Source organism: Micromonospora sp. NBC_01405, from assembly GCF_045040155.1.
In the GTDB taxonomy this organism is placed as follows: domain Bacteria; phylum Actinomycetota; class Actinomycetes; order Mycobacteriales; family Micromonosporaceae; genus Micromonospora.
This window is the reverse complement of record NZ_CP109532.1, coordinates 2,752,552-2,810,222: the sequence shown is the minus strand read 5'-3', so window position 1 is coordinate 2,810,222 and position 57,671 is coordinate 2,752,552. Positions and strand designations below refer to the sequence as shown.

At 72.5% G+C, this 57,671-nt stretch carries 41 protein-coding genes (2 of these 41 only partly in view); 27 read left to right on the top strand and 14 right to left on the bottom strand.

Features of this window, described 5'->3' with window-relative positions; genetic code table 11:
- Positions 1–1,375: the 5' portion of an HAD-IC family P-type ATPase gene (locus OG559_RS11700; RefSeq protein WP_405115087.1), read on the bottom strand. The gene continues 3,167 nt to the left of window position 1, outside the view; the window shows 1,375 of its 4,542 coding nt (coding positions 1–1,375); it begins with the start codon at positions 1,373–1,375; its stop codon lies off the left edge, out of view.
- 364 nt (positions 1,376–1,739) lie between these two features.
- Between OG559_RS11700 and OG559_RS11695 the strand changes: the two genes are divergently transcribed.
- The 3 genes from OG559_RS11695 (at position 1,740) to OG559_RS11685 (ending at position 4,119) form a co-directional block, all read left to right on the top strand.
- Positions 1,740–3,164: an MFS transporter gene (locus tag OG559_RS11695; RefSeq protein ID WP_405115085.1), complete on the top strand. Its 1,425-nt coding sequence runs from the start codon at positions 1,740–1,742 to the stop codon at positions 3,162–3,164.
- Between the two features lie 112 nt (positions 3,165–3,276).
- Positions 3,277–3,471 carry a hypothetical protein gene (locus tag OG559_RS11690; RefSeq protein ID WP_405115083.1) on the top strand — a complete coding sequence of 65 codons (195 nt, stop codon included), beginning with the start codon at positions 3,277–3,279 and terminating at the stop codon, positions 3,469–3,471.
- Positions 3,472–3,570: 99 nt separating this feature from the next.
- Positions 3,571–4,119, top strand: coding sequence for a YbaK/EbsC family protein (locus tag OG559_RS11685; RefSeq protein WP_405116588.1), 549 nt, complete (start codon positions 3,571–3,573; stop codon positions 4,117–4,119).
- 50 nt (positions 4,120–4,169) lie between these two features.
- Here OG559_RS11685 and OG559_RS11680 read toward each other — a convergent pair whose 3' ends face one another.
- From OG559_RS11680 to OG559_RS11665, 4 genes are all read right to left on the bottom strand, one after another.
- Entirely contained in the window at positions 4,170–4,805 is a 636-nt protein-coding gene (locus tag OG559_RS11680; RefSeq protein WP_405115081.1) for a DsbA family protein, read from the bottom strand.
- A gap of 143 nt (positions 4,806–4,948) precedes the next feature.
- Positions 4,949–5,380, bottom strand: coding sequence for a SufE family protein (locus tag OG559_RS11675; protein ID WP_396671821.1), 432 nt, complete (start codon positions 5,378–5,380; stop codon positions 4,949–4,951).
- A 71-nt stretch (positions 5,381–5,451) separates the two neighbouring features.
- Entirely contained in the window at positions 5,452–5,877 is a 426-nt protein-coding gene (locus OG559_RS11670; protein WP_405115079.1) for a CBS domain-containing protein, read from the bottom strand.
- Positions 5,878–6,003: 126 nt separating this feature from the next.
- Entirely contained in the window at positions 6,004–6,831 is an 828-nt protein-coding gene (locus OG559_RS11665; RefSeq protein WP_405115077.1) for a hypothetical protein, read from the bottom strand.
- A 699-nt stretch (positions 6,832–7,530) separates the two neighbouring features.
- Between OG559_RS11665 and OG559_RS11660 the strand changes: the two genes are divergently transcribed.
- The 9 genes from OG559_RS11660 to alaS all read left to right on the top strand — a co-directional run bounded on the left by OG559_RS11660 (position 7,531) and on the right by alaS (position 27,160).
- Positions 7,531–8,562, top strand: a complete 1,032-nt coding sequence (locus OG559_RS11660) for a hypothetical protein (RefSeq protein ID WP_405115075.1) — start codon at positions 7,531–7,533, stop codon at positions 8,560–8,562.
- A gap of 9 nt (positions 8,563–8,571) precedes the next feature.
- Positions 8,572–8,829: an acyl carrier protein gene (locus OG559_RS11655; protein WP_396671818.1), complete on the top strand. Its 258-nt coding sequence runs from the start codon at positions 8,572–8,574 to the stop codon at positions 8,827–8,829.
- 1,428 nt (positions 8,830–10,257) lie between these two features.
- Positions 10,258–10,983: a hypothetical protein gene (locus tag OG559_RS11650; RefSeq protein ID WP_405115073.1), complete on the top strand. Its 726-nt coding sequence runs from the start codon at positions 10,258–10,260 to the stop codon at positions 10,981–10,983.
- Positions 10,980–12,263 (top strand): M20 family metallopeptidase, encoded by a 1,284-nt coding sequence (locus OG559_RS11645; protein ID WP_405115071.1) that lies wholly within the window; start codon positions 10,980–10,982, stop codon positions 12,261–12,263. Before OG559_RS11650 ends, OG559_RS11645 begins: the two co-directional genes overlap by 4 nt.
- Positions 12,260–12,976, top strand: a complete 717-nt coding sequence (locus OG559_RS11640; RefSeq protein WP_405115069.1) for an SDR family oxidoreductase — start codon at positions 12,260–12,262, stop codon at positions 12,974–12,976. The genes OG559_RS11645 and OG559_RS11640 overlap by 4 nt, the downstream gene beginning before the upstream one ends.
- A 6-nt stretch (positions 12,977–12,982) precedes the next feature.
- A complete protein-coding gene (locus OG559_RS11635) occupies positions 12,983–14,020 on the top strand; it encodes a Gfo/Idh/MocA family oxidoreductase (RefSeq protein ID WP_405115066.1) in 1,038 nt (345 codons plus the stop codon).
- Positions 14,021–14,027: 7 nt separating this feature from the next.
- On the top strand, positions 14,028–18,998 hold the full coding sequence (locus OG559_RS11630) for an amino acid adenylation domain-containing protein (RefSeq protein WP_405115064.1): 4,971 nt from the start codon (positions 14,028–14,030) through the stop codon (positions 18,996–18,998).
- Positions 18,995–24,547: an SDR family NAD(P)-dependent oxidoreductase gene (locus OG559_RS11625; protein ID WP_405115062.1), complete on the top strand. Its 5,553-nt coding sequence runs from the start codon at positions 18,995–18,997 to the stop codon at positions 24,545–24,547. Before OG559_RS11630 ends, OG559_RS11625 begins: the two co-directional genes overlap by 4 nt.
- A 21-nt stretch (positions 24,548–24,568) precedes the next feature.
- On the top strand, positions 24,569–27,160 hold the full coding sequence (gene alaS / locus OG559_RS11620; protein WP_405115060.1) for an alanine--tRNA ligase: 2,592 nt from the start codon (positions 24,569–24,571) through the stop codon (positions 27,158–27,160).
- Between the two features lie 79 nt (positions 27,161–27,239).
- Here alaS and OG559_RS11615 read toward each other — a convergent pair whose 3' ends face one another.
- The 5 genes from OG559_RS11615 to OG559_RS11595 all read right to left on the bottom strand — a co-directional run bounded on the left by OG559_RS11615 (position 27,240) and on the right by OG559_RS11595 (position 32,794).
- Positions 27,240–28,574 carry a nucleotide sugar dehydrogenase gene (locus tag OG559_RS11615; protein WP_405115058.1) on the bottom strand — a complete coding sequence of 445 codons (1,335 nt, stop codon included), beginning with the start codon at positions 28,572–28,574 and terminating at the stop codon, positions 27,240–27,242.
- 87 nt (positions 28,575–28,661) lie between these two features.
- On the bottom strand, positions 28,662–28,937 hold the full coding sequence (locus OG559_RS11610; protein ID WP_405115056.1) for a phosphopantetheine-binding protein: 276 nt from the start codon (positions 28,935–28,937) through the stop codon (positions 28,662–28,664).
- Positions 28,927–29,988 (bottom strand): LD-carboxypeptidase, encoded by a 1,062-nt coding sequence (locus OG559_RS11605; RefSeq protein ID WP_405115054.1) that lies wholly within the window; start codon positions 29,986–29,988, stop codon positions 28,927–28,929. The genes OG559_RS11610 and OG559_RS11605 overlap by 11 nt, the downstream gene beginning before the upstream one ends.
- A gap of 110 nt (positions 29,989–30,098) precedes the next feature.
- A complete protein-coding gene (locus tag OG559_RS11600; RefSeq protein ID WP_405115052.1) occupies positions 30,099–32,045 on the bottom strand; it encodes a prolyl oligopeptidase family serine peptidase in 1,947 nt (648 codons plus the stop codon).
- Positions 32,042–32,794, bottom strand: coding sequence for a phytanoyl-CoA dioxygenase family protein (locus OG559_RS11595; RefSeq protein ID WP_396671806.1), 753 nt, complete (start codon positions 32,792–32,794; stop codon positions 32,042–32,044). Before OG559_RS11595 ends, OG559_RS11600 begins: the two co-directional genes overlap by 4 nt.
- 616 nt (positions 32,795–33,410) lie before the next feature.
- Here OG559_RS11595 and OG559_RS11590 point away from each other — a divergent pair.
- The 7 genes from OG559_RS11590 to OG559_RS11560 all read left to right on the top strand — a co-directional run bounded on the left by OG559_RS11590 (position 33,411) and on the right by OG559_RS11560 (position 42,989).
- On the top strand, positions 33,411–34,178 hold the full coding sequence (locus OG559_RS11590) for an SGNH/GDSL hydrolase family protein (protein WP_405115050.1): 768 nt from the start codon (positions 33,411–33,413) through the stop codon (positions 34,176–34,178).
- 1 nt (position 34,179) lies between these two features.
- The gene (locus tag OG559_RS11585) at positions 34,180–34,626 is read left to right on the top strand and encodes an imidazolonepropionase-like domain-containing protein (protein WP_405115048.1); all 447 of its coding nucleotides are present in this window, start codon (positions 34,180–34,182) and stop codon (positions 34,624–34,626) included.
- 47 nt (positions 34,627–34,673) lie between these two features.
- Positions 34,674–35,576 (top strand): sulfurtransferase, encoded by a 903-nt coding sequence (locus OG559_RS11580; protein WP_405115046.1) that lies wholly within the window; start codon positions 34,674–34,676, stop codon positions 35,574–35,576.
- A gap of 92 nt (positions 35,577–35,668) precedes the next feature.
- Complete coding sequence (locus OG559_RS11575) at positions 35,669–37,456, top strand: HSP90 family protein (protein WP_405115044.1); 1,788 nt, start codon at positions 35,669–35,671, stop codon at positions 37,454–37,456.
- 7 nt (positions 37,457–37,463) lie between these two features.
- Positions 37,464–40,313 carry a hypothetical protein gene (locus tag OG559_RS11570; RefSeq protein ID WP_405115042.1) on the top strand — a complete coding sequence of 950 codons (2,850 nt, stop codon included), beginning with the start codon at positions 37,464–37,466 and terminating at the stop codon, positions 40,311–40,313.
- A 71-nt stretch (positions 40,314–40,384) separates the two neighbouring features.
- The gene (locus OG559_RS11565; RefSeq protein ID WP_405115039.1) at positions 40,385–41,008 is read left to right on the top strand and encodes a TetR/AcrR family transcriptional regulator; all 624 of its coding nucleotides are present in this window, start codon (positions 40,385–40,387) and stop codon (positions 41,006–41,008) included.
- Between the two features lie 613 nt (positions 41,009–41,621).
- Positions 41,622–42,989: an acetyl/propionyl/methylcrotonyl-CoA carboxylase subunit alpha gene (locus OG559_RS11560; protein ID WP_405115037.1), complete on the top strand. Its 1,368-nt coding sequence runs from the start codon at positions 41,622–41,624 to the stop codon at positions 42,987–42,989.
- Positions 42,990–43,240: 251 nt separating this feature from the next.
- On the opposite strand, the gene OG559_RS11555 is transcribed toward OG559_RS11560, so the two are convergent.
- Positions 43,241–43,783: a hypothetical protein gene (locus OG559_RS11555; RefSeq protein WP_405115035.1), complete on the bottom strand. Its 543-nt coding sequence runs from the start codon at positions 43,781–43,783 to the stop codon at positions 43,241–43,243.
- Between the two features lie 58 nt (positions 43,784–43,841).
- Positions 43,842–44,792, bottom strand: a complete 951-nt coding sequence (locus OG559_RS11550) for a hypothetical protein (RefSeq protein ID WP_405115033.1) — start codon at positions 44,790–44,792, stop codon at positions 43,842–43,844.
- Between the two features lie 450 nt (positions 44,793–45,242).
- Between OG559_RS11550 and OG559_RS11545 the strand changes: the two genes are divergently transcribed.
- From OG559_RS11545 to OG559_RS11525, 5 genes are all read left to right on the top strand, one after another.
- Complete coding sequence (locus OG559_RS11545) at positions 45,243–45,377, top strand: hypothetical protein (RefSeq protein ID WP_405115031.1); 135 nt, start codon at positions 45,243–45,245, stop codon at positions 45,375–45,377.
- Between the two features lie 216 nt (positions 45,378–45,593).
- Positions 45,594–46,505, top strand: a complete 912-nt coding sequence (locus tag OG559_RS11540; protein WP_405116586.1) for a hydroxymethylglutaryl-CoA lyase — start codon at positions 45,594–45,596, stop codon at positions 46,503–46,505.
- A gap of 222 nt (positions 46,506–46,727) precedes the next feature.
- The gene (locus OG559_RS11535) at positions 46,728–48,260 is read left to right on the top strand and encodes an acyl-CoA carboxylase subunit beta (RefSeq protein ID WP_405115029.1); all 1,533 of its coding nucleotides are present in this window, start codon (positions 46,728–46,730) and stop codon (positions 48,258–48,260) included.
- A gap of 104 nt (positions 48,261–48,364) precedes the next feature.
- On the top strand, positions 48,365–49,513 hold the full coding sequence (locus OG559_RS11530) for an acyl-CoA dehydrogenase family protein (protein WP_405115027.1): 1,149 nt from the start codon (positions 48,365–48,367) through the stop codon (positions 49,511–49,513).
- Between the two features lie 172 nt (positions 49,514–49,685).
- Positions 49,686–52,373, top strand: a complete 2,688-nt coding sequence (locus OG559_RS11525; protein WP_405115025.1) for an ATP-binding protein — start codon at positions 49,686–49,688, stop codon at positions 52,371–52,373.
- Positions 52,374–52,568: 195 nt separating this feature from the next.
- Here OG559_RS11525 and OG559_RS11520 read toward each other — a convergent pair whose 3' ends face one another.
- The gene (locus tag OG559_RS11520) at positions 52,569–53,078 is read right to left on the bottom strand and encodes a MarR family winged helix-turn-helix transcriptional regulator (RefSeq protein WP_405115022.1); all 510 of its coding nucleotides are present in this window, start codon (positions 53,076–53,078) and stop codon (positions 52,569–52,571) included.
- Positions 53,079–53,179: 101 nt separating this feature from the next.
- On the opposite strand from OG559_RS11520, the gene OG559_RS11515 reads away from it, so the two are divergent.
- Both OG559_RS11515 and OG559_RS11510 read left to right on the top strand, forming a co-directional pair.
- Positions 53,180–53,761 carry a YceI family protein gene (locus tag OG559_RS11515; protein WP_405115020.1) on the top strand — a complete coding sequence of 194 codons (582 nt, stop codon included), beginning with the start codon at positions 53,180–53,182 and terminating at the stop codon, positions 53,759–53,761.
- Between the two features lie 368 nt (positions 53,762–54,129).
- Positions 54,130–55,608 (top strand): glutamate--cysteine ligase, encoded by a 1,479-nt coding sequence (locus tag OG559_RS11510; protein WP_405115018.1) that lies wholly within the window; start codon positions 54,130–54,132, stop codon positions 55,606–55,608.
- 7 nt (positions 55,609–55,615) lie between these two features.
- On the opposite strand, the gene OG559_RS11505 is transcribed toward OG559_RS11510, so the two are convergent.
- Complete coding sequence (locus tag OG559_RS11505; RefSeq protein ID WP_405115016.1) at positions 55,616–56,989, bottom strand: hypothetical protein; 1,374 nt, start codon at positions 56,987–56,989, stop codon at positions 55,616–55,618.
- Positions 56,990–57,097: 108 nt separating this feature from the next.
- Here OG559_RS11505 and OG559_RS11500 point away from each other — a divergent pair, with 108 nt between their 5' ends.
- Positions 57,098–57,671 carry the 5' portion of a PASTA domain-containing protein gene (locus tag OG559_RS11500; RefSeq protein ID WP_405115014.1) on the top strand. Its footprint extends 119 nt past the window's final position, so the window shows 574 of its 693 coding nt (coding positions 1–574); its start codon is at positions 57,098–57,100; the stop codon falls past the right edge of the window.

Here is a 57,671-nt window from a genome sequence, read left to right as displayed (position 1 = left end):
CCAGGCGGTCCCCCTCGGCGAGGCCGAGCAGGGTGGCACCGTCCGCCCGCATCCGCCGGCTGTCGTCGGTGTCGCCCGGGTCGGTGGCGTCGAGCTCGTCCAGCGGGCCGAGCCGCCACCCGTCCGCCTCCCGCGTCCGGTCCGGGGCGGCGGGGTCGAAGAGGGCGAAAGCGCGGGCCGCCACCTGTCCGGTGTCCGCCCCGGACAGCGGGGCCAGATCGGCCAGCACCCCCCGGTTCGAGCCGAGCACCGCCGTGTCCAGCACCACCGTGTCGATCCGATCCAGTTCCCGCAGCACGCTGCGATCCATGGCGATCACGCCGCGCCGGGCGAGCATCCGGCCGAGCTGGGCCGCGTATCCCTCGCGGCCGCTGCCCGGGGCCTTGGGGAGGCTGGACAGCGCCACCGCGGCGGCCCGTTTGGGGCCGACCACCGGCACCGCCGCCGCGCCGGCCGCCGCCCCCGCGGCGAGCATCCGTTGGGCGAACCGCTCGACGAGGCCGTCCGGCTTCGGGTTCGGCCGGCCGGCCGTGGGCGCCCGGGCGACGGCCCGCTCCGGGTCGCCGGTGAGCTGGGGCTCGGCCTTCGTCCAGGCCACGAGCTGGGCGTGCGCCTCGCCCCACCGCACGATCCGTTGTGCGCCGTCCAGCACGATTCCGGTCCAGCCGCCGGTCAGTCCCTGGACGACCGCCTCGGCGAGCGGGAAGAGCAGTTCGGCGCGGGGATCGGCGCGTAGCCCCCGACTGGCCAGGGCGTGCAGCTTCGGGTGCAGGTCGACGGCGGCGAGCACCCCGGCCACCTCGGCCGGGACCGGGGTGAACGGCAGGATCCGGGTGGCCGCCGACAGGGTCAGGCCGAGCGCGTCCGAGGCGAGCGCGCCGAGGGTGCGGGGCGTGCGCGGCCCCTCCTCCGGCGGGTGCGGCGGGGGGATCTCGGGGTCCGGCTCGTGCTCGCAGGTGCGTTCGCACCGGGCGATCGTGGCGATCAGGTCGCGCAGCCTCGGCTCCGGATCCCCGACCTCCACCACCACTCTGCCCGAGGGGGCGTTGACCCTGGCCCACCGCACGCCGGGCAGCAGCTGTAGCTCCCGCTCCACCTGGCGGGCCAGTCTGTCGCCGCCGTCCTGGCAGACGCCGTGCACCTCGATGTGGTGCCGCCCGGGCCGGGACCAGACCCGGCGTCGGGCCAGGCCCGCCAGCCGGGCCAGCCGGGCCGCGGCGGCACCGGCGGTACGCGACGCGTCGCCGACCAGGTGCGGGACGGCTCGGGACGCGTCGCCGACGAGGTGCGGCACCGCCCGTGACGCGTCGCCGACGAGGGGTGGCACCGCCACCGACGGCAGGAGGCGGCCGGTCACCCGGCCCAGCAACGTCATTGAGCGGTACGGCCGGAGATCGGCCGGCCGGGCCTCCCCGTGCCGCCGTTGCCCCCACCGTGCCCCATTTCGCCTCCCACGCTCGGTCCCGGCGGGCTGCCTTCCCGCCCGTACGCCCGTTATTCCCCGTCGGCGGGAGTTTCCGCAGTCGGCGGGGACGGACCGGAGCGGGTGGGACCCGGTGGACGCCGAGACTCCGGTCACCTCCGACTTGACTTCCATCGGGGTTCAGGGCGGAAGCTGGCCGCATGTCGTGGGAACTGTTCAGGCCGCAGGCGGGCCGAGGGCTGCCGGGGGGCGGGTGTCGTCGTCGGGACGCGTCACGGCGGGCCCCGGACCGGGTGTCCGGTACGGCCGGTCGCCGGTGACCCCCGTGGTCGCGTGCCAGGTCACGCCGGAGCGCCTGTTCGCCCCGCGCCTGCGGGCCATGACGGTGGGCGTGGTGGCCCTGGTCTCGCTGGTCGCGTTCGAGGCGCTCGCCGTCGGCACCGCGATGCCCACGGTCGCCCGCAACCTCGACGGGCTGTCCTGGTACGGGCTGGCGTTCGGTGGCCCCTTCGCCTCCGGCGTGGTGGCCATGGTGGTCTCCGGCATCTGGTGCGACGCCCGGGGTCCCCGTGCACCGGTGTGGCACGGGGTGGGCTGGTTCGTCGCCGGGCTCCTGCTCGCCGGTACCGCGTCGACCATGGGCGTGCTGGTGGCGGGTCGGTTGGTGCAGGGCTTCGGCTCCGGCCTGCTCTCGGTGGCGTTGTACGTGGTGGTGGGGCGGGCGTACCCGGAGGCGCTGCACCGGCGGATCTTCGCCGCATTCGCGGCGGCCTGGGTCGTACCGTCGCTGGTCGGGCCGGCGCTGGCCGGGCTGATCGTCGAGCACCTCGGTTGGCGCTGGGTCTTCCTGGCGGTGCCGGCGGTGGCGGTGCCGGCGGTGCTGCTCATCCAGCCGGGCCTGCGGGCCGTCGTCTCGCCCGCCGTCCGGCTGGCCGCGGGCGTGGCGGCCCGGGTCGGTTGGGCCTGCGGGGCGGGGGTGAGCGCCGCGCTGCTGCACTACGGGGGGCAGCAGCGCGGCGCGTCGGCGGTCGGCCTGGTGGTGGCGGCGCTCGCCGGCCTGCTGTGCTGCGCCCCACGCCTGCTGCCGGCCGGCTTCCTGCGGGCCGGCCGGGGCCTGCCGACGGTGGTCGGGTTGCGCGGTCTGGCCTCCGCCGCGTTCGCCAGCGCGGAGATGGTGATCCCGCTGATGCTCTCCCGGGAGCGCGGGCTGTCGCCGACCGAGGCGGGCCTGCTGCTCACCGTCGGGGCGCTCTCCTGGTCGGCCGGGTCCTGGTTGCAGGGCCGGCTGCCAGCGCCGGGCAGTGCCCGGGGGAGCGGGGGTCGGGCGCGGCTGCCCGTGCCCGGTTCGCCGGCCGTCCTCGTACGCGCCGGGCTGGTCTGCATCGCCGTCGGGACGGCCACGGTGGCGCTCGCGGTGTGGCCGGCGGTGCCGCTGCCGGTCGGGGTGCTCGGCTGGGCAGCCGCCGGGCTCGGAATGGGGCTCCTGTACCCGTCGCTGTCGGTGCTCACCCTGGAGCTGTCGGCCCCCGGCGAGCAGGGGCGCAACAGTTCGTCCCTGCAACTGGGCGACTCGCTGTTCGCGGCGTCGGTGCTGGCGCTGACCGGCGCGGTGCTCGCGGTCGGGTCGGCGCCGGGCCCGGGCAGCTACACCACTGTTCTCGTGCTGGCCGCCGCCCTGGCCGCGTTGGGCGTCCTCCTCGCCGGACGGGTGGTTCCGGCTCAGGCCCGGCCCCCTGGATGACGGAGCCGTTCCACCGTGCCCCGGACGGGCACCCGTAGCTGGGTCGACACGTACGGGGGAACCCGCCGGAGATGAGAAGTCCACTCGTTCGCCGGCTGCCTACGGTTGCCCCATGCTGGTTCTCGTCACCACCGTGACCCTTTACGTCTGCGGATTCGTGTTCCTCTACGGGGTGATCCGGATCGCCGTCCGGCACGCCTTCGAGGACTTGGAGGCCCGCCGGCCCGGCCTGCTCCGCGCCGAGGAAATCGCCGCCGCCGGGGACCGGACGTTCGTCCGGGACAACTCGTTCATCGCCAACGGCTGACGGGCCGCCCGTTCCGACCGGGGTGGAAACGGGTCCAGTGGGTCGGCCGCGACGGGCCTCCGCGAGCACGGGGGGACGGGGTGCGAGGATCCACCCGTGATAGGAACGCTGAAGACCGAGCCCGCCCGGACCCGACTCGACCTGCTGGCGGCCCCGGTGGCCGCCGCGATCGGGCAGTGGTCCGCCGACACCCCGGTGGGCGTCGACGACGTGCTGGTAGCGCCGATCGACGCTGGCCTCGCCGATACCGCCGAGTTCTGCGCCGCGTACGAGGTGGGGCTGGACGTGTCGGCGAACTGCGTGGTGATCGCGGGCCGGCGCGGGGGCGAGGTGCGGTACGCCGCCTGCGTCGTGCTCGCCACGACGCGCGTGGACGTCAACGGGATGGCCCGCCGGATGCTCGACGTGCGCAAGGCGAGCTTCGCCCCGATGGCCGACGCGGTCGAGGTGACCGGGATGGAGTACGGCGGGATCACCCCGATCGGGCTGCCCGAGGACTGGCCGATCCTGGTCGACGCCCGGGTCGTCGCCGCCCCGCACGTCATCATCGGCTCGGGTGTGCGGCACAGCAAGATCGCACTACCGGGGCCGGCCCTCGGCGCGTTGCCCGGCGCGCGGGTGGTGGAGGGCCTGGCCAAGCCGGCGTGAATTTCAAGTCTGTCGATGTTGTTGCACGTGAAACATCGTGATCTTCGATGTCAGCGGGCGCTCGACTCGCGCTGCTCCACCTCGGTCAGGGCTGCCAGCAGGGTCTGCGGCTCCTGCGCCCCCGTGACCGCGTACTTCCCGGCCAGCACGAACGTCGGGACGCTGGTCACGCCCAGTTCCCGCGCGGCGGCCAGCTCGGCGGTGACCTCCGACGACCCCTCCCCGGAGTCGAGGAAGGCCCGCACCTCGGCCTCGTCGAGCCCCACCCCACCGGCGAGCCGGGCCAGTGCCACGCGCGATCCGACATCCACGCCGTCGGTGAAGTGGGCCCGGTACAGGGCGTCCACGGTCTCGGCGGCGAGGCCCTGCCGGGAGGCGTACCAAACGAGCCGGTGGGCGTCGAAGGTGTTGGCGGCGACCGCCCGGTCGAAGTCCAGCCGCAGCCCCGCGTCCGCCGCGACACCGGTCACGTGGGTGAACATCTGCTCGACGCGTTCCCGGCTACCGAACTTCGCGGCCAGTCCCGACACGAGAGGCTGTGGGGTCGGCACCGGCGACGGGTCGAGCTGGAACGGCCGGTACCGGACCGTCACCTCACCGTCGTACGACTCCAGGGCCTGCTCCAGCCGGCGCTTGCCGATGTAGCACCAGGGGCAGGCCACGTCGGCGTAGATTTCGATCTCCATGTCCGGGGACAACCCGCCAACCGGCGCGACTGTTCCCGGACGTGACGCGAAACGGGCGGACGGGTCGTACCGGCATCGTCTCCCGACGGAGCCGACCCGTTCCGTACCGGTCCACCCACACCGGATCGGTGGGGTTCGCGGCGTCAGGCCGCGGTCTGCTCCCGGACCTGGCGCTTGAGTCGGGCCAGGATCGCCGTGCCGCCCCGGACCCGCAGCGGGCTGATCACCTGGGCCAGCCCCATCCGCTGGTACAGGTCGTCCGGCACGGCGAGCACCTTTTCGGCGCTCAGCCCGGCCAACCCCTCGGCGAGGATGCCCGCGAAGGCGCGGGTGGTCGGCGCCTCCGGCGGGCAGTCGAACCAGGTGGTCACCGTGCCGTCCGGCGCGACCTCGGCGCGCAGGAAGAACGCCGTCTGGCACTCGGGGACCTGCTCCATGCCCTCCCGGCCGGCCAGTTCCTCGGGCAGCGGCGGGATGACGTCGGCGTACTCCAGCAGCATCTCCAGCACCACGTCGCGGGGTGCGGAGGCGAACTCGTCAACGATCTCGGCCAGCTTGGTCGGCATCTCGGGCATCCAGTCAGGTTACCGATGTCGCAGAGGCGGGCCACTCCGCCGCCGGAGGGCGTCGGGCAGGGACCACCCCGTCAACGGGTCGGGGCCTGCTCACTGATGTCGCTGAGGGCGGAGTTGGGGTCGAGCTGCATGGCGAGGTCGCCGAGGGAGACGATGCCGACGAGCTTGCGCTCGTTGTCGCAGACGAGGATGCGGCGGACGCCGCGCTCGCGCATCAGCGAGGCCGCCTCCCCGGCGGTCGCGTGCTGCTCGATCATCACCACTTCCCGGGTGACGATCGAGCCGATGGTGGTGCTGGCCGGATCGCTGCGCTCGGCCACCGCCCGGACCACGATGTCGCGGTCGGTCAGCATGCCGGCGAGGCTGGCCCCGTCGGTGACCACCACGTCCCCGATGTCCGCCTCCTGCATCACCCTGGCCGCCTCGTCCAGGGTGGTCTCCGCGGACAGGTAGACCACCTGCTTCGTCATTACGTCGCTGACCCGGTAATCGGTCATGAAAGCCTCCGAATGCGCACCTGTGCCGATTCGGAGACCGGTACCCAGTTTGGCGATCGTTACACCTTGTCGCGCCGGGTGCGCAGCGTCTCGGCCCGCAGCGGCCCGGCCACCACTGGTTCGGGGTCAGGGTTCCACGGGCCCAGGGGCGGTCAGCTCCCGACCGATCAACACCTGCGTCACCAGGTCGGCGGCCTCCCGGCTGCCGAGCAGTTCGGCCCGTGGCACGTCGAGTCGCCGGGCGTCGGCGTACTCGTGTAGCGCGGCCGGTACCGGCTCGCGCGACTGGAGCACGAGGGCCGGCATGGGACCCGGTGTCGACGGCGTGGCCGCCGCGATGGTCAGGTACCGGAGGTACTCCGCCAGCCGGCTGATCAACTGTTCGGCGAACTCCGTCTCGATGCCGAGTTCGGCGCAGCCACGGCTCGCCAGGTCGGCGTACGAGGTGCTGAGCCACCGGGCGAGTTCGTCGAGACTGGTGGCGCTCTCGGCCTGCGAAAGGGCCCGTTCGGCGGCCCCGTCGACGACGTCCTGTCCCAGGCCGGGCGCGAGCGGCGTGACGGCCTTCACGAACTCGTAGGACAACGTCTGCGGCACCACCGGCAGCGGATCGAAGAAGATCAACGCTGGTGGGGTCGAGGTCGCGATCCGGCCGGCGAGTGCGGCGGCGAGCCGACATCCCGCGCAGTACCCGAGTACGGCCACCACCTCCGGTCCGAAGTCGTCGGCCGTCGCGAGCCAGGCCGCGAACTGAGCGTCGGGTTCGACCGGGCTGTCGGTGTTGTCGGCCCAGGCAGCCCGGCTCGGTGCCCGAACGGTGTAGCGGTCCGGAAGAAGCGGGACAAAATCGTCAAAGCCAGCAACTGCACGGGATGCTTCGGCGCTGAAGTCGACCACGAGTAAGACCTCGCCACCGGTGCCGACCTTGAGCGTGTGCCAACCCGGGATGTCCACCAGTTCCGCCCTTCCGACCTGGGCTCAGCAGTTTCGGTATCGCAAGTAATTGCGCTGAGTTACATCCCATGCTACAGATCGCACCGATGGTAGCAGAGCCTTCCCGGCACCCGGGGATACGTCTATATCGGTGATGCATCATGGGCTGCCGGGTGTCCGTATGGCGAGTGTCGGGCGGCCGGTGCCGCGGCGTTCCGACTCCAGATGGGCTCTTCAGGTGACCGTGCTGAATCTCGGGTACCTGCCGATCATGGCATTCTGCGGCGTGCACGTTCCCCTTTCGTTTCTCGCGTCTCAGCTCCAGAAGGTTGTCGATTTCCACCCGCTGACGCACGGCTGGCGGGCCGTCCGTGCCACCCGCCGGGGCGCCTGGTCCGAGGTGTTGGTGCAGCTCGCGTTGGAGGCCTTCGTCGGCGTCGGCTGGTGGTGCCGGCCGCCGTATCGATCAACCGGGTGGTCACCCGGGGTCGCGCCGACGGCAGCCCGGAATTTCGGGGGCCGAGCAGTCGGATGAGACGCACGGTGCTATTCCCGGCCACGCCCGGAACTACTTCGGTCCGTATCGGCAATAACCGAACGCACCGGACCGGTCACCGACGGGGAAGCCCGCATCGGCTCCATTGACAGTGGCAATGCCGGACCCTAAGATCGCCCGCAATGCCACCCTATGAATGCCACACGGTAGATACCGTAGCGGATTTGTTTGCAACCCTGAGTAACGATGCGCCGGAACTCCTCGGGGAAAGCGACCGGCGGGAATTGATCCGGGCGGAGCGGGCCCTGGCGGACGCCGGCCAGTCGGGGCGTTTCGTCGTCGCCCGCGACGCCGGGGCGGGACCGGTCGGTGTCCTCCCGGTCTATCCGGTGGCGCGGCCGTACTCTGCGGCACCCCATCCCCGGTTGGTGCTCGACGGGTCGACGGCGACGCAGGGCTGGCGGACGGGGTGCTACCTCGGGTCGCTCGGCAGGGCACCGGCGATGGTGGCGGTGCGTCCCGGGACGGAGCCGGGGCCGGTCCGCGCGGCCCTGCTGAAGGCGGGCTGGGACCTGGTGACGGAACGGTCCCACCAGCTCGACTTCGCGTGTTTCCCGCTGCTGGACGACGAGTTGTTGGCGGCGGTGTCGCCGTTGGTCGCGGCGGACGACCCGGTACTGGTGGAGAGCCTCGAAGCATTCATCCCGGTGACCTTCGACTCCTTCGCGGGATATCTGGCGGCACAGTCGCGGAGCCGGCGGGAGATGATCCGCAAGGAGCAACGCCGGTTCCGGTCGGCGGGCCTGCGGATCATCGAGGTCGAGCTGTCGGCGCGCCACCAGGAGCTCGCGCCTCTGCTGCGGAACGTGGAGCAGAAGTACCACGTGGCTGGCACCGTCGACCAGTACGCGAACTACCTGGCCGGCATCGCGGATTCGCTGGGCGACCAGACGACCTGCCTGGCGGTGTTCGGCGACGATGACCCGGACGCGAAAGAGCCGGTCGCGTTCACGGTCATCTGGCGGCAGGACGGGGTGTGGCGTCTCCGGTGCTGGGGCTGCGACTACGAGCGGACCGCCGGGGCCTTCGCGTACTTCAACCTGATCGCCTACGAACCGCTGCGGCTCGCGATCGGGGCCGGCGCCCAGCGGCTGGTCCTCGGCCGGGGCAGCCTTGAGGCGAAGCTCGGGCGGGGCGCCGAGTTGTTGCGGTTGACCAGCGTCGCTGTGCCGCTCGGCGCAGCGGGCACCGAGTAGGGGAAGTTCATGTCAATCGACGTCACCGCGCAACTCGTCACCATCTGGCGGGCCGCGCTCAAGAACGACGCGCTCGACGCGGAGAGCGATTTCGTCGAGTTCGGCGGCACCTCGCTGACGGCGGTCCGCATCCGGGCTCTCATCCGGACGGAACTGGCCAAGGACGTCGACCTGCTCGACATCCTTGACTTCCCCACTCCGACGGAGCTGGCTCCCGCAGTCGCGGCGGCGCCCGGCTGGACCGAGCAGCCGGCCCAGCCTGGCTGAGTCGACCAAGCCGAGCCGGTACAGCCGACCAGGCGGGCACGGCCCGGCTGGTCGGTTCCGACCCGGTCCCAACCAGCCGGTCAGGTTGCGCTCGATGTAGTCGTACCGGTAGCGGTTGGTGGTCGAGCCACCGAAGCCGCCCACCCGCGCCCCGATCCTGCGTGGTCGTACCCGGCGTCGGTGAGGAAAGCCCAAGAAACAGCCGTAACGGGGGATCGCACAGCTCCGCTTCACGTTGCGTGAAACTGAATAACTCAGGGTCGAACAGGTCCAGATCCGCAGGGGTGGCTGTTACTGGAAGATAACCGTGAGCAGCGATCGCCTCAGGTGACAGCTCCGGGGAGCGGGCTACCTCGATGGCGAGATGCTCGACAGATTCCAAGCAGCCCTGGAGGGTGTGTCAGAAATCCTGGCCGTTGCTCGCTCGCGGTAGCCGCGCCGCCACGCCGGCAATGGCAATGGCACCACTCCGCATACCCTTGGCTGCGGCCACAACACTCCTCGATAACGAAGCGGGTGAACCGACCGGCGGGCCGGTCAGGCGACGTTAACCACCCCTTCACCTTCCCGTGGAATCCGCGAGCGACCCGGCCTCTCCCCGCCGGTTCCTGGCCGGGCGGCCAGTTCGGGAGCGCCAGCATGCTTGCCGGCCCCACTCGATGCGCGGTGCACGTAATTCCGACGCAACGGCCCAGGGTGCGCGAGGTGCACCGCTACCGCGAAGGGAGTGGCGACACAGCTACCGGGAGCAAGCAACACGCGTTGTGCGGGCCCGAGGATGGCGCGACGGAATTGCGGCCCGCAACAACCCGCAAACTCGGTCCACGCCACCCTCCCGCCGCCCGCACACAGCCGACGCGGACCGCACCCGCCGCCGAAGATTTGCATCAAACCTAGACATCACCGACTGCGCCGAGTTGCAGAACTGAACTGCGTGATGACCCTCGGTTCAGCGATTGACAGCATCCGTAGCGCAACCTACTCTCCATCAGACCAGGGGTGGAGCCTGCGTTCGGTCGCAGAGCAATTGCTGAATGCTTAGGGGTTCAAGAATTGTCGTGTTCGGTTTGATCGAGTTCGGTCGAACATTAGCAACTGGACGAGCGACACCCGGTGTCCGCGCTCGGTAAGATGACTGGCGAATACGAGAAGATGCATAACCGTGGTGCGGATGACGCTCGGGTGGCCCGAGTCCCTGCCGAGTGGGGCGACTGTGAAGGCGACGCTCCCGGCGATGGAGCGCACGCACCGATGAATGGCGTCACGCCGATGGCGCGCGACTCCGGAGCCTGTGCTTCGAGGGCGTCCTGGCCCTCAAGTGACCGCCCCGCCCCGTTCCCGCGGGCCGCCCGCACCCCGCCACCGGCGGTTCCGGGTCGGCCCGTGTCCATCCATCCGCCCGCCCTTGCCGGCAAGTGAGGAGACGTCGTGACGACACCCAGCGGGGACAAGACACCGATCCCCAAGGAAAAGTGGTGGAGTGAGACGGAGAGCCCCAAGGCGTGGATGAGCGTCCGGGACGCCGACCTCTACGAGGCACTGCTGCACCGGGTCGCCGAGCTGCGGGCCGGTGAACCCCTGCGGGTGGTCGAGTGGGGTGCCGGCCGGAGCACGCTCTGGTACACGTCCTTCCTCGCCGCGCTGGGAGTGCCGTACCGGTGGCTCGCCCTCGAACACCACGGGCAGTTCTTCCAGGAGAGCCTCGCCCCGCAGCTCAACCAGCGCCCGGACGCCGTCGCGGTGGACCACGACGACGCCGACACGATCCGGGCACTGCTCGCCGCGAACAACACGGTGGCCGTCGGCTTCGGCGCGGGTGACCTGCGGCCGTTCCTCCCCGGCCGGGAGGCCGACCGGCACGCCGATCTCGACGCGTACGTCTCCCTGCCCCGCCGCCTCGGCCTGGAGTGGGACATGGTGGTCACCGACGGCCGCAAGCGCCGCCGGTGCGTACTGGAGGCTCTGGACCTACTCAACCCGGCGGGCTTCGTCCTGCTCCACGACGCCTGGCGGACCCACTACCAGTGCGCCTGGTCGGAATGGACCAGTGGCCGGCGCTTCGGCGACGAGTGGTGGATCGGTTCCCGGGCCGACACGGACTTCACCGACGTGTTGCCGTGGCACGCCTTCGAGAGGCACGCAGAGCTGCCATGACCGCCGCGACACCGGCCGCCTCCCGGCCCTCCCGGCACGCCGCGCAGGTCGACGCCTGGCTCGCGCGGCACCGCCCGGGCTTCGTGGCGGACCTGATGCACCTGGTCTCGATCGACACCCGGTCGCCCCGGGAGAGCGACGCGTACGACTGGCTGGCCGGATACTTCACCGCGCTGGGCGCCGAGGTGACCGCCGAACCGCGCCACCCCGCCCTCGCCGGGCACGGGGCGGCCAACCGGAACGAGCACAGCACGTTGTCCGCGTCCGAGCGGGCCAACCTGCACGTCCGGTTCCCGGCCGACGCCGGTCTTTCCCGGGTCCTGTTCAGCGCGCACGTCGACGTCGTACCACCGGCCGCCGACTTTCCCGACGGCTTCCGGCCCCGGGTCAGCGGTGACGCGGTGGTGGGCCGGGGCACCGCGGACACCAAGGGCAACATCGTCATGCTCGCGGCGGCGCTGCGCTGCGCCGCCGAACTGGGGCTACCGCTGTCCCGGGCGGTCGAGCTGGACCTGGTGGTCGAGGAGGAGATCGGCGGCAACGGGGCGCTCTCCACCATCCTGCACGGACGGGACGTCAGCGAGGTGGTGGTGCTGGAACCCACCGACCTGGAGGTCCTGCACGGGCACCGGGGCTGTCTGGAATTCACGGTGCGGATCGGCGGCCGGGCCAGCCACATGGGCGGCGACGGGGTGAGCGCGATCGACGGCGCGATGGAGTACATCGCGGCCCTGCGGGGGTTGGAGGCGCGGCTGATGGCCGAGGCCATGGCAGACCCCGACTTCGCCGGGTACGCCCGGCCGATGCAGATCAACGTGGGCCGGATCGCCGGTGGCGAGTGGCACGGTTCGATCCCGGCGCTCTGCTCCGTCGGCGGCGCCTTCGGCTTCCACCCGAGGTACTCGCTGGACGACGTCCGGGGCATGCTCACCGACCTGGTGGCGGGTCTCGGCGACCCCTGGCTGAGGGAGCACACCGACATCCGGTACGAGGGCATCCGTAACGGCGCGTACGTCGGCGATCCACACTCGGCGGTCGCGACCGACCTGCGCCGGGAAGCCCAGGCGGCGACCGGTCGGCAACGGGTGCCCCGGGCCTGGAGCGTGAGCTGCGACGCCCGGCTCTACCACGACCACCTCGCCGTCCCGACGGTCGTCTTCGGCGCCGGCCAGCTCGCCCACGCCCACTCCAGCGCCGAACAGCTGAGCATCGCCGAGTGGTCGCAGGGCGTCGCAACCCTGGTCGGCTTCCTCACCGCCGACCGGGAGGTGGCCCGGTGACCCGGGGCGTGGTGCTCGGCGCCTCGTCCGGCATCGGCGCCGAGCTGGCACAGCGGCTTCTCGGACGCGGTGACGAGGTCACGCTGGTCTCCCGGCGGGCCGTCACGCCCCCACCCGGATCGGCGGGCGTGTCGGCGCCCGCCGACATCCGCGACTTCGGACGCCTCGAACAGATCTTCACCGACGCATGCCGGCGAGGCCCGCTCGACTACGTGGTCAACTGCGTCGGGGTGGGCTTCTACGCCCCGTTGGGCGCGGACAACTCGGCGATCTGGAACGACATCCTGACGGTCAACGTCACCGGCCTGCTCAACCTGCTGTCGGTCGTCGACCGGACCTGTCCGGAGCTGACCCGGCTCGTGCACGTCAGCTCGATGGCCGCGCACCGGGTCTCCCGTACCCCCGGCAACCTCGCCTACTCGGTCGCCAAGGCGGGCGCGAAAACGATCGTCGAGGAGTACCGGCGGTCGCTACGAGCCGACGGCCGGTCCACCAGGGTGTCGATGGTCTCACCGGGCTTCGTCGAGTCGACCGACTTCGGCCGGAACTACTTCTCGCGTACCGGCGACACCGCGCCCCAACCGGACATCTACGGCGGCCACCGGAACCTCACCGCGGCGGACGTCGCGGACGTCGTGGCGTACGTCCTCGGGTCGCCGCCGCACATCGAGTTCCTGGATCTCGTCTTCTGCTCGGCCGAACAACCGGGGTGACCTCACGTGGAACAAGTCCTGATCGTCGGTCACGGGTACGCCGGACGCCGGTTCCGGGCAGCGCTGTGCCACCTCCGGCGGGAAGGTCTGCCGGTGGAGGTCGTGGGCGTCGTCGACCCCCGTCCCGACCAGCTCCCCGACGACCTGCCGGGGTACCCGGACCTCGCCACGGCCCTGCGGGAACTGCGTCCGACCGTGGTCTGCGTGACCGTGAACGAGGCTGACCACGCCACCGTTTTCCGGGCCCTCGGGCACCTCGACCGGGTCCTGGTGCTCGCCGAGAAACCCCTGGTCGCCGACCCGCGTGACGAGCAGTCCGTCGTCGCGGCGCTGGGCCACCACCAGTTCTCGATGAACCTCGTGGAACGGTTCAGCCCGATGGTCACCCGCTGTCGGGAATGGATGCGGGCCGAGGGACCCTGGACGGTCACCCGTACCGAGGCGTTCTGGGGCAAGCACCGCATCGGCGACTCCCGCCCCACCATGGGCGTCCTCTCCGAACTGATCCACGCGCTGGATCTCCTCGGTCACCTGTTCGGGGCCGACAACCCCGAGATCATCCGGTCGAACGGGGTACTCAGCGACGTCAGCCCGCACGCGACGGACGTCCTCGACAGCCTCGACGTGATCGCCCGCCACGGCGACGCCCCGATGCTGCTGCACACCTCGTACGCCTGGCCCACCCGGATGCGGCTGGTCACGGCCCTGCTGTGGTCGGAACACCGCGGAACCCACCGGATCGAGCTCGAATTCGACAACCCGCACTGGGACTGCGACCGCCTGGAGATCAAGTCCATCACCCCGGACGGGCGGTGGACCACGGTGCTGCGGGATTCGACCGACGTGTCGTCCCTGCCGGCCGAGATCCGGGGGGTGGGCAAGGTGATCGAGTTCGTGCGGGCCTCGCTGGACGGGTGGTGGCACGGGACCGGCAGCGACGCCCTGGTCGACCTGGCCGCCGCGGAACGGTTGCAGGGCATCCTCACCCGGATCGGCGACTCCGCCGAGGACGGCCTGCTGGAAGCCCGTTACGGAAGGGTGTGACCTGAGAATGCGCCAGCACGGTCGGCCGAGCCTGCTCGTGGAGTCGTTCGTCGCGTCCGCCACCGCGGACCCGGAAGCCGTCGCGGTGGTGGTCGGCGACCGGCGTACCCGCTACCGCGAGCTGCTCGCCGACGTGCTCGACCTCGCCGCCCGCCTGCGCGACCACGGCGTCGGGGCGGAGACCCCGGTCGGTGTGTCGGCGGTACGGGACGCCGGCTTCGTGGTCGGCGCGCTGGCCGCGCTGGCGGCGGGCGGGTGTTACGTCCCGCTGGACCCCACGCACCCGGCGGACCGGCTGGCCGCACTGGCCCGGCGGGCCGGTGTGCGGGTCGGGGTCGGCGCCGCCTCGGCGCTACCGTTCCTCGACGTCGTGCTGCCACCCTCGACGCCGGACGGTCCCCGCCGTGCCGACCCGCCTCGGGTCATGGCGGCGGATGCGCTGGCGTACCAGCTCTTCACCTCGGGATCCTCCGGAGAGCCGAAGATCGTGCCGATCGAGCAGCGGTCGGTGAGCGCCCTGCTCGACGGGTTCGACACGGTGGCCCCGCCGGTCGGCCGGACCGTCTCGCTGTCCGTCTGCCCGTTCTCGTTCGACGTCTCCGTGTGGGAGTTGTTCCTCCCGCTGACCGTCGGCGGCACGGTCGTCATCGCCGACACGGGCGTCGGGGGGGATCCGGAGGCACTGCTCCGGCTGATCCGCGAGCACGGCATCACCACCGTCTACCTGCCGCCGTTCAGCCTGGAACCGGTCGCCGACGAACTGGCCGCGGACGGTGCGCCACTGCCGGTGCACCGGATCCTGACCGGGGTCGAGCCCATCCCGCAGCGCACCCTGCAACGCCTCGCCGACCTGCTCCCCGCAGCGGTGATCGTCAACGGCTACGGCCCGACCGAGGCGACCATCTGTGCCACGTTCCACGTCTTCGGCGGCGCGGACGACCCGGACCGGCGTACCCCCATCGGGCTGCCCGTGCCGGGGTGGGAGGTGAAGGTGGTGGACGGGGAGCGGGAGCCGGTGCCCGTCGGGGTCGTCGGCGAGATCGTCGTCAGCGGCGCCGGACTCGCCCGTGGCTACCTCAACGACGACCACCTCACCACCCAACGCTTCTACCACGACCCCACCGGCACCCGCTGGTACCGCACCGGCGACCTCGGCCGCTGGCTACCCACCGGCACCCTCGAATACCTCGGCCGCCACGACAACCAACTCAAAATCCGCGGCTTCCGCATCGAACCCGGCGAAATCGAAGCCACCCTCACCCGCCACCCACACATCCGCGCCGCAGCCGTCATCGCCCCCACCACCCCCACCGGCCGCCGCCTCATCGCCTACATCGAAACCACCACCCCCACCGACCCGACCACCATCCGCCACTGGCTCGCCACCCACCTACCCGACTACATGCTCCCCGCCCGCATCCTGCCCATACCCACCCTCCCCACCACCGCCAACGGCAAGATCGACCGCACCGCCCTCCACCACCTCGACCACACCCCCACCCCCACCACACCCCGAACCACCACCCCCACCACCCCCCTCCAACGCCGCCTCACCGACCTCTGGCGCGACACCCTCGAACTCGACCACATCGACATCCACGACAACTTCTTCGACCTCGGCGGCGACTCCCGCCTGGCGATGGTTCTGGTGGGCCGGATCCGGCAGGCGTACGGCCGGGCCGTGACCGGAGGCGGCCTGCTGGCCCGGCGCTCCATCGCCGAACAGGCGGCCCTGATCGAGCAGGCGGTGCCGGCCGGACCGGCGGTGCCGGCCGGGCCGGGGATTCCGGGCGGGCCGGCCGACGGCACCGGTCGGTCGGACGCCACGCCGGGCGCTCCCTTCGTCGCCCCGCTCTCGTACGGCCAGGAGGGGCTGTGGACGTGGCAGTTGCTGCACCCGGGAAACCGTGCCTTCGTCCTGCCGGTGGCGCTGCGGATCAGTGGCGGCCCGGAAACGGCGCGGCTGGCCACGCACCTGTCCCGGGCGCTCGGCACGCACGAGGCGTTCACGGTGGAGATCGGTGACGACACCGGGCGGACCGAGCTGCGCCGCACCGATCAGCCCTGCCGGGTCGACGTCCACGAGCCGGTGGTCGCCACGGACCGTGTCGAGGAGTACCTGCACCAGACCTTCCAGCTCCTGGCCGGTCGGATCGTCGCCGAGGGGGGCCGGCTCTGGCGCGCGGTGGTGGCCCGCACCGACGACGCCGACCAACTCGTCCTGATCGCGGTGCACCACCTGCTGGTCGACGGGGCGTCGGTCAGGATCATCGTCGACAGTCTGCGAAACGAGCTGGCCGGCACCCCGGCACCCGCCTCGCCCGGCATGCTGGCCTTCGCCGCCGGGCAGCGCCGGACCGCGCCCGCGACCTGGGACGCCGAACGCGCCTACTGGCAACGGGAACTCGCACCCCCACCGGAGGCGCTGGACCTGCCGCTGGACCGACCGCGCCCGGCCCGGAGCGGCGAGTCGGGACGCAGCGTCACCGTCACGCTCGAACCCACCGTCTCGGCGGCGGTCGCGGCCCTCGCCAGCCGGCACAGGACCTCCCCGTTCGCCGTGCTCCTCACCGCCCTGGCCGCGGTCGCCCACCGGTACAGCGGGCAGCACGACTTCGCCGTCTCCGTGCCCACCGCGGTGGACCGCTCCAACCCGGACCTCGCCGACACCGTCGGTTACCTCGTGAACCTCCTCCCGATCCGGTTCGCCGTCTCGGCCACGACCACGCTGGACGAACTGGTCGCGGTCACCACGGACCGGCTGTCGGGAGCCGTGGCGCATGCCGCTCTGCCGTTCGAGGAGATCCTCGCCGCCGTGGCAGGGGGCCGGTCGGACAACGCCGACCGGCTCACCCGCATGGTGGTGGCCCAGGAGATGCCGACCGGCCTGCCCGCCTCTGCCGACGGGTGCGTGCTCGACGAACTCCCGTTCGATCCGGGGGTGGCCAAGTACGAGCTGGGCGTCTTCGTGACCGAGCGATCCGGGACGATCCGGTTGCGCTGGGAGTTCGCGACCGACGTCCTGGAGGCCGCGACCGTCCGGCGGCTCAGCACGTCACTGGGGCTGCTGCTGACGTCCTCGCTCGCGGCGCGGCAGGAGCCGATCAGCCGGATCAGCCTGCTGACCGACGACGACCGCGCCTTCCTGGAGCAGGTCAACCAGACCGCGTCGGACTACCCGGCGGACGCCGGACTGATCGAGCTCTTCGACGAGCAGGTGGCGCTGCGCCCGGACGCTCCGGCCGTGCGGGACATGCGTACGGTCACCTACCAGGAGTTGCACGACCGGTCCGTCGGGATCGCCGCGCGGTTGGTCGCCGCCGGCGTCCAACCCGGACAGCCGGTGCTCGTCCTGGTCGGCCGTTCCCCGGAGTTCCTGTCCGCGCTACTCGGTGTGCTGCGCGCCGGAGGCGCCTACGTGCCCCTCGACGCCCGCAGCCCGGCGGACCGGGTGGCGGTGATCCGGGATTCGACCGGCGCGGCGCACGCGGTCGTCACCGCCGAGATGGCACACCTGGTACCCGGGGACGTGGTCCGGGTCGACCCCGGCGACGCGACTGCGGCGACGCCACCTCCGGGCTTCCCGGCGCGCGGCCCGCAGTCGACGGCGTACGTCATGTACACCTCCGGCTCCACCGGCAGCCCCAAGGGCGTGGAGATTGTCGACCGGTCGGTGGTACGGCTGGTCCGGAAGCAGAACTTCGCCACCTTCGGGCCGTCCGACGTCTTCGTACTCGCCTCGAACCTGGCGTTCGACGCCGCCACCCTGGAGATCTGGGGCGCCCTGCTCAACGGGGGCAGCATCGCGGTACCCAGCGACGCGACCGTCGCCGACCAGCGGGAACTAGCCGGTTTCATCGCCCGCACCGGCGTCACCGCCGGCTTCTTCAACGTCTCGGTGTTCCGGATGATGCTGGAGGCCGACCCGTACGCGCTGCGCGGCATGCACACCATCCTGGTCGGCGGCGAGGCGGTGCCGGGCCCGCTGATGGCCGAGGCCGCGCGGTTCCTCGACCACCGGAACCTGCTCAACGGCTACGGACCGACGGAGAACACCACCTTCTCCTGCTGCCACCGCCTACTGGAGCCGCCGGCGCCGGACCGGCCCGTGCCGATCGGCCGCCCGCTGGCCAACTCCGGAGCGCTGGTGGTGGACGGGGAGCGGGAGCCGGTGCCCGTCGGGGTCGTCGGCGAGATCGTCGTCAGCGGCGCCGGACTCGCCCGTGGCTACCTCAACGACGACCACCTCACCACCCAACGCTTCTACCACGACCCCACCGGCACCCGCTGGTACCGCACCGGCGACCTCGGCCGCTGGCTACCCACCGGCACCCTCGAATACCTCGGCCGCCACGACAACCAACTCAAAATCCGCGGCTTCCGCATCGAACCCGGCGAAATCGAAGCCACCCTCACCCGCCACCCACACATCCGCGCCGCAGCCGTCATCGCCCCCACCACCCCCACCGGCCGCCGCCTCATCGCCTACATCGAAACCACCACCCCCACCGACCCGACCACCATCCGCCACTGGCTCGCCACCCACCTACCCGACTACATGCTCCCCGCCCGCATCCTGCCCATACCCACCCTCCCCACCACCGCCAACGGCAAGATCGACCGCACCGCCCTCCACCACCTCGACCACACCCCCACCCCCACCACACCCCGAACCACCACCCCCACCACCCCCCTCCAACGCCGCCTCACCGACCTCTGGCGCGACACCCTCGAACTCGACCACATCGACATCCACGACAACTTCTTCGACCTCGGCGGCGACTCCCGGAGCCTCTCCGTCCTGGCCGCCCGGATCCGGGCGGAGTTCGACGCGGACGTGCGGGTCCTCGACCTGATGACGCACCCGACCATCGCATCGCTCAGTCGACGGCTGAGCAGCGATCAACCGGACGACGACCGCCTGAGCGCGGTCGCGGAACAACGCGCCAAACGGCGAGAGCGGAGACGGAACCCATGAGCGCCCGAGAGGCAGTCGCAGACGACGACCGGATCGCCATCGTCGGGATGGCGGGCCGCTTCCCGGGCGCCGACGACGTGGACGCGCTGTGGGAACTCAGCGTGCGTGGCGGGTCCGGCGTCCGGCGGGTGTCCGGCCGGGACGGACTCGTGCCGTACCGGGGCGTGGTCGACGGTGCCGACCGGTTCGACGCCACCTTCTTCGGCGTCCCCGCGCACGAGGCGCAGATGACCGATCCGCAGCAGCGGATGCTGCTGGAGGTCGCCCAGCACGCCTTTGACGACGCGTCGATCGACCCGACCAGGGCCGCCGGGGCGGTGGCGGTGTACGCCGCGTGCGCACCCACCGCCACCACCGCCCCGGCCGACTCCGTGTCGGGCACCTACGAGTGGGTGCTGGCCACCTCGGCGGACTTCGCCGCCACCCGGCTCTCCTACCGGCTGGGTCTGCGCGGCGAGAGCATGACGGTCCAGACCGGCTGCTCGTCGTCGCTGGTGGCCGTGCACCTGGGGGTGCAGGCCCTGCTGTCCGGGCAGGCGGACGTCGTCCTCGCCGGCGGGGTGTCCTTCCCGGGCGACCAGGAGTCCGGTTATCCGACCGAGGAGGGCATGATCGCCTCCCCGTCGGGGCGGTGCCGCCCGTTCGACGCGGACGCGGACGGCACCGTACCGGGTGGCGGCGCCGCCCTGGTCGTCCTCAAGCGACTCACCGACGCCGAACACGACGGCGACCGGGTGCACGGCGTGATCCTGGGTTCGGGGACCAACAACGACGGCTCCACCAAGGTCGGCTTCATGGCCCCGTCCCCCACCGGCCAGGCCGAGGCGATCGCCACCGCCCACGCGGTCGCGGGAGTGGATGCCGGATCCATCGGCTATGTGGAGACGCACGGGACGGGTACCCAGCTCGGCGACGAGGTGGAGATCGAGGGGCTGCGCCGCGCCTTCAAACTCGATCCGGACCGGCCCGGACCGTGCCGCCTCGGCTCGCTCAAGGCGAACTGCGGGCACCTGGACCGGGCGGCGGGCGTGGCGGGCCTGGTCCGCGCCGTGCTGGCCCTCAAGCACCGCACCATCCCGCCGATGGCCGGCTTCGAGCGGGCCGATCCGGCTCTCGACCTCGACGGTGCCGGCTTCGAGGTGCCGTCCGCGCCGGTCAGGTGGGAGACGGACGGTACGCCCCGCCGGGCCGGGGTGAGCAGCTTCGGCGTGGGCGGAACGAACGTGCACGTCGTACTGGAGGAGGCCCCGGATCGGCAGCCGGCCCCGTCGGCGCCCGCAGGCGACGTGCTCCTGCCGCTGAGCGGCCATGTGTCCGCGGTCGTCGCACACCAGGCAACCGGGCTGGCCGGCTGGCTGGCCGCACGGCCCGGATCCGACCTGGGGCAGGTGGGACGGGCACTCAGCCTGGACCGGCGGGCCCGGGAACACCGGTCCTGGGTGGTGGCCGGTTCACCCGCGCAGGCGGCCGGGGCACTCACCGCGACACCCGGGCCGGTGGTCGCCGCCGCCACCCCCACGGTCGTGTTCGCCTTTCCCGGCCAGGGCGAGCCCGTCGTGGACGGCATGGCGGAGCTCTATCGCACCGAACCAGTCTTCCGCGCGGCACTCGACGAGTGCGCCGAGGTGATCCGGGACCTGGCCGGCTTCGACATCCGCGCCGACCTGTACGGGCAGCACGACCGCGCCGAGTTGGCCCGGTGGTACGAGGACATGTCGCGGTTCCAGCCGGCGCAGTTCGCCGTGGAGTGGGCGACGGTCGAGTTGTGGCGTTCGTGGGGGGTGTCCGCCGACGCCGTGATCGGTCACAGCCTCGGCGAGATCGTGGCGGCCGTGTATGCCGGCGTGCTGAGCCTCGCCGACGGCCTGGCCTTCGTGGTCGAACGCAGCCGACGGATGGAGGAGGCGCCGCTCGGCGAGACGATCAGCGTCGCGCTGCCCGTACGGGACGTCGAGGAACGTCTCACCGGGGACCTGACCGTGGCGGCGGTCAACGGCCACGAGCTGACCGCGGTGACCGGACCGGTACCCCAGGTGGCCGCACTCAAGGCCGAGCTGATCCGGTCGGAGGTGTTTTTCCGGCCGCTGAACATCCGCCGGTCGCCGCACGGCCCCGCGATGCGGGAGCCGGCCCGGTTGCTGCGTAGCTACCTCTCCTCGTTCGCGCTGGCCCCGCCCGCCGTCCGGATCGTGAGCAACGTGACCGGCGACTGGATCGGCGACCGGATCGCCACGCCCGACTACTGGGCCACCCAGCTCTGTTCGCCGGTCCGCTTCACCGAGCAACTCTCCCGGGTCGCCGAACTCGACGACGTCGTCGTGCTCGTGGTGGGCCCCGGCACCGGTCTCGGTCGCATGATCTCGCACGAGCTGGCGGGGCGGGTCCGTGCCGTCGTCACCTCGGGCCGGGGTGCCGACGATCCGGGCGGCGACCGCCGGGCAGTCCTCGTCGCCGCGGGGGAGCTGTGGTCGCACGGCGTCGCGGTGGACCTCGCCCGGCTGGCCCAACCATCCCGGTACGCGACGGCGCTCCCGCCGACCTGTTTCGACCACGGTCGACGGTGGCCGGTGGGGCAGCCGGCCCGCCGGGAGCGCAGCGCCCCGGCGGGCCGACTGTCGGACCCGGGTGCCTGGTTGTACGAGCCGGAGCGGACTCTGTTGAGTCGGCCTGCGGCACCGGCGGCGCCGTTGACCATCGCCTGGCACGGCGCGCCGGGCGCGCAGCACGACGCGTTCCTGCGGGCTGCCGTGTCCCGTGGGCACACGCTGGTACCGCTCGACCACGTCACGTCCGCCCCACCGAGTGAGGGCCCACGGGACGTGCTGTGGTGGCTCGGGAACGACCCGCACGACCTGCTCCGCCGGGCGGCGGCATTGGCCGACCTGCTCGGCCGGCAGGCGACCGGTACCCGGGTGTGGCTGGTGACCGGCGACGACGAAAGCGGTTCCGGCCTCTCCGCGAGGAACCTCGCCCACGCCGTGGCGCGGGTGCTGCCGCAGGAGAACGTCGGGTGTGCCTGGACCGCTGTGACGCTCAGTGCCCCCACGCAGGGGCACGAGCTCGACCTGGCGGCCGGTCACCTGATCGACGCCTTGGCCGCCGGCACCGACGGCACCGTGCTCACCGTGGACACCACGGGCGTACGACAGCTCGGCTTCCGCCGGTCCTGGCCGCACTGGCGGGCCCGCCCGCTGCGGGAATCCGGCTGCTACGTGATCACCGGCGGGCTGGGGCCGGTGGGTCGCGCCATGGCGCTGGCCCTGGCCCGGGAGGTGCCGGCCACGGTCGTGGTGCTGGGCCGCCGGGCCGGGAGTGCGGTCCACGACGAGGTGACCGCCCTGACGGCGCGGCTGCGGGAGGCGGGTTCGGGCCTGGAGTACCGGTCGGTCGACGTGACGGACGCCGCCGCGGTCGTCGCCTGTCTCGCCGACCTGCGGTCCCGGTTCGGACGGATCGACGGCGTGGTGCACGCCGCAGGCTTCACCGACCGGGCGGCGTTCCCGCTGGCGGCGGACGCCGCACCGGAGCTGGTCGAGGTCGTCGCAGCCGCCAAGATGGACGGCGCGCAGGCGATCCACGACGCCCTCGCCCCGGACGATGCGGACTTCGTACTGCTCTGCTCCAGCCTCTCCGTGGTCCTCGGCGGGGTGCGGTTCGGTCCGTACGTCGCGGCGAACGACGCGCTGGACGAGTTCGCCGAGCGGCGGCACGCGGCCGGCGACGATCGCTGGGTCAGCGTCGGATGGGACGCGTGGACCGACGGCGACGACGCCGTGCCGGACCCGGTTGGCCCGGCCCGGTACGCGCTGACCGCCCGGGACGGTCACGAGGTGTTCCGGCGGTTGCTGTCCGTAGGCGGTCCCGTGGTCTGGGTGTCCACCGGTGACCTGGATGCCCGATTGGTCGAGGTCGCCGACCAGGTCGGCATGGGCCCTCAGCCGGCGGCGCCGGACAGCGCCGTCACCACGGCCGACCCGGGTGGCCTGGTTCGGGCGGTCCTGACCGAACTGCTCGGCGCGGTACCGCCCGACCACGACCGCGACCTGCGACTGGACGGGCTGGAGTCGCTGGCCATCCTGCAGATCGTCACCCGGCTCCGGGACCGGACCGGGGTCCGGATCGCGCTCGCCGATGCGCTCCGCTCGCTGAGCGTGACCGGGCTGGAGGCGCTCGTCAGCCGCGTCGTGTCCGCCCCGGACCGGGCGTCCGGCTTCCTGATCACGCCCACGCCCACGGCTGCCGATCACCCCACGTCGAGTACCCAGCGCCGCTGGCTGGAACTGCTGCCCGAGGGGTACGGCGGTCTCGACCTCGCCGTCGAGGTCGAGTGCGGGTACCCGGCCGAGCAGCTCGTCCGGGCGGTGGAACGGACGATCGACCGCCACAGCGGGCTACGTACCGTCTTCCACCGCCGGGGCGACACCTGGCGCCAGTCGGTGACCCAGGGTCAGCCCGTGAAGCTCGTGGACCTGTCGGCCTTCACCGAGGCCGAGCAGCGGGCCGAGATCAGCCGGCTCGTCCAGACCGCCGGGGACAGCTGGTTCGACTTCGGCCGGACCCCACCGTTCGAGGTCACCATCGCCCGCCTCGCCGAGGGACGACGCCACGCGATGCTGATCCATGCCCACCATGTCCTCTTCGACGGCTGGTCGTCGAGCATCTTCCTGCGGGACGTGGCGGAGGAGTTGGGCTCGGAGCCCGGGAGAGCGCCCCTTCAGTACGTGGACTACGCCGCCGCGCAGTGGGACTACCTGCACAGCCCGGCGCTGCTGGCCGCCCGGTCGTACTGGCGGGAGCACTTCGCCGGGGCGCCGGCGCCGACCCGGGTGCCGGGCGACGTCGGTAGCGGGCCGGGCGACGCCGGTGACGGGACGGCCGACGACCGGGGCGAGCTGCTCACCTTCACCCTCGGCGAGGCGACGTCTGCTGCGCTGCGGGACCGGTCCGCCGCACTGGGCACCACACCCTTCGGTCTCATGATGACCGCGTACGCGGTCCTGGTGCACCGGCTGACCGGGGACGGCGACCTGGTGCTCGGCACCACTGCGGCGGGCCGCCCCAGCGCCGAGGCTGAGGAGATCGTCGGCGTGTTCGTCAACCCGCTGCCGCTGCGGGTGCAGATCGATTCCGGGGTCAAGGTCGGGGATCTGGTGAGCCGGGTGCACCACAGCCTGGTCGGGTTCCACGACCACGGCAACTATCCCCTGGAGGACCTGGTCACGGCCGTTCCACCCTTCATCGGGCTGGGATTGAACGACACGTTCCAGTGCTATCTTCTCTACCAGAACTACTGGCGGCCCCAGGCGGGCGCAGTACAGTACCAGCCGATGCAGCTCGACACGCCGTATCATCACAAGGTGATGCGTGACTGGGAGATCGTTCTTGCGGAGGGAGAGGCTGGGCTGACCGGCGAACTGTGGTACCGGACCAGCCGCTACTCCGCTTCCTGGGCAGAAAAGTGTGCCGCTTCCTTCCGGAATCTTCTCGGCCGGTTCGCGACTGACGCAGAAATCTTCCGCAGCCCCGTGGGGGCACTGCTCGACCAGTAGAAGAGATAAAGGAGTAGTTCCGTGTCCGGTCCGATGACCGCGGATCAACTACGATCAGCGTTCCTCCAGTACTTCGTCGAACGCGGCCACACCCGGGTGTCATCCGCGGGCCTGATCCCGGCCCACCCGGCCGCGCCGCTGTTCACGAACGCCGGAATGGTGCAGTTCCTTCCGTACTTCTTCGGCGAGGAGGCCGCGCCGTACCGGCTGGCCACGTCCTCGCAGAAGTGCGTCCGGGTACGCGGTAAGCACGATGACATCGAGGCCATCGGCCGGACCACCCGCCACCTGACCTTCTTCGAGATGCTCGGCAATTTCAGCTTCGGGGACTACTTCAAGGAAGGCGCGATCTCCCACGCCTGGCACTTCCTGACGGAGGTGCTGGGCATGCCCGCCGACCGGCTGTGGGCCACGGTGCACCACAGCGACGACGAGGCGGCGCAGCTCTGGCGGGACGTCGTGGGCCTGCCCGCCGACCGGATCCACCGGCTGGGCGAGGACAACTTCTGGGAGATGGGCAGTACGGGCCCGTGCGGGCCGTCCTCCGAGATCTTCTTCGACAAGGGCCCGGAGTGGGGGCACGAGGGCGGGCCGGCGCACGGCGGCGAGGAACGCTACGTCGAGATCTGGAACCTCGTCTTCATGGAGTTCAACCGGCCGGAGAGCGGCGAACTCGAACCCCTGCCCCAGCGGAACATCGACACCGGGGCCGGCATGGAGCGGATCCTGCCGATCATCCAGGGCACGAACTCGGTTTTCGAGACCGACGTGCTGCGGCGCCTGATCGGCGACGCCGAGCAGCTCTGTGGCGCGACGTACGGGTCGGACGCGGAGCGTGACGTCAGCCTCCGCATCGTGGCGGACCACTCCCGCGCCATCTCGTTCCTGATCGCCGACGGCGTCGTGCCCTCCAACGAGGAGCGCGGGTACGTGCTGCGCCGGATCATCCGGCGGGCCGCCCTGCACGCCCAGCGGGTTGGCGCCCGTCGGGGGGTACTGGCGGAGATGGCCGGCCGCGTCGCCCAGGTCATGCACTCGGGGTACCCCGATCTGACCGAGGTGATCGACCAGGTGCAGAGCACCCTGGAGCGGGAGGAGCACCGGTTCCGGGAGACCCTCTCGCTGGGGCTCGGGATGCTGGACAGCGCGGTTCCCGCGGGGTCGACGACCATCCCCGGCGAGGTCGCCTTCAAGCTGCACGACACCTACGGTTTCCCGATCGACCTGACCCGCGAGATCGCCCGGGAGCGGGGACTGGGCGTCGACGACGCCGGGTTCGAGGCCGCGATGACGCAGCAGCGCACCCACGCCCGCGCCGATGCGAAGGCCGGTGCGGTCGACAACGGTGCGGCCAACGCCAAGGTGGTCCGGGACGAGTACGGCGTGACCGACTTCCTCGGGTACGAGACGCTCACCAGCGAGGCGAAGGTGACCGGGGTCTTTCCCCACCCCGAGCCGGGTCGGGTGGAGGTGTACGTCGCCGCGTCCCCCTTCTACCCGGAGGGTGGCGGCCAGATCGGCGACACCGGAACGATCACCGGTCCCCGTGGGCACGGCCGGGTGCTCGACACCGACGCGCCGCTGCCGAACGTCATCCGCCACCACGTGGAGGTGGAGCAGGGCACCTTCGGTGTCGGCGAGACCGTCGCCCTGGCGGTCGACGCCGATCGGCGTGCCTCGCTGCGGCGCAGCCACACGGGTACCCACCTGCTGCACTGGGCCCTGCGCAAGGTGCTCGGTACGCAGGCCCGCCAGCAGGGCTCACTGGTCGCACCCGACTACCTCCGGTTCGACTTCAACCACCACTCCCCCCTCACCGACGAGCAGCTCAGCGAGGCGGAGAACCTGGTCGCGGAGCAGATCCGCAGCAACGGCGGGGTCGAGATCAAGCACTCCTCCCAGGCGGAGGCGAAGGCTGCCGGGGCGATCTCGTTCTTCGGCGAGAAGTACGGCGAGGTGGTGCGGGTGATCCGCGCCGGAGAGCACTCGATGGAGCTCTGCGGCGGCACCCACGTCTCCGCCCTGGGTGAGATCAGCGAACTGGTGGTGACGTCGGAGTCCTCCGTCGGCGCCAACCTGCGCCGCATCGAGGCGTTCACCGGTGCCCGGGCGTTCGAGGAGAACCGTCGCCAGCGCCAGCTGCTGAAGGCGGCGGCCGGCGCGGTCCGCACCACGCCCGACCAACTGCCCGCGGCGATCGGGCGGTTGCAGGAGGCGCAGAAGGCCGGGGAGCGGGAACGCCGTCAGCTGACCACGCAGATCGACCGGTACCTGGCCAGGGACCTGGCCCGGGAGGCGGACGACGGGCTGGTCGTCGCCCGCTGCGACGGCCGCGACCAGGGGCAGCTCAAGAGCCTCGCGCTGGCCGTGCTGAACGAGCCGGGCATCTCGGCGGTGGGTCTCATCGGATCAGCGGACGGCAGTTCGGTCGCGCTCGCGGTCGCGGTCGACGACCGGATCGGCGACGCCCCCTCCTTCGTCCGGGCGGCGGCAAAGCTGGTCGGTGGGGGCGGCGGTGGGCGGGACCGCCGCATCGCCGTCGCCGGGGGACGCGACCCGAGCCGTATCGACGAGGCGCTCAAGGCGCTGCGTGAGGCACTCGCCTCGGCCTGATCGGCCAGGTGCACGCGGGGCGGGCTGCTCGACGGCCCGCCCCGTTCCGTCCTGGCAGGAGCCGGGCCGGGCCGTACGGTCACAGCCGCTCGACGTTGGGTGCCGCCGGCACCCGGTGCACCGTGTCGAGCACGAGCCGGCACTGCTGCCAGTCGATGGTGCCGTCGAGTGCCTCGTGCGGCGTCACCAGCACCACGCAGTCGTACTCGTCGAATGGAAGCTTCCGCACGTCGAGCGAGCTCAGGACGGTGCCGTCGATGTCGAGTTCGGCAACCCACGGGTCGCAGTAGTCCACTGTGGATCCGTCGGCGAGCAGTCGGCCGATGATGCTCAGGGCCGGTGCGTTACGCAGGTCGGGCACATTCGGCTTGTACGCCACACCGAGTACCAGCACCCTGCTGGTCTCGATCGGGGTACCCACCCGCGCCAGCATCTCCGCCACGCGGACGGCGACCTTTAGCGGACGGGCGCTGGCCTGGCGGTGCGCGGCCTCGATGATCGGCATCGGCACGGCCTGCCGCCCCGCCTCGGTGATGAGGAAGAGCGGGTCGACCGGGATGCACTCGCCCCCGATCCCGGGCCCCGGCCAGTGCGGCAGGTACCCGAAGGGCTTGGTGGCGGCGGCGCGGATCACCTCGTCCACCGGGACACCGAGCTTGTGGCAGAGGTCGGAGATCTCGTTCGAGAAGCTGATGTTGACCAGCCGGGCGCTGTTCTCCAGGAGCTTGCTCATCTCCGCGACCGTCGCGTCGGACAGCTCGGTGACCTCCATGGAGATCGACATCAGCACGGTCGCGGCCCGACGGGTGCAGGCCGCGCTGACGCCACCGACCACCCGGGGGGTGTTGGTGATCGTCCAGCCGTCCCGGTTGGCCGGGTTGACCCGCTCGGGCGCGCACGCCACGAAGAGGTCCCGCCCCAGGGTGAGCCCGGTCTCGGCGGACAACCGCTGCGCCCAGCGCCGGGTGGTTCCCGGTGGCACCGTCGACTGGAGCACGACCACCGTGCCCGGTCCGATCATCGGCGCCAGTGAGGCGAAGGCGCTGTCCACGAAGGTGAGGTCGGGCTGCTCGTCGGTGGTGACCGGGGTGGGGACGGACACCATCACCACGTCCGCCGAGCCCACATCGCGGGCGTCGAGGGCGAGGTGGAGGCGGTCGGCGACGGCGCGGAGCTGCTCGTCGCTGATGTCCGGCAGGTACGACCTGCCCCGACGGAGCTGCTGCACCTTGACGTCGTCGATGTCCACGCCGTGCACCGTGAAGCCGGTGGCAGCGAAGGCATGCGCGAGCGGTAGACCGGTGTAGCCGAGGCCAACCACCGCGATGGTCAGGTCGCGGTCAAGGGCCCGCTGGTGAAAGGCCCCCTCGTCGCTGTAACTGGTCGAATTCGTCGGTTCCGTGACAACGTTCATATCTTCTCGCCCTCATACGCACCCTGCGCGCCTCCGGCGCCCGCGGGCGGTTCTGCTGTCGCCCGGGTTCTCCGTTCCGGCGGATGTCTAGCGGCCGGCGGTCATCTCATCCCGGTGGTGCTCCGTCCGGGGGCGCTCGACCACGGTGCAGGCTCCGGCGATGGCGGCGGGTGTGCCCTGGTCGAGGAACTGCCGTGCGGGCACCTTGAGGCTGTGGGCGTGGCGCAGCAGTGCGATCGCCTGGACCACGAGCAACGAGTGCCCGCCCAGCTTGAAGAAGTTGTCATCCGGGCCGACCTTCTTCCCGAGAACCTCTTCGAAGACATCGGTCACGGCCGCCAGGTTGCTGTCGTCAGCGGACATCTTTCCCCCCACGGATGTGGTCGTCGTACCCGGTCTCTTCCCCGTCCCGGTAGATGACGCCCCGCTCCGAGTCGAGGACCAGCCGGTCGCCGTAGGGGAGTACCCATGCCGGGTCGTAGTGCCCGCAGTCTCCGCCGACGAAGATCGGGAAGTCCGTACCGCCGAGGTGCCGGTCGACGAACCCCGCGATCAGGGCCAACCACTCCTCGTAGTCGACCCATGGGTTGTCCCCAATCAGCATCCCGTTCAACGTGCGGAAATCAATCAGCTTCGCCAGCTGTTCGAGGCGCTCGTGGACGTACGACAGCTCCGGCTTGAGGGAGTCCCACCACAGCACACAACCGGTGGGGTCCAGCAGCTCCGCCTCGACCAGCCTCGGGAGGACGCTCAACTCCGCGCCGAGCAGGGGGCCACTGCCCACCCCCGGACGGAGCCAGTCGTGGTGGCCGGATCGGGGGCGTTCCAGCGGAGTCTCGTCCTGGGCCAGCATCCGCCAGTTCCGGCCGCCCATCGTCCGGGAGGCCGACACCTGGTACGTGACCGGATCGCCGGCCATCAGGACCTGCCGGAACGAGTTGAGGGTCTCCCCGGGGACGGCCAGCTCCCCGAACTGGAAGACGTAGGTCACGCCGACGAAGGAGGAGACCCGGGCCCGGTTCTCCAGGAAGGCGCTGAGCACGATGTTGTCCGAGCGCCCGATCAGCGGCTTGGGGTTGTCGGCGAACACCGACGGGGAGAGGTGGGGCAACAGCTCGGCCGAGGTGGAACCCCCGGCGGCACAGAGCACGGCGGCGACCTCCGGGTCGGCGAAGGCGCCGTGCAGGTCGTCCGCGCGCATCTGCGGGGTGCCGGCCGACCAGCCGTCGTCCGAGACCTCGAAGCAGTTCGGGGAGAAGTCGACCCGCAGGCCCAACCCCTCCAGCGCGGCCCTGGCCCGCTCGGCCCGGACGGTGGCGAAGGCCATGGAGGGCAACGCGGGACTGATGATCCGCACCAGCGAGCCGGGGGCCAGCGGGGCCGGTCGCAGGATGTCCAGTGTCCGCTCCGTCATCGATTCGTCTCCTACAGATGAAACCGGTCGGTGGTCACAGCCGGCGTGCCGAGCACCCGGTACCTCTCACCGGCGAGCCGGACCGCGCCTGGGCCGGCGGTTCTCTGCCTTCACGGCGCCTCCTCCATCGCCCCGGACCCGGGCGACCCGGCCGGCGCGAAGCCGAGGACCGCGCCGTAGAAGGCGAGTTCGGTGCGGGCGACCGTACGGATCGTCTCGGCCAGCCGGAACCCGTGCTGCTCACCGGGAAACTCGACGTACTGGTACGGGACGCCCCGGTGTCGCAGCGCCTCGGCCAGTCGGGCCGTCTGGTCCGGCGGCACCACCCGGTCCTCGGCGCCCTGGAAGAGCAACAGCGGCACCCTGAGCCGGTCCAGGTTGAACAGCGGCGAGCGCTCCCGGAACCGGTCGACGTCCCGGGGCAGGCTGCCGATGAGGAACTCCAGGTATGACGACTCGAACTTGTGGGTGCCCGCGGCTATCGAGGTGGCGTCCGCCACCCCGTAGTAGGACACCCCGACCGCGAAGAGGTCACCGAAGGTGGCCGCGCAGAGCGCGGTGAAGCCACCCGAACTCGCTCCCTTGACGATCAGCCGGTCCGGGTCGGCCAACCCCGACTTCACCAGCCGGCGGGCCGCGTGCTCGCAGTCGGCGACATCGACGACGCCCCAGCGGCCGCGCAGTGCCTCCCGGTACCGGCGTCCGTGGCCGGAGCTGCCCCGGTAGTCGACGTCCGCCAGGGCGAAGCCGCGGCTGGTCCAGAACTGCACGGCGTAGTTCAGTGCCGGGGATGCCGAGAATGTCGGTCCGCCGTGACAGAGGACGATCAGCGGGGGCAGTTCCCCGGGCGGTGCGGTGAAATCGCCGTTGCGCGGCGGGTAGTACAACATCCGTGCCGTGGCGCCGTCCGTCGATTCGTACTCGAGGTAGCGCGGCGTCGACAGGTACTCAGGTCCGACCAGCGTACGGCGGCTGCTCCGCAACACACGGTGTTGCCTGCCGCCGGTGAGATCGAGTTCCACGACCGCACTCACCTGGTCCGCCGAACCACACACCGCGACCGCGCGACTCCCGGCGACACACAGATCGGTGAAGGAGGTGAAGCCCGTATCTATCGGAACGAACCGCTCCCCGTCCGGTTCCGACAGGCCCAACTGACCACTGTTGTCCCTGGTCCACACCGCGACCAGGGTGCCGTCGGCGAGAAAGCCGTAGGGACGCTCCCCGAAGTACCACGACGGTTCCGCGAACTCCGCGTCCAGACCGCCGATTCGGTACCCCCGCACGCCGTCGTCGCGGTAGACGTTCCAGAAGCCGGACCGGTCGGACACGTAGTACAGCGTGCCGTCCGGGGCGTAGCCGGGGTGGACGACCGACTCCGTCCGGCTGCCGGCCACGAGTCGCGTCCCGACCAGGTCACCTGACGGGCCGAGAGTGCCTTCCCACAGCTCGGTGCCGTCCCACGGCATGTTCGGGTGGTCCCAGGTGAGCCAGGTGAGCCGGGACCCGTCGGGTGAGAACCGGGGCCCCGTCACGAAGTCGTGCCCGCCGCAGAGCGGCACCGGGTCGGCTGCGCCCGAGGTGGGCACCGCGACGATGTCGTGTCGTACGCCCTCGTCGGTGTGCCGTTCCCGGATGCAGACCACTCGGCTCTCGTCCGGGCTGAGGGTGAGATCACCGAAGCGCACCCGACGGTCGGCAACCGCGGGGGTTATCGGCCGGACGGACCCGTCTTCCCGGTCCATCCGGTAGATCCGCTGGTCGTCGCCGTTGACGAAGAAGATGTGCCGCGACGACCCGGCGTAGGCGAGCCCGCCGTACTCGTAGACGAGGCTGCGGACGCTGAACCCCGAGGTGGTCAGGTCCGTGGGCGGCCCGTCCCCGACCTGCTGGACCAGCACGTAGCGGCCACCTTCGGCCGGCCGCAGCTCGACCCAGAGAACGGCTGGTCCGACGACCAGCGGACAGCTCGGCACCACCCGGTCCTCGGCCAGCAGGTCCTCGCTGACAGGGGACTTCCAGGATCCGTACGGTGCCGTGGTGGCGACCGACCTCACCAGTGGAACCCGTCGAGAAGCTCCACGATCTCCGGGTCGCCGCTCGCGCGGAGCTCGTCGGTGAGCGCCGAGGACACCGGCACACCACGGGTGATCTCGCTCTTGAGCCAGGACGGCGAGTAGCCGAACAGGATCAGCCGGCGTCGCCCACAGGTCTCGGCGGTCGGCTCGGTACGGTGCCACAGGTTGCCGTGCATCAGGATGCAGTCGCCCGGCTCGAAGTAGAGCTTCTGCTGACCGGGCTGGTCCGAGGAGTCGTTGGGCAGCTTCAGGGTCGTCTGCTGGTGGCTTCCGGGCAGCACACAGAGCGCGCCCTCGTCGGCGCCGACCCGGTCGAGGTAGATGAGGCCGTGCACCTGGTGGGGGTACACGAAGTACGGCGGCATCGGATCGGGGACCACCCGCAGGTGGATGTGCCAGTTGACCCCGGCGTTGGCCACGCCCTCGAAGGCCATCCGGGCCTCCACGCCGAAGGCGACCTGGGGACCGAGCAGGTAGCGCGCCACGGAGAGGGTCGGCTGGTAGCGGATCAGCCGGTGGAAGACCTCGTCCTTGTCCAGCAGGGCGCGGATGTACAGCCCGTTGTTCGGCAACCGCTCCGCAGTCGGGTGGCTGATCTCCTCGGCCGCGATCCGGTCCAGGGCCGCCCCGAACTCCGCGATCCACTCCTTCGGGACCAGCCCTCGGCGTAGCAGATAGCCGTCCTTCTGGAACCCGGCCAGCTCGTCCTGGGTGGCCTCGACCCGCACGGAACGAACGGGGTAACCATTATTCCGGTCATTGATGTTGTACTCGACTTCAAAGCCTCCACCGGCAGACGTCTTGCCATTTGCCACCATGTGGTAAACCCCTAGTCCAATTTGATGTTACGCAACGCATAAATAGAGGTTACGTTACGCAACCAACGGTCAAAGCCGGTAGCGGCGAGGTCGGGAATCCTGTTGAATCGAAGATACATCGATACAGCGTGGAGCCATCAAAGCACATGTGGCGAGTTTGCGGAACCCCGGCCAGGGGGGCCGATACGGCTCCGACCGGGCGCAGGTCCAAGCCCGGACGACGGTTGCAGAACGAATCGCAAACAGTGCGCTCTGCGATCGCGTTATTGCGCCGATACAGATTGTGGACCGATCCGTGGGGAAGCATCTACGCCCTTTACCAAACAGAACGCACTCATCGAGCAACGTGCGCGGATAACGCCCGGGGATCGCCCTGCCGCCAGGCGGCCGGCCACCGGTCTGCCCGCACCAGCTCACGGGCGCTCCCTGGGACCTGTGACACGTCCCCCCTCGGGCCGGTGCCCGGGGTAACCGCCGCAGTGCCAGACTGATCGCCGCGGAACGATCCGAGGACACGGGAGGCGGCGTGCGCTGGCGCAGTTTCGTGGCGGTGGGGGACAGCTTCACCGAGGGCATGGACGACGCGTACCCGGACGGCTCCTACCGCGGCTGGGCGGACCTGGTGGCCACCCGGCTGGCGGCCGGGGCCGGCCCCGACTTCCGGTACGCGAACCTGGCGATCCGGGGCCGGCTCTTCCCCAACGTCGTGGCCGAACAGGTGCCGGCTGCGCTGGCGATGAAGTCCGACCTGATCAGCTTCGCGGCCGGCGGCAACGACGTGCTGCGCCGCACCTTCGACCCGGACGCCCTGGCGGCCCGCTTCGACGACGTGGTCGGCCGACTGCGCTCGGGCGGCGCGGACGTGGTGCTGTTCCGGTTCGCCGACGTGATGGCCCGGCTGCCCGGCCAGCGCCTGGTCGCCCCCCGGGTCCAACTGCTCAACCAGGCGGTCGGGGCGACCGCCGAGCGGCACGGCGCGATCCTGGTCGACCTGTACGCCGACGACACCTTCCTCAACCCGATGCTCTGGAGCACCGACCGGCTGCACCTGTCGGCGGCCGGGCACCGGCGGGTCGCCGCGCAGGTGTTGACCGCGCTCGGGGTCGGCTGCGACGAGGAGTGGCTCATGGTCCCGCCGCACCCCGCGCCGACGCCCTGGCTGGCCGCCCGCGCCGCCGACCTCCGTTGGGCGGGCCGGCACCTGGCCCCGTGGATCAAGCGCCGGCTGACCGGCCGGTCGTCCGGGGACACGGTCACCGCGAAGCGGCCCCGACTCGGCCCGTTCGCCGACTGACGTGCCCACCCTGCACGCCGCGCGGCTGCTGCGGCACACCCTCGACGATCCGCCGGGGCCCGGCGGGGCCGTGCTGGTGGCCGGGAGCCGGATCGAGGCGGTCGCGCCGCTGGACGAGCTGCTCGCGGCGTACCCCGGGGTGCGGGTGCGGCGGTGGGCCGGGACGCTCGGTCCGGCGCTGGTGCACGACGGGCCGCTGCCGGCCGCCCCCACCCCGCGCGAGCGGGTGCACGCGCTGTTCCGCTCCGGGGCGGCGGCGGTCCCGGCCGCGCACCTCACCGACCCGGGCCTGCGGGCGGCGGCGGTCCGCGGCGACGTCGCGATCCTCGATCGGCTACGGCCGCCCGCGCTTGTCGTCGGCGGACGGGCCGACCTGGCCGTCTTCGCCGACGACGGAACCTGCCTCGCCACGGTGGTGGCCGGCCGACTGGTGTATCGCCGGGCCTGACCGTCCTCGGCCCGCGTGGCCCGCGGATCGGGCGTACCTTGGGGCTTATGCCTGTTCCGAGTGATCCGGACCCTCGCCTCCAGTCGTACGCCGACCCGCAGCGGCTGGTCACCACCGGGTGGCTGGCCGAGCACCTGGGCGACGAGGGGCTGGTGGTGGTCGAGTCCGACGAGGACGTGCTGCTCTACGACACCGGGCACATCCCGGGTGCCGTGAAGGTCGACTGGCACACCGAGCTGAACGACCAGGTGACCCGGGACTACCTGGACGCGAAGAGCTTCGCCGAGCTGTGTGCCGCCAAGGGCGTCGGCCGCGACGACACCGTCGTCTTCTACGGCGACAACTTCAACTGGTGGGCCGCGTACGCGCTCTGGGTCTTCTCGCTCTTCGGGCACGCCGACGTGCGGCTGCTCGACGGCGGCCGGCAGAAGTGGCTTGCCGAGGGGCGCGAACTGACCCGGGAGAAGGCCGCCCGGCCCCGGGCGGAGTACCCGGTGCCGCAGCGCGACGACGCGCCGCTGCGGGCCTACCGGGAGCAGGTGATGGCGCACGTGGCCGCCGGCCGGCCGCTGGTCGACGTGCGCTCGCCCGGCGAGTACACCGGCGAGATGCTGCACATGCCGGACTATCCGCAGGAGGGCGCGCTGCGCGGCGGGCACATCCCGGGCGCGGTGAACAAGCCGTGGAAATCCGCCGCGAACGACGACGGCACGTTCCGGTCCGCCGACGAACTGCGCGCCATCTACGCCGACCAGCTCGGGCTGAGCCCGGCCGACGACGTGGTGGCGTACTGCCGGATCGGGGAACGGTCCAGCCACACCTGGTTCGTGTTGCGTCACCTGCTCGGCTACCCGCAGGTGCGCAACTACGACGGCTCGTGGACCGAGTGGGGCAACCTGGTCCGGGCCCCCGTCGTGCGGGGCGACCAGCCGGGCGGCCTCGCCGGCTGACCGGCGGTTCCCGTTCCGGCGTACGGCGGGCAGCCGGCCGTCGGTGATCACCGGTACGGTGAGCGCCGGCACCGGACCGGGGAGCAGCAGGCGTGGACCGCACCTTCCAGGTCGACCTCCGAGGCGTGGTCGACCTGCTCAGTCATCATCTCTACGGCAGCCCGCGGGTCTACGTCCGTGAGCTCATGCAGAACGCGGTGGACGCGATCACCGCGCGCCGGGCCACCGAGCCCGACGCCCCGGCGTTGGTCCGCATCGAGCCGCCCGAGCTGACCGGCGACGGCACGCTGCGGGTGCACGACACCGGCATCGGCCTCACCGAGGCGCAGGTGCACGAGCTGCTGGCCACCATCGGCCGCAGCTCGAAGCGGGACGAGCTGGGCTTCTCCCGCCACGAGTTCCTCGGCCAGTTCGGCATCGGGCTGCTCTCCTGCTTCCTGGTCGCCGACGAGATCCGGGTGGTCACCCGGCACGCCGACGAGCCGACGGTGCTGTGGACCGGGTACTCCGACGGCCGGTACGCCGTCGCGACCGCCCCCGCCGGGCAGCGGCGGGCCGAGCCGGGGACGACCGTGACCCTGGTGCCGCGTCGCGACGCCGGCCAGTGGCTCGCCACCGCGACGGTCGCCGACCTGGCCCGGCTCTACGGCTCGCTGCTGCCGGTCACCGTCCGGGTCGGCGACGCGGTCACCACCGCCGGGGACCCACCCTGGCCGACCGCGCCCGGCATGCCCGCCGACCGCCCGGCCCTGCTCCGGTACGCCCGCCAGCACCTCGGCGTCGACCCGTTCGACGTGGTGCCGCTGTCCGTGCCGGAGGCGGGGCTGACCGGCGTCGCGTTCATCCTGCCGACCCCGGTGAACCCGGCCGCCCGCGCCGGCCACCGGGTGTACCTGAAGCGGATGCTGCTCACCGAGCACGCCGACGGCCTGCTGCCCGACTGGGCGTTCTTCGCCCACTGCGTGGTGGACGCCAGCGAGCTGCGCCCCACCGCCAGCCGCGAGGCGCTCTACGAGGACACCCTGCTGACCGCGACCCGGGAGGCCCTGGGCGCGCAGGTGCGCGGCTGGCTGGTCCGGCTGGCCCGGCACGACCCGCGCCGGCTCGCCGAGTTCCTCCAGGTGCACCACCTGGGGGTCAAGGCGCTCGCCCTGCACGACGACGAGATGCTCCGCCTGGTCGACCAGTGGTGGCCGATGGACACCAACGTCGGCACGCTCACCCTGGCGGAGTTCCGCCAGCAGCACGGCCTGATCCGGTACGCCGCCGGCCTGGACGAGTTCCGCCAGCTCGCCGCCGTCGCCGCCGCGCAGGACCTGGCCGTGGTCAACGCCGGCTACACGTACGACACCGAGCTGATCGAGCGGCTGCCGACGGTGGACCGGTCGGCGCTCATCGAACGGCTGGAGCCCAGCGACCTGACCACCCGCTTCGACGCCCTCGAACCGCAGGTGGAGCTGGCCCTGCGGCCGTTCCTCGCCGGGGCGCAGCGGGCCCTGGAACGGCTCGGCTGCGAGGTGGTGATCCGGGCGTACGACCCGGTGTCGCTGCCGGCGCTCTACCTGGTCAGCCGGTCGGCGGCGTTCAACGACCAGCTCGCCGCGACCCGGGACCGGGCCGACGAGCTGTGGGGCGGGGTGCTCGACGCGCTCGCCGCCTCCGCCCCGCCGGACCGCCCGCAGCTCGTGCTCAACCACCGCAACCCGCTGGTCCGCCGGGTCACCACCCTCGACGACCCGGAGCTGGTCGGGCTCGCCATCGAGGCGCTGTACGGGCAGGCCCTGCTGCTCGGGCACCATCCCATCCGCCCGGCCGACGCCGCGCTGCTGAACAGTTCCTTCCTCGGCCTGCTCGGCCGGGCCGTACCGGGACGGGAGTGAGGCCGCGATGAGCGAGGACGACCTGTGGCGGATGCTGCACGGGACCACCGAAATGCCGTACGGGGCGGGGCGGACGGCCGCCCTGGAGCAGCTGCTACGCCGGGCCGACACCGGGGACGACCGGCACCTGGCGTTCGCCGTCCGGATGCAGGCCACCACCGGGTACGTCTACGGCGGTGAGGCGGGCAAGTCCTTCGTCACCTTCTCCTGGTGCCTGGCCGAGTTCGACCGGGACCCGCAGCCGTACCACCAGGGCTACGCCCACCAGCTCCTCTGGCACTTCAAGTACATGGTCAACGCCATGCTGAAGTTCCCCGAGCTGCCGCTGGACCGCACGTACGCGGTGCTCGACGACATGGAGCGCCGGTACCGGGACGCCGGGCACAGCCTCCAGGCCGTGCACAAGCACCGCTACCTGGTCGCCGACCACGTGGGCGACGCCGAGGCCGCCGAGCGGTGGTACCGGGAGTGGCTGACCGCCCCGCGCGACGAGCTGTCCGACTGCGCAGGCTGCGACCCCACCACCCAGGTCGCCCACCTCGCCCACGTCGGCCAGCACGACGAGGCGGTGGCGCTGGCCGAGCCGGTCCTCGCCGGCCGGCTGACCTGCACGGAGCAGCCGCAGGCGATCCTCACCGCGCTGCTCGTGCCGTACCTGCGCACGGGGCGGGGCGAGGCAGCCCGGGACGCGCACCGGGAGGCGTACCGGCGGCTGCGGGGCAACCTGTCGGACCTGTGGGACATCGGGGACCACGTCGAGTTCTGCACGCTGACCGGCAACGAGGCCCGGGCCGTGGAGATCGTCGAGCGGCACCTGGACTGGCTGGACCGGGCGCCCACCCCGGCCGCCGCGATGCACTTCGCGGCGGCGGCCGCCGCCGCGTTGCGCCGGGCCGCCGGGGCGGGCGACGTCACGCTGCACCGTCGGGCGGCCGGCGAACGGCCGGCGGCTGAGGTGTCCGCCGCCGCGCTGGCCGCCGAGCTGACCGACACGGCGACGGCGCTGGCCGCCCGGTTCGACGCCCGCAACGGCACCTCGCACCAGTCGGAGCGGATCGCCCGGCGGCTGGCCACCGGGCCCGCCGGTGAGCACCTGCCGCTCTCGGCCAGCCTGCGCCGCAGCCCGACCGATCCGGCCCGGTCCCCGCAGCCGGCGGCGCCCCCGGCCGAGGAGCCGGCCGTCCCGGCCGACGCCACCGCCGACGAGTTGCTCGACCTGGCCGACGAGTGCCTGCGCACCCACCGCCGGTCGGGGCTGATCGCCGCGCTGGCCGCATACGACGAGCGGTTCGGCGCCGCCGAGGCGTCGCCCCGGACAACGGCCCGCCGGCTGGAGCTGCGGGCGGGCGAGCTGACCGAGACCGACGGCCCGGAGGCGGCGCGGGACGCGAGCCGGGCGGCGCTGGCCGCGTACCGGGAGCTGGGCGACCAGGTCCGGGCGCAGGTGGTGGCCGGCCGGCTCGGGGTGCTGCTCTGCATGAGCGGGGAGGCCGAGGAGGGGCTGGAGCTGGTCCGGGAGGCCGCCGACTTCCTCGCCGCGCACGCCGACGCCCGGGAGCGGGCCGCCGCGCACGACCGGCTCGCGCTGGCGCTGGCGCACCTCGAACGCTGGGCCGAGGCGCTGGCCGCCGCGGACCGGGCCGCCGCCGAGGCGTACGACGATCCGTGGTTGGCCGCCCGGGCGGCGCTGCACCGCGCGCACGTGCTGGAGGAGCTGGACCGGCCCGAGGAGTTCCGGGCGGCGGCCGGGAAGGCCCGCCGGCTGGCCCGGGAGGTGGGCGTCGGCGAGCTGGTCACCGCCGCCGCGCTCGCGTACGCCCGGGCGGTGGACGACACCGCCGAGACGGTGGCGGCCTGCGACGAGGCGCTGCGCACCGCCCCACCGGACGCCCGGCTCCCGGTCCGGGTGTTCCGGGCCCGGGCGCTGCTGGCCGCGCAGCGGGCGGCCGAGGCGGTGGAGGACTTCGCCGAGGCGGTGACCCTCTGCGTGGAACAGGGCGCCGACGGGGACGCCTTCCTGCGCTGGGAGCTGGCGAACGCGTACCGGATCGCCGGGCGGCCCGCGGAGGCGGCCGAGGTGGCCGAGGAGGCGGTGCTCGGTCTGGACCGGCTCGGGGCCCAGGCCGAGGCGGACCGCTGCCGGCATCTGCTGGTCGGGATCTACGTCGACCTGGGCGAGCTGGAACCGGCGCTGGCCCTGCTGGCCCTGCTGGCCCGCAACCTCGACGGGCCGGACAACCTGCCGCACCGGGCGCAGGTTCTGGAGGAGGCCGGAGGCCTGCTCTACGACGCCGACCGGGACGCGTTGGCGGGGCAGCGGTTCGCCGAGGCGGCGACGGCGTACCGGCTGGCCGGGGCCCCGGTCGACGAGCTGCGCGCCCGCCGCCGCGAGGTGGACGCGCTCTTCTGGGCAGGCGACGGGCCGGCGGCGATCCGCGCGGTCGAGGTCTGCGACGGGCTCGCGACCACGCTGACCGGTCAGCCGGAGCAACCGCCGGTGGTGACGTACGAGGTGGCGCTGGCCGCCGAGGCGGCGGCCCGGGTGCTGGCCGGCGCCGGCCGAACGGACGAGGCGCTGGACCGGTTGGCCGGGATCCCGGCCCGGTTGCGGTCGATCGAGGCCTTCGGCGAGGCGGCCCGGGCGGAACTGCTCACCGGCGAGACGCTGGTGCACGCCGGCCGACCCGGCGAGGCCGAGCCGCTGCTGCGCGAGGTGCTGGGCGGGCTGCCTCCCGGCTCCCGGTCGGCGGCCCGGGCCGCCTGGCTGCTTGCGGGGGCGCTCGACGAGTTGGGCCGCCCGGACGAGGCGGCGGCGGTCCGCGCAAAGCACGGGCTGACCGACGACGAGGAGGACTGACCGGGGCCGGCGGATACGACCGACGGGTAACCGAGCCCCACCCCGTCCGGGGGCGGGTCTAGGCTTGCCGGGTGAGCGTGGAGCAGCGGGCACGGGGGACGGCGGGCGGCGTGGCGGGTACGGGTCGGCGACGGTCCCGGCGGGACGAGATCCTGGAGATCGCGGTCGGGCTCTTCGCGGCGCGGGGCTATCACGGCGTGTCGATGGACGATATCGGCGCCGCCGCCGGAGTCACCGGCCCCGCCCTCTACCACCACTTCGCCGGCAAGGAGGCGATGCTGGTCGCCGCGCTGGTTCCGGTCAGCGAGGGGCTGCTCGACGGCGGGCGGGAGCGGGCCGCCGGCCACCCGGACGACCCGGGCGGCACGCTGGAGTCGCTGATCGACTTCCACGTCGAGTTCGCGCTCGCCAATCCGGCCGTGATCGCGCTTCACCTGCACGAGTTGGACCGGCTGCCGGACGAGCCGCGTCGGCGCATCCGCCGGCTTCAGCGGCTGTACGTCGAGGAGTGGGTGACCGTGCTGACCGCACTGCACCCGGGGCAGCCCGCCGGCGAGGCGCGGGTGCTGGCGCACGCGGCGTTCGGCCTGATGAACTCGACACCGTTCCTCGGCGGTGAGGTGGACCGGCGGCGCCGTGCCGCCCTGCTGCGCGCCGCCACCCTGGCCGCCCTGCTGACCGAGACGGCTGCCTGAGCCGCACACCGGGGAGTTGCTTCGGCGATCGCGTCAGCCTGAACATCGGGCTGCCGGCGCTCGACCTTCGGCCGCCAGGGCGGCGGCTCGGCAGCCCGGCGTCACCCGCTGCGGTCCCAACGCAGAAATGCCCGCCCCGGAACCACGTTGCGGAGATCGGGTAGATCTTGGAAGATTTCGGCCCCTGGAGGGGCCGGTTGCTTCCAAGATCTACCAGTTCCGGGGTCGGCGGCCTCCCGGGGAACCGCCGCCGGTCCGGTCAGACGTGCAAGATCCGCTCGATCGTGCCCGTTGTACGGACCAGGGACCATGCCAGGGGTTCGCTGGGGTTCGCCCGCTCAGGGAGCAGACCTGATGGCCCGGAGCGGGGGCGGGCCACACCCGCGCCCACCCCAGGCGCCGCGCCGACCCGCGCCCACCGCACGGGCCGAGCCGAGGCAGGCCGACTTCGACACCGGCCCTGGCGCCAACGGCGGCGAGGCACTGCGGCGGGACGTCGGGCGCGTCGTTGAGCGTCCTCCCTGAAACTCCCCGGCTACGGCTCGACTCGTGGGGGACGGGTCACTCGTGGTTTCCTTGCCTCCGTCCCACCGTTTGGACACTGGAGGAGAACATGATCGAGTCGCTGCTGGTCGCCAACCGGGGCGAGATCGCCCGCCGGGTCATCCGTACCGCGAAGCGGCTCGGGATCCGCGCGATCGCGGTGCACTCGGAGGCCGACGCCGACCTGCCGTTCGTCACCGAGGCCGACGAGGCGGTCTGTGTCGGCCCGGCCAACCCGGCCCAGAGCTACCGCAACGTCGAGGCGATCCTCGCCGCCGCCAAGTCGACCGGCGCGCAGGCGATCCACCCCGGCTACGGCTTCCTGTCGGAGAACGCCGACTTCGCCCGTACCGTCGAGGCCGGCGGGCTGGTCTGGGTCGGGCCCGGCGCGGACGCGATCACCGCGATGGGCGACAAGATCAACGCTCGGAACCTGATGGCTGCGGCCGGGGTCCCGGTCGCGCCGGGCACCACCGACCCGGCGGCCGACGTGGACGCGGCGGTCGCCGCCGCCACCGAGATCGGCTACCCGGTGATGGTCAAGGCGGCGGCCGGCGGCGGCGGCATGGGCATGGGCGTGGCCACCGACGAGGCCGGGCTGCGCACCGAGTACGACAAGGTGCGCTCGTTCGCCGAGCGGATGTTCGGCGACGGCTCGGTGCTGATCGAGCGGTACTTCCCCCGGGTACGCCACGTCGAGGTGCAGATTCTCGGCCTGGCCGACGGCCGGGTGGTGGCGCTCGGCGAGCGGGAGTGCTCGGTTCAGCGGCGCAACCAGAAGCTGGTCGAGGAGTCCCCGTCCCCGGCGGTCTCGCCGGAGTTGCGCGAGCGCATCCTCGCCGCCGCGGTGCGCGCGGGCGAGGCGGTCGGCTACCGCAACGCGGGCACCGTCGAGTGTCTGTTGGTCCCGCGCCGGCGGGACGTCGAGGGCGCTGGTCCCGGCTCGGAGGAGTTCTTCTTCCTGGAGATGAACACCCGACTTCAGGTGGAGCACCCGGTCACCGAGTACGTCTACGGCGTCGACCTGGTCGAGGAGCAGCTCCGGGTGGCCTCCGGCCTCGCCCCGACGTTCGACCCGGACACGATCGTCCCGCGCGGACACGCCATCGAGCTGCGGATCAACGCCGAGGACCCGAAGCGGTTCCTGCCCGGCCCGGGCGTGATCAGGACCTGGAACGAGCCGACGGGCGAGGGGGTACGGGTCGACTCCGGTTACGTCGCCGGCAACACGGTGACCCCGTTCTACGACAGTCTGATGGCCAAGCTCGTCGTCAGCGGCAGCGACCGGTCGGAGGCCGTCGAGCGGGCCCGGGCGGCCGTGGCGGCCTTCGAGATCGCCGGACCGAAGTGCAACCTCCCCTTCCACGCCGAACTTCTGGAGAACGAGGAATTCCTCTCCGGCGACTACGACACCGGCATTGTCGGCCGGATGCGCTGACCGTTCCGGCCCGCCGGTCCGTTGCCATCGAGCCCGCCCACCCGATGAACGGGACGGGCATGAACGGCACGAACGCGATGGAGCCGGCGGGACGGGGGACGCGTTGCCAGTAGTCAGGTATCGGGCGGCGGCGGTGCCCGCCCGGGTGGCCGGGAAGCGGTCGGGCCGGCCGGAGCCCTGCGCCCGCGAGCGACCACGGTGCGCCGGGCGGGATCCGGACGAGGACGTTGACGACGTCCCGTCCGGACAGCTCAAGGGCGGATCTCTCCGCGGCGCTCGGCGACCCAGAAGTCGCGCCCCTTCTGGGTGACGAGCACGACGAACGCGAGCGCTGCTCCCACGGCGTACACCACCGCTCCCGGCCCCTTGTTCCATTCGACGGCCGGGAGGCTCGCGAGCAGCCATGCTCCTGCGGCCGAGAGCAGCAGGAGCCAGCCGAGGACGAGCCCGATGCGCTCCGCGGCGCGGCTCGCCGAGCGCTCGCCGGCGACGCAGAGGAAAATGAGCGTCGCGCCTGTGACCACGAGGAGACCGAGGAACACCACGGCGAAGAACCCGTCGGCCTTGCCTGCGGTGAATCCGATCGTCAGCAGGCTCTCGTCGTACAGCTTCTCCTTCTCCTCGAAGGCAGCGTACGGAAGCAGCAGCCCGGTGATGATCAGGCCGGCAGCAGTTAGTGACACGAGGTGCAGCAGGGTCGTCTCGAGCCGGCTGATCCGCTGGCGCATCTGCAACGCCTCGCGCCTCAAGTCCTCTTCTGCTGTTTTGTCCACGGCGGCGAGATTAGCAGCCATGCATGGATCCGGCGATCCCGTTGGCGTAGCGAGGTGAGCACGCCCGAGCGCTGCCCGATCACCCCCGATGGACACCGCCGGGGGCGTGCGGGAGCGGGTCGACCTGGTACGCGGCGGGGAATGGGTCGGTGGGGCGGGGCGCGGCCCATACCTGATCGAGCAGGGGCGACCGGTGCCGACCGGCCGGGGCGTCGTTGGTCGTGGCCGGGGTGGCGGGGGGCTTCCCGGCCGCGGGCGGGGCGGTGAACCGGCCGGGGTTCCAGCCCCCACGGGGCGCCCCGAGGGGCGGCACGGATGCCCGTTGCCGCAGCACGTCCTCCGGCCGGGCCTCGCCACCGAGCGGGCGGTGCCGGGAGCCGTCCCGGACCGGCTGCCGTGCCGGCGTGCTGAGGGCGTGTCGTAGCAGCTCGTTCTCGGCCTTGCTGGCGGCCAGCTCGGCCTTGCTGGCGGCCAGCTCGGCCTTGCTGGCGGCCAGCCGCTGCCGCAGCGAGGCGTTCTCGCGGAGCAGTTGGGCGATCGTGGTGCGGGTGCGCTCGTCGGGCCGGTCGGCGTCCGCCTCCGGGTCGAGGGCGTCGGGGTGCGCCGGGTCGGCCGTCCGGTGGCCCGACGGCGGGCGCTCACCCCGGGCCGCCTCGTAGAGCCGTTCGAAGTGGCCGAGCGTGTCCTCCCGCTCGGCCTCCGCGACGATGCACTCGACGACCAGGACGACGGTCTGCCACGGGGGCCCCTTCGTCTCGGCCGTGAAGTGCCGCGAGAGTCGCTTGCGCCAGGCGTCCCGGTCGCGGGCGGGCTTGTTCCGGCAGATCCGCTCGGCCAGCCTGCTCCAGGTGTCGACCGCCCCGATCCCCGGGCAGCCCTCGACGAGGTCGCGCACCGCCAGCCCGTACGCGGACACCGCCGTGGATCCGTACCGGGACTCGTACTCATCAGCCAGTCGCTCACGCGAGACGAGCCAGTGCCGCCGATGCCATCCCCGGGGCGAGGGTGACGTGCTGGTGTCGGAGGTCATGGCCGGACCTTTCGCAGAGCTGCCTGATTCGGGAACCGTATTTGTACCCCTTCCGGTCGAACGACGGATACCTCGATCTGTGCCCACGGTCATTTTCTGGCCGGGTGGTTGTCCGGGTAGGACGGTCTGATTTCAGTCGGGAAGGCCCGCTCGGACCTCCTGCGACACAACCCTTGCGGCGGGCCCGCGGCCGAGCCTCCACTTTGGCCGCCCGGCCGGGTTGCCGCCCGGCCAGAACGCCGCGCGGTCACCCGTGACCGGTCGTTGTTCCCGTCGTGCGACCGGTTGCCGTCGAACCGCCTGGCGGCGTTTATCGGACGCGCATTCTTGCCGATGGAAATCCCATCGTGCATCTTGCGTAACCGGGATGGAGAAATGGGAAGAGGAAGAGCGAACAATGGCGTGCCTCCACGCCTCGACCGTCGTCGCCTGGCCCGGTGCCTGCGGTCGGTGTCCCTGTTCACGGAGGGGGCGATGGCGATGGCGCTGGCTCTGGGCGGGGAGGAGGCCGTCGCCTGCACCGGGGTCCTCTTGGCCACGCTGCGCAGCGCCGCGGAACTCCTGGAAGGGCCCGCGCGGCGCTGACCCGGTCGCAGGCGCGGGGTGAGGGCGCGAGCCGGTGGGGGCTCCCTCGCCGGCTCGCCGCGCCTCGGGTCCGGCCTGGCGTCCGATGCCGGCCTTCTGGTTCCCTGGGGGAACCACCGGTCGGCCGGCGTCGGCTGCCGGCCGCCTTCACGAGAGGCGGCGCGGCGCGACGGCACCCCGGCGACCCGATGTCACAGTGAGGTGACCATGAGCCAGATGCCAGCGGCGGTGTCGATCCGCGAGGTCGGGCCGCGCGACGGGCTCCAGAACGAGGAGCCGGTCCCGACCGAGGCCAAGGTGCGGCTGGTCGACGCGCTCTCCCACACCGGGGTACGCCGGATCGAGGCGGTGTCGTTCGTGCACCCGAAGGCCATTCCGCAGATGGCCGACGCCGACGAGGTGTGGCAGCGGGTCGCGAAGGCCCCCGGGGTGCGCTACTCGGCACTGGTGCCGAACACCCGGGGCGCGCAGCGCGCCCTCGCGGCCGGGTTCACCGAGATCGAGGTGGTGGTCTCGGCCAGCGACACGCACAACCGGCGCAACGTCAACCGGTCCACCGACGAGTCGCTCGACGACATCGCGGAGCTGATCGACCTGCTGCACGGCGCCGGGGCGACCGCCGAGGTGATCGTGGCGACCAGCTTCGGCTGCCCCTACGAGGGCGACGTCGACCCCCGACGGGTCGCCGGCATCGTCGACCGGGTGGTCCGCGACGGCGCCGACCGGGTCGCGTTCGGCGACACCACGGGCATGGGCACGCCGCGTCGGGTCCGCGAGCTGCTGACCGCGGTACGCGACCGCAACGCGCACGTTCCCGTGCTCCTGCACTTCCACAACACCCGGGGTACCGCGCTGGCGAACCTGCTGACCGCCTTGGAACTCGGGATCACCGAGTTCGACGCCAGCGTCGGGGGCCTCGGCGGCTGCCCGTACGCCCCGGGGGCCAGCGGCAACCTGGCCACGGAGGAGGCGGTGCACATGCTGCACGACATGGGCATCGACACGGGAATCGACCTGGACGCTCTGATCGGGGCGGCGGAGCTCGCCGAGCGCCTGCTCGGCAAGAAGCTCCCCTCCGGCGTTCTCCGCGCCGGCCCCCGCACCCGCCTCGCCGCCCTGCCAGCCTGAGGCCCGCCCCGGGTCCTTCCGCCCTCCCGCCCCCGGGCTGTCCGGGGACCCGTCCCGCGACGGAGGCGCTTGGCGACGCGGGGCTGCGGCTGCGATCGGGCGGTGCCGTGGCGGGGCGGCGAGTCGCAGGTGGTTGGGGAATGCGTTAGCCTAACGATCGTTCAGGGGGTATGCCGCGCGGTCGTTGGCCGTGCGGCCGGGTCAGGCGGCGAGGGAGTCGGCGTGACGCTCGACGGTGAGGCACTGGAGCAGCTGCGCAAGCGCGCCCAGGCCGGCGGTGCGGACAAGTACCATGCGGCGAACGCCGCGAAGGGCAAGCTCTTCGCCCGCGAGCGGGTGGCGCTCCTGGTCGACGAGGGCTCCTTCGTCGAGGACGGCCTCTACGCCAACGCGCTGGCCGAGGGCCTGCCCGCCGACGGCGTGGTCACCGGCACCGCCACCATCGACGGCCGGCAGGTCTGCCTGATGGCCAACGACTCCACGGTCAAGGCCGGAAGCTGGGGCGCGCGTACCGTCGAGAAGATCATCCGGATCATCGAGCGGGCGTACTCGACCGGGGTGCCGATGGTCTACCTGGTCGACTCGGCCGGCGCCCGGATCACCGACCAGGTCGACCTGTTCCCCGGCCGGCGCGGCGCCGGAAAGATCTTCTGGAACCAGGTCCGCGCGTCCGGCTCGATTCCGCAGGTGTGCGCCCTGTTCGGGCCGAGCGCGGCCGGCGGGGCGTACATCCCGGCGTTCTGCGACGTGGTGGCCATGGTGGACGGCAACGCCAGCATGTACCTCGGCTCCGACCGGATGGTCGAGATGGTCACCGGGGAGAAGACCACGCTGGAGGCGATGGGCGGGGCCAAGGTGCACTGCGCCGAGTCGGGTGTCGGGCACTTCCTGTGCAAGACCGAGGCGGACGCGCTCGACGTGGTCCGCCGCTACCTGTCGTACCTGCCGGCGAACTGGACACAGCAGCCGCCGGCCGTCGAGGCGCTGCCCGCCCCGGAGAAGGCCGACCTGGCCGCGCTCGTCCCGGCCAGCGAGCGGCAGGCGTTCGACATGCGCCGGTACGTCCGGGGCCTGCTCGACGACGGTTCCTTCTTCGAGATCCAGGCACTCTGGGCCAGGGAGCTGACCATCGGCTTCGGCCGGCTCAACGGCGAGGTCGTCGGCGTGGTCGCCAACAACTCGATGTTCAAGGGCGGGGTGCTCTTCGTCGATTCGGCCGACAAGGCGACCCGGTTCGTGCAGCTCTGCGACGCGTTCAACGTGCCGCTGCTGTTCCTGTCCGACGTGCCCGGGTTCATGGTCGGCAGCGCGGTGGAGAAGCAGGGCATCATCCGGCACGGGGCGAAGATGATCACCGCGATCTCCGAGGCGACCGTACCCAAGATCTGCGTGGTGGTGCGCAAGGCGTACGGCGCGGGCCTGTACGCGATGGCCGGCCCCGGCTTCGAGCCGGACGCCACGATCGCCCTGCCCACCGCGAAGATCGCGGTGATGGGCGCGGAGGCCGCGGTCAACGCCGTCTACGCCAACAAGATCGCCGCCATCGCCGACGAGGCCGAGCGGGCCGCCTTCGTCGCCGCCAAGCGCGAGGAGTACGAGCGGGACATCGACATCGTCCGGCTCGCCAGCGAGCTGGTGGTCGACGCGATCGTCGAGCCGCACGAGCTGCGCGCCGAACTGGTCCGCCGGTTCACCGCAGCCCGCACCAAGGACCGGCACTTCTCCCGCCGCCGGCACGGCGTCACCCCGGTCTGACCGCCCCCCACCCCAGGGGCACCGGCACCGCCACCGAGACCAAGGATCGTCCCTCCCGTCAGCGTCACGAGCGCCCGGCGGAGGAACCCGTACAGGAGGAACCGATGGACTTCCGGCTCACCGACGAGCAAGAGGCGCTGCGGGAGAGCGTGCGGGACTTCGCCCGCGAGGCAGTCGCTCCGGTCATCGCCGAGCACTACGAGAAGCACACCTTCCCGTACGAGGTGGTCCGGCAGATGGGCAAGATGGGCCTGTTCGGCCTGCCCTTCCCGGAGGAGCACGGTGGGATGGGCGGCGACTACTTCGCGCTCTGCCTCGCCCTGGAGGAGCTGGCCCGGGTCGATTCCAGCGTGGCGATCACCCTGGAGGCGGCGGTCTCCCTCGGCGTGATGCCGATCTTCCGTTTCGGCACCGCCGAGCAGAAGGCGCGGTGGCTGCCGAAGCTGGTCAGCGGCGAGGCCCTCGCGGGCTTCGGCCTCACCGAGCCCGGCACCGGCTCCGACGCCGGTGGCACACAGACCCGGGCGGTGCTGGACGGCGACGAGTGGGTGATCAACGGCTCGAAGGCGTTCATCACCAACTCGGGCACCGACATCACCGCCCTGGTGACGGTCACCGCCGTCACCGGCATCCGGCCGGACGGCGCAAAGGAGCTGTCCACGATCATCGTCCCGTCCGGCACCCCTGGCTTCACGGTCGCCCCGGGCTACTCCAAGGTCGGCTGGAACGCCTCGGACACCCACGAGCTGACCTTCGACGACTGCCGGGTCCCGGCGGCCAACCTGCTCGGCGAGCGCGGCCGGGGGTTCGCCCAGTTCCTGCGCATCCTCGACGAGGGCCGGATCGCGATCGCAGCCCTCGCCGTCGGCCTCGCCCAGGGCTGCGTCGACGAGTCGCTGAAGTACGCGAAGGAGCGCCAGGCGTTCGGCCAGCCGATCGGCAACTACCAGGCCATTCAGTTCAAGATCGCCGATATGGAGCTGAAGGCGCACACCGCCCGCCTGGCGTACTACGACGCCGCCGCCCGGATGCTGGCCGGCGAGCCGTTCAAGCGGCAGGCGGCGATCGCCAAGCTGCACGCCAGCACGATCGCCGTGGACAACGCCCGTGAGGCCACCCAGATCCATGGCGGCTACGGCTTCATGAACGAGTACCCGGTGGCCCGGTTCTGGCGGGACGCCAAGATCCTGGAGATCGGCGAGGGCACCAGCGAGGTCCAGCGCATGATCATCGCCCGCGACCTCGGACTGTGAGCGGAAGGGCCCCTCGCTGACGCCTGTCGGCACGGCCCTTCGCTGACGCCCGCGGCACGGGCGGGAACACCGCGACCGCTGCGGCGCGGCTGTCGGATATCCGCGTGCCGGGGCGTCGGCAGGGCGACGGTTGCCTGCCAGCCGTCACACCGGATCCGTACCCTTCCTGCCCATGGTGCCCGATCATGATCGTCCGCCGGGCGCGGACGGTCGTACCGGCCTGTCGGACCTGTTGCGCGCGTACCGGCGCGGGGCCGGCCTCACCCAGGCCGAGCTCGCGTACCGGGCGGGCATCGGCGTGCGTACGGTCCGCGACCTGGAGCGCGGTCGGTCCGCACGACCGCAGCGGACCACCGTCGAGCTGCTCACCGGCGCGCTCGACCTGTCCGGCCCGGCGCTCGCGGAGTTCATCGCCGCAGCCCGGTCCGCCCCCGCCCCGCCCGACGGCCCCGCCGCCGGGCCGTCCCGGCGCCCGTCCCCGACCGTCGGCGCCGGGCCGTCGTCGGCCGCCCAGTCCGTCGGTACGCCGATCGCGCTTCCGCCCCCGGTCGAACTGATCGGCCGGGAACGGGACGTGGCCGAGCTGGTCGATCTGCTGACCGCCGGCCACGGGCCGCCGGTGGTCAGCCTCGTCGGACTGGCCGGGGTGGGGAAGACGGCGCTGGCCCTGGCGGTGGCCCACGCCGTCGCCGGCCGCGCGCCGGGGGGCGCGGCCGGGGTGCTCGTCGGGGAGGGCTCGGACGCCGCCGACGTGCTCTCGGCGGTGGCGGCCGTGTTCGGCGGCGCCCGCCCCCCGGACCTCGCCGTCCGGGTCGCGGGCCGCCCGGCGCTGCTGCTGATCGACGCGGTGGAACGCGCGCCGGACGCGGTGGCCGAGGCGCTGCACCGGCTCGCCCGGGCGGTGCCCACGATGCGGATCCTGGTGACCGGCCGGCATCCCGTCGGCCTGCCCGGCGAACGGGTCTGGCCGGTGCCGCCGCTGGACGTGCCCCCGCCCGAGCTTGACCCGGCGGAGCCCGATGTCCTCGCCGGCTACCCGGCGGTGGCGCTGTTCACCGCGCGCCTGGCCCGGGTGCGGCGGGAGCCGCCGGACCCGGCCGAGCTGCCGGCCCTCGCCGCGCTCGCCCGCCGGCTGGGCGGGCTGCCGCTGGCCATCGAGCTGATGGCCGCCCGGGGGCGCATCCTCGACCTCAACGAGCTGCTCGACCGGTACGGCCACCGCGTCCTCGACCTCACCACCTCGCCGGTGTCGGCCCCCGGGCCGGGGTGGGCGGCGTCCGAGCCCGGCGGGGCGGTGGGCGGGGCACCGGTCACCCTGCGGGACGCGGTGGCGGCCAGTTACCGCCTGCTCGCGCCGGACGAGCGGGCGGCGCTGCGTCGGCTCTCCGCGTTCAGCAACCGGTGGTCGGTGGAGCTGGCCGAGGAGATGCTCGCCGACGACGCCGACCCGGAGGGCACCGTGTCGGTCGACCCGGTGCCGCTGCTGGACAGGCTGCTCCAGCTCGGCCTGCTCAGCGTGCGCGGTGCCGGGCCGTTCCGGTTCCGGCTGCTCGACGCGGTGCGGGAGTTCGCCGCCGAGCAGGCCATCGGCGTCGGCGAGCTGAGCGTCGTCCGGCGGCGGCACGCCGACGTCTACGCACGACTGGTGGCCCGCATCGTCGCCGAGCTGGCCGGTTCCCAGCTCACCTCGGCGGTGCGCCGGCTCGACGAGGCGGCCGGCGACATCACCGCCGCGCTGGCACACGCGGCGGTCGACGACCCGGTCACCGCGCTGCGGCTGGCCGCCGGGCTGGCCCGCTGGTGGCGGTTCCGGGGGCGCAACGTCCTCGGGCGGCAGTGGCTGCGCCGGCTGCTGGCCGACCCGCGTACCGCGGACGCCGACCCGATGCTGCGCGCCTGGGCGGCGCTCGGAGTGGCCCGGCTGGCTGCCGAGCACGGGGCCGCGGAGCAGGAACTGCCGGCGGCGCGGGGTGCCTGGGCGGTGTTCCACCGGGTCGGCGACGTGGCCGGCGAACTTGAGGCGCGTACGGTGCTCGGCGCGCTGCTGGTCGCCACCGACGCGCACGACGAGGCGCGGGAGCAGGCGCTCGCGGTCCTGGCCCTGGCCACCCGGCACAACCGGGCACGCGACATGGCTGTGGCGCAGAACAACCTGGCCTGGCACGAGACCCGGCTGGGCAACCTGGCCGGGGCCCGCCGCCGGCTGGCCGCGGTGGACCGGCTGGCCGCCCAGTGTGGCGAGCGGCGACTGCGGGTGCTGGCCCGGGCGAACCTGGCGGAGGTGTCCCGGTTGGAGGGCCGGTACGCCGATGCCGTGGCGCAGGGCCGACGGGTGCTCGCCGGGGTGGCGGAGCTCGGCGATCCGGGGCACCGCCGGCGGGCCCTCGGCACCGTCGGACTGGCGCTGGCCCAGGACGGGCGCCCGGACGAGGCGACCGAGGTGCTGTCCGGCCTCCGCTCGTGCGCGGCCGGCGACGCGGCGCTCGGTGCGGGTCCGGCCGGTGGCCGGTCGGTGCTCGGGTGGGACGCCCGTGGCCGGGTCGGGGAGGCCCGGTTCGAGGGCGCGGCCTGCGCGCTGATCGAGGCGAACATCGCCCTGCACCGGGGGGACCGGGACCTGGCGGCGGAGTGGTTCGCCGCCGCGGTCGAGGCGGGTGCCGACGGGCGGTACCGCCGGGACGTGGTGGAGGCCCTGGTCGGGCTGGCGGCGAGTACCAGCGACACGGATGTGTTCGACCGGCTGGACCGGCTCTGCCGGGAGAGCGGCATCAGTCTGCTGCCCCGGGAGGCCGCCCTGCTCGCGCCCCTGCGATCGGCCTCCGGCCATGATCTCGGACGCTGCGGCGCGGCGGAAAGGTGACGCGAAAAGGGTGACGCGGGGGTGGCGCGAGCGAAGAAGCCCCCTGGTGTTACCCCTCGCTCATCGCTCGCGCCAGCACCCCCCGGTGCGCCCCCGCTCAGAACACAGTAGCCACCGCAAGTGGGGTGCTTCGCCCGTTCCGCCCGGATAGCTGCGGTGGCTCAACGGATTCTGCCGGTCTTTCTGCCGGTCGGATCAGCCGCCGAGCGGGGCGGCCGGCTCCCCCGGGTTCGGGTGGGTGCTGCCCGCCGTCGCCCCGGGGTGCACGGCGTCGCGTACCCGCCGGAGACCGTCGAGGAGGACGTGCAGCGTGTCGGGTTCCAACTGGCCGGTGAACCACTGCTCGATGATGCGCAGGTGCCCCGGGAGGGTCTGGTCCAGCCGTTCCAGGCCGGCTGCGGTGACCACGGCGTACGAACTGCGCCGGTCGGACGGGCAGGCCCGGCGGCGGATGAGCCCGTCGCGTTCCATCCGGTCCACCACCCGGGTCACCCCGCTGGTGGAGAGCGAGGTCTGCGCGGCCAGGTCCGTCATCCGGAGCTGGTTGCCGGGCGAGCGGGCGAGGCGGGTCAGCACCTCGAACTCGACCGGAGACAGCCCGTACTCCTCGAACTGGGCGGCGAACCGGGCCGACAGCCCGGCGTGCGCCTCGACGAGCAGGCCGACGGCGGTGATCCGGGGGTCGTCGAAAACGTTCTGGTCCACCCGTCCATCGTAGCAGTGCTTGACACGGGGAATATTGCTCTGGATATAGTTGCTCAGTCAGCCGTTGGGCTACTAAGCAATCTTTCCTGGAGGACAGCACCATGACCAGCAGCACCGGATCTGTCACCCGCGAGTGGGACGGCCTCACGATCCCGGCCGCCGGCACCTATCTGCTGGACGCGGCGCACAAGCGGGTCGGCTTCGTCGCCAGGCACATGATGGTCAGCAAGGTCCGTGGTGAGTTTGCCGACGCGACCGCCACGATCACGATCGCCGAGGACCCGGCGCTGTCCTCGGTCGCCACGACCATCCAGGCCGCGAGCATCAGCACCGCCCAGGCCGACCGTGACGCCCACCTGCGCAGTCCCGAGTTCCTGGACACCGAGACCTTCCCGACCCTGGAGTACCGCAGCACCGGCGTGAAGTCCCGGGACGGCAACGAGTTCGTGCTCTCCGGCGAGCTGACCATCAAGGGTGTCACCCGGCCGGTGGAGCTGGAGGTCGAGTTCGAGGGCGTCGGGCGCAGCCCGTTCGGCCAGGACATCTTCGGCTTCTCCGCGAGCACCGAGATCGACCGCGAGGACTTCGGCCTGACCTGGAACGTCGCCCTGGAGACCGGTGGCGTGCTGGTCGGCAAGAAGATCAAGATCGAGATCGAGGGCGAGGCCGTCCGCCAGGCCTGACCCCCGTAACTCGCGGGGACTGCTTCACCCCTGCGTCCCCGTACCGGAGGACTCCGCGGGCCCGCGTCGCACCAGTCGGCGCGGGCCCGCGGCCTGCCGGCCCACGAGCCTCTGGCGACGCTGAGCCGGTGCCCCGAGCCGGTGATGGTGCGGATTGTCACGTGCCGCCGCACGCCGTGAGCGGTGGCGGGAGCGCCCACCTGGGTAGAGATCCGTCGGCAGCGTCCTTCGTCCCGGTCGCGGTCGTCCGTCGCGGTGATCGCCCGGCGTCGGCCTCTGGCCCGGCGCGTTGGGCGCATTTACCGTAGATGATTCACAATGCGCTGCGGGGCGGTACCGTTCCGTAGCGCCTCGCGCCGGGAGGGCACATGGGCAGGGACGTCGAGCAGGGCGCCTTCTCCCGAGAGGACAGGGTCCGCTACCGGCAGAAGGTTCGGCGGTGTCTGGACGTCTTCGCGCTGATGTTGGACGACTTCGGGTTCGACGCCGACCGGCCGATGACCGGGCTGGAGATCGAACTCAACCTGATGGACCCGGCGGCCGAGCCGGCCATGCGCAACGAGCAGATCCTCGCGGACATCGCCGACCCGCTCTTCCAGACCGAGCTGGGGCAGTTCAACCTGGAGTTGAACGCCAAACCCCGGCTGATCGAGGGCAGCGGCTTCGCCGACTACGAGCAGGACCTCCACGGCAGCCTGACCCGGGCCGACGAGCGGGCGGCGAGGTCCGAGGCCCGGATCGTGTTGGTCGGCATCCTGCCCACCCTCACCGAGCGCCACCTGGTCGCCGACAACCTCTCCACCGCCGTCCGGTACCGGGTGCTCAACGACCAGATCGTGGGTGCCCGCGGCGAGGACATCGAACTGGACATCCGCGGCGTCGAGCGGTTGCAGACGTACACGGACTCCATCGCGCCGGAGGCCGCCTGCACCAGCCTTCAGTTCCATCTCCAGGTCGCCCCGGACAGCTTCGCCGACTACTGGAACGCCTCCCAGGCCATCGCGGGCGTCCAGGTCGCGGTCGGGGCGAACTCGCCCTTCCTGTACGGCCGGCAGCTCTGGGCGGAGACCCGGATCGCCCTGTTCCAGCAGGCCACCGACACCCGCCCCGACGAGCTGAAGGCCCAGGGCGTACGCCCCCGGGTCTGGTTCGGGGAGCGCTGGATCACCTCGATCTTCGACCTGTTCGAGGAAAACGTCCGCTACTTCCCGCCGCTGCTGCCGATCTGCGGTGACGAGGACCCCGTCGAGGTGCTGCACGCCGGCGGCGTCCCCGAACTGGCGGAGCTGCGGCTGCACAACGGCACGGTCTACCGCTGGAACCGGCCGGTCTACGACATCATGAACGGCCGTCCGCACCTGCGGGTGGAGAACCGGGTGCTGCCGGCCGGTCCCACGGTGGTCGACATGCTGGCGAACGCAGCGTTCTACTTCGGGCTGGCCCGAGGCCTGGCCGAGGCGGACCGGCCGATCTGGAGCCAGTTGACGTTCAGCTCGGCGGAGGAGAACTTCCACACCGCCGCCCGGCGTGGCATGGACGCTGTCCTGCACTGGCCCCGCCTCGGGGACGTGCCGGTGACCAAACTGGTGCTCGACACCCTGCTGCCGACGGCGGCCGTCGGGCTGGACCGCTTCGGCGTCGCGCCGGCCGAGCGGGACCGCCTGCTCGGCATCATCGAGCAGCGGTGCCGCACCGGCCGCAACGGTGCCGTGTGGCAGACCGAGGCGGTCTGGGCCGCCGAGCGGCACCGGGGGATGGACCGCGGCGCGGCCCTGCACGACATGGCGCAGCGCTACGTGGCGCTCCAGCGCAGCAACGAGCCGGTGCACACCTGGCCGGTCGACTGACCAGGCGTCACCGGGCGCGCCGGCCGCCGCGGGGCTTCGGCGCAGTCGGTGGCCGGGGCTCGGTGGCCGCCTCCACGGCGGCCAGCGTTTCCGTGCCGGTGTCGGGCGTGAGTGGGCCGGGCCGGCCTGCGGTGGGCGTTTCCGGCTCGGCGCCGGCCAGGCCGGCCCGCTGCCGGGGCACCAGCGCCGCGGCCTCGGACCCGGGCAGGGCCGCCGACGGCACCGGTACGCCGGCGCGGCGGGCCACCGCCCGTTGGGCCAGGGTGGCGGTCAGCATCGACCCGGCGAGACCGGCCAGCACCGCGTACGGCGCGACGAGGTGGGCCGACACCTGCTCCCGCCCGATCGTGGCGAGGCCGGGCACGGCCAGCAGGTAGGCCAGCGCGACGAGCAGCGGACCCGCCGCGCCCGAGGCCGCCGCCCCGAGCCGGTGCTCCGGCGACCGGGCGGTACGCCGCGCGGCCAGCGCGCCGATCAGCAGTGCCGAGCCGAGCGCCAGGAGCGCGCCGGGCCAGTAGAACCAGTCCCGGATCCAGAAGCCTGGCCGGTCCGCGCTGAGCTGCCAGATGCCGAGCTGGGCGGTGGTCAGCCCGCGCCCCGAGAACACCCCGTCCGCCACGGCGACCATTGCGAGCAGCCAGAGCCAGCCGACGGTGGCGATCACTCCGGCCGCCGCAGCCGGCGAGCGTAGCGCCCACCTGGCCACCAGCATCCCGATCAGCACCCCGACCCCGGCGTACGCGGCTGCCACGGCCTGTGGTGCGGAGACGTCCGGGACGCTCGCCACCCGGGCCGGTACGGCCACCAGCAGCAAGGTGACCAGCGCGCCGACGCCCCCGGCGAGCGCCAGGACCGTCGATCCGAGCCCGCCGACCTCGCCCCACCCGGAACCGCCGGGGACCGGGACGGAAACGGCCGCATCGGAGGAGTCGTCCGGGCCCACCCCGGGCCCACCGACCGGCTCGGGCCCGGTGGGGGCGTCGACCGGGTCCGGCCCGGTGGGGGCGTCGACCGGGTCGACCCGGGCGGGAGTGTCGACCTGGTCCGGCCCGTCGGGGGAGCCGCCACCCGCCGGGACGTCGGGCGCGTCGGGCGCTTCCGGTCGTTGCTCGGCGGCGGGGGGAGCGTCCGGGACGGGGGTCGCCGGTGTCGAGCCGCGCTGCCGCAGCCGCTGGGCGCAGACCGCGCCGGCGATCGTCGAGGTGCTCGCGATCCAGGTCGACCAGGCGAGGCCGGCCACCCAGGCCGTCCCGCCACCGACGTCCGCCGCCGCCCAGTTGATGATGCCCAGCCCGTAGCCGAAGCCCAGTTGGGCCGCGCCCGCGCCGGCAGCGACGCCGACCGCCGTGGCGATCGATCCTCCCCAGCCCCGTCTGGCCATGTCGGGGAGCGTAACGTCCCGAGGTCGGCCCGGCGAGTCGTGGCGCAGAGCGGGGCCCGGCGCTTGGCGCGGCCCGATACGGTCGCCGGTGATGAGATGGTGGGCGCGATGACGGACGGGAACAACGCTCGGGAGATGCACTCCGACGAGCCGGGCGGATCCGGGTCGGGCCGGAGGGCCAGGGTGCTCGGCGGGGGCCTCGCCGTCGTGCTCCTCGCGGCCGGTGGCGCGGCCGGCGGTTGGCTGCTGGCCGGCGAGGATGCCCCACCGTCCAGCCCGAACGCGGACGCCGGCGCGACGGTCCCGGTCACCCCCTCCGAGACCCCGTCCCCGACGGTCCGGACGACTGCGCCGCCCGCGCCCAGGACCAGCGCGCCCACCCCGTCCGGCGGGCTGACCGTCCCGCCGGTGGTGGGCACGGACTTCACGGACGCCCGGGACGAACTGCGGGACCACCGGCTCGGCTGGCGGCTGGTCTTCGGCACCGGGTCGGGGCGGGACGTGCGTAGCGCCAACCCCCCGGTCGGCTCGCCCGTGCGCCGGGGCACCACCGTCACGCTGTACGTCGCGGGGCCGGCGCCCGAGGTCAGCGTCCCGGACCTGCTCGACGACGACTGCTCCGACGCGGCCGACGACCTGGTCGAGGAGGGCCTCTACCCGCGCTACCGCACCGGCCGGGCCG

Bases quoted from the DNA above. Each gene is read 5' to 3' on its own strand.
- OG559_RS11570 (WP_405115042.1), top strand. From the start codon at position 37,464: ATGAGCGAGGACGACCTGTGGCGGATGCTGCACGGGACCACCGAAATG.
- OG559_RS11615 (WP_405115058.1), bottom strand. From the start codon at position 28,574: ATGAACGTTGTCACGGAACCGACGAATTCGACCAGTTACAGCGACGAG.
- OG559_RS11540 (WP_405116586.1), top strand. From the start codon at position 45,594: ATGCCAGCGGCGGTGTCGATCCGCGAGGTCGGGCCGCGCGACGGGCTC.
- OG559_RS11510 (WP_405115018.1), top strand. From the start codon at position 54,130: ATGGGCAGGGACGTCGAGCAGGGCGCCTTCTCCCGAGAGGACAGGGTC.
- OG559_RS11690 (WP_405115083.1), top strand. From the start codon at position 3,277: ATGCTGGTTCTCGTCACCACCGTGACCCTTTACGTCTGCGGATTCGTG.
- OG559_RS11670 (WP_405115079.1), bottom strand. From the start codon at position 5,877: ATGACCGATTACCGGGTCAGCGACGTAATGACGAAGCAGGTGGTCTAC.
- OG559_RS11625 (WP_405115062.1), top strand. From the start codon at position 18,995: ATGAGCGCCCGAGAGGCAGTCGCAGACGACGACCGGATCGCCATCGTC.
- OG559_RS11505 (WP_405115016.1), bottom strand. From the start codon at position 56,989: ATGGCCAGACGGGGCTGGGGAGGATCGATCGCCACGGCGGTCGGCGTC.
- OG559_RS11580 (WP_405115046.1), top strand. From the start codon at position 34,674: ATGCCTGTTCCGAGTGATCCGGACCCTCGCCTCCAGTCGTACGCCGAC.
- OG559_RS11675 (WP_396671821.1), bottom strand. From the start codon at position 5,380: ATGCCCGAGATGCCGACCAAGCTGGCCGAGATCGTTGACGAGTTCGCC.
- OG559_RS11550 (WP_405115033.1), bottom strand. From the start codon at position 44,792: ATGACCTCCGACACCAGCACGTCACCCTCGCCCCGGGGATGGCATCGG.
- OG559_RS11655 (WP_396671818.1), top strand. From the start codon at position 8,572: ATGTCAATCGACGTCACCGCGCAACTCGTCACCATCTGGCGGGCCGCG.
- OG559_RS11560 (WP_405115037.1), top strand. From the start codon at position 41,622: ATGATCGAGTCGCTGCTGGTCGCCAACCGGGGCGAGATCGCCCGCCGG.
- OG559_RS11680 (WP_405115081.1), bottom strand. From the start codon at position 4,805: ATGGAGATCGAAATCTACGCCGACGTGGCCTGCCCCTGGTGCTACATC.
- OG559_RS11645 (WP_405115071.1), top strand. From the start codon at position 10,980: ATGACCGCCGCGACACCGGCCGCCTCCCGGCCCTCCCGGCACGCCGCG.
- OG559_RS11610 (WP_405115056.1), bottom strand. From the start codon at position 28,937: ATGTCCGCTGACGACAGCAACCTGGCGGCCGTGACCGATGTCTTCGAA.
- OG559_RS11605 (WP_405115054.1), bottom strand. From the start codon at position 29,988: ATGACGGAGCGGACACTGGACATCCTGCGACCGGCCCCGCTGGCCCCC.
- OG559_RS11530 (WP_405115027.1), top strand. From the start codon at position 48,365: ATGGACTTCCGGCTCACCGACGAGCAAGAGGCGCTGCGGGAGAGCGTG.
- OG559_RS11555 (WP_405115035.1), bottom strand. From the start codon at position 43,783: ATGGCTGCTAATCTCGCCGCCGTGGACAAAACAGCAGAAGAGGACTTG.
- OG559_RS11525 (WP_405115025.1), top strand. From the start codon at position 49,686: ATGGTGCCCGATCATGATCGTCCGCCGGGCGCGGACGGTCGTACCGGC.
- OG559_RS11515 (WP_405115020.1), top strand. From the start codon at position 53,180: ATGACCAGCAGCACCGGATCTGTCACCCGCGAGTGGGACGGCCTCACG.
- OG559_RS11630 (WP_405115064.1), top strand. From the start codon at position 14,028: ATGCGCCAGCACGGTCGGCCGAGCCTGCTCGTGGAGTCGTTCGTCGCG.